The sequence below is a fragment of the Actinopolymorpha sp. NPDC004070 genome (genome assembly GCF_040610475.1).
Classification (GTDB): domain Bacteria; phylum Actinomycetota; class Actinomycetes; order Propionibacteriales; family Actinopolymorphaceae; genus Actinopolymorpha.
The window spans coordinates 165,785-217,368 of record NZ_JBEXMJ010000012.1; the positions used below are offsets into that span (position 1 = coordinate 165,785).

General features: G+C 67.2%; 48 protein-coding genes and 1 pseudogene (1 of these 49 cut by a window edge). 30 read left to right on the plus strand and 19 right to left on the minus strand.

Going from position 1 to position 51,584, the window contains the following annotated elements; translation table 11 throughout:
• Positions 1-592, minus strand: the 5' portion of a protein-coding gene (locus ABZV93_RS22215) for a hypothetical protein (protein ID WP_354939184.1). Its footprint begins 158 nt before the window's first position; 592 of the gene's 750 nt are visible here — the first part of the coding sequence; its start codon is at positions 590-592; the stop codon falls past the left edge of the window.
• Between the two features lie 320 nt (positions 593-912).
• Here ABZV93_RS22215 and ABZV93_RS22220 point away from each other — a divergent pair, with 320 nt between their 5' ends.
• From ABZV93_RS22220 to ABZV93_RS22250, 7 genes are all read left to right on the plus strand, one after another.
• Positions 913-1,263 carry a metalloregulator ArsR/SmtB family transcription factor gene (locus ABZV93_RS22220; RefSeq protein WP_354939186.1) on the plus strand — a complete coding sequence of 117 codons (351 nt, stop codon included), beginning with the start codon at positions 913-915 and terminating at the stop codon, positions 1,261-1,263.
• The gene (locus ABZV93_RS22225; protein WP_354939188.1) at positions 1,260-1,730 is read left to right on the plus strand and encodes an SRPBCC family protein; all 471 of its coding nucleotides are present in this window, start codon (positions 1,260-1,262) and stop codon (positions 1,728-1,730) included. Before ABZV93_RS22220 ends, ABZV93_RS22225 begins: the two co-directional genes overlap by 4 nt.
• Positions 1,717-2,295: a TIGR03086 family metal-binding protein gene (locus ABZV93_RS22230; RefSeq protein ID WP_354939190.1), complete on the plus strand. Its 579-nt coding sequence runs from the start codon at positions 1,717-1,719 to the stop codon at positions 2,293-2,295. Before ABZV93_RS22225 ends, ABZV93_RS22230 begins: the two co-directional genes overlap by 14 nt.
• A gap of 55 nt (positions 2,296-2,350) precedes the next feature.
• On the plus strand, positions 2,351-2,596 hold the full coding sequence (locus tag ABZV93_RS22235; RefSeq protein ID WP_354939192.1) for a hypothetical protein: 246 nt from the start codon (positions 2,351-2,353) through the stop codon (positions 2,594-2,596).
• Positions 2,597-2,705: 109 nt separating this feature from the next.
• Positions 2,706-3,047, plus strand: a complete 342-nt coding sequence (locus tag ABZV93_RS22240) for a metalloregulator ArsR/SmtB family transcription factor (protein WP_354939194.1) — start codon at positions 2,706-2,708, stop codon at positions 3,045-3,047.
• Between the two features lie 3 nt (positions 3,048-3,050).
• Positions 3,051-3,557 carry an SRPBCC family protein gene (locus ABZV93_RS22245; RefSeq protein WP_354939196.1) on the plus strand — a complete coding sequence of 169 codons (507 nt, stop codon included), beginning with the start codon at positions 3,051-3,053 and terminating at the stop codon, positions 3,555-3,557.
• On the plus strand, positions 3,557-4,177 hold the full coding sequence (locus ABZV93_RS22250; protein WP_354939198.1) for a dihydrofolate reductase family protein: 621 nt from the start codon (positions 3,557-3,559) through the stop codon (positions 4,175-4,177). The genes ABZV93_RS22245 and ABZV93_RS22250 overlap by 1 nt, the downstream gene beginning before the upstream one ends.
• Positions 4,178-4,241: 64 nt before the next feature.
• Here the strand turns inward: ABZV93_RS22250 and ABZV93_RS22255 are convergent, their stop codons facing one another.
• From ABZV93_RS22255 to ABZV93_RS22265, 3 genes are all read right to left on the minus strand, one after another.
• The gene (locus ABZV93_RS22255) at positions 4,242-5,129 is read right to left on the minus strand and encodes a phytanoyl-CoA dioxygenase family protein (RefSeq protein WP_354939200.1); all 888 of its coding nucleotides are present in this window, start codon (positions 5,127-5,129) and stop codon (positions 4,242-4,244) included.
• Between the two features lie 193 nt (positions 5,130-5,322).
• The gene (locus ABZV93_RS22260; protein WP_354939202.1) at positions 5,323-6,975 is read right to left on the minus strand and encodes an integrin alpha; all 1,653 of its coding nucleotides are present in this window, start codon (positions 6,973-6,975) and stop codon (positions 5,323-5,325) included.
• Between the two features lie 95 nt (positions 6,976-7,070).
• Positions 7,071-9,404, minus strand: a complete 2,334-nt coding sequence (locus ABZV93_RS22265; RefSeq protein ID WP_354939204.1) for a helix-turn-helix domain-containing protein — start codon at positions 9,402-9,404, stop codon at positions 7,071-7,073.
• 118 nt (positions 9,405-9,522) lie between these two features.
• Between ABZV93_RS22265 and ABZV93_RS22270 the strand changes: the two genes are divergently transcribed.
• The 3 genes from ABZV93_RS22270 (at position 9,523) to ABZV93_RS22280 (ending at position 12,554) form a co-directional block, all read left to right on the plus strand.
• A complete protein-coding gene (locus ABZV93_RS22270; RefSeq protein WP_354939206.1) occupies positions 9,523-10,005 on the plus strand; it encodes a hypothetical protein in 483 nt (160 codons plus the stop codon).
• A complete protein-coding gene (locus ABZV93_RS22275; protein ID WP_354939208.1) occupies positions 10,002-10,952 on the plus strand; it encodes a hypothetical protein in 951 nt (316 codons plus the stop codon). Before ABZV93_RS22270 ends, ABZV93_RS22275 begins: the two co-directional genes overlap by 4 nt.
• Positions 10,953-11,147: 195 nt before the next feature.
• The gene (locus ABZV93_RS22280) at positions 11,148-12,554 is read left to right on the plus strand and encodes an alkaline phosphatase PhoX (RefSeq protein ID WP_354939210.1); all 1,407 of its coding nucleotides are present in this window, start codon (positions 11,148-11,150) and stop codon (positions 12,552-12,554) included.
• A 161-nt stretch (positions 12,555-12,715) separates the two neighbouring features.
• Here ABZV93_RS22280 and ABZV93_RS22285 read toward each other — a convergent pair whose 3' ends face one another.
• Both ABZV93_RS22285 and ABZV93_RS22290 read right to left on the minus strand, forming a co-directional pair.
• Positions 12,716-13,195: a sortase gene (locus tag ABZV93_RS22285; protein WP_354939212.1), complete on the minus strand. Its 480-nt coding sequence runs from the start codon at positions 13,193-13,195 to the stop codon at positions 12,716-12,718.
• Positions 13,196-13,470: 275 nt separating this feature from the next.
• Positions 13,471-14,238, minus strand: coding sequence for a hypothetical protein (locus ABZV93_RS22290; RefSeq protein ID WP_354939214.1), 768 nt, complete (start codon positions 14,236-14,238; stop codon positions 13,471-13,473).
• Between the two features lie 267 nt (positions 14,239-14,505).
• Here ABZV93_RS22290 and ABZV93_RS22295 point away from each other — a divergent pair, with 267 nt between their 5' ends.
• Complete coding sequence (locus ABZV93_RS22295; RefSeq protein ID WP_354939216.1) at positions 14,506-15,780, plus strand: MFS transporter; 1,275 nt, start codon at positions 14,506-14,508, stop codon at positions 15,778-15,780.
• A gap of 200 nt (positions 15,781-15,980) precedes the next feature.
• Here the strand turns inward: ABZV93_RS22295 and ABZV93_RS22300 are convergent, their stop codons facing one another.
• Positions 15,981-16,637, minus strand: a complete 657-nt coding sequence (locus tag ABZV93_RS22300) for a Clp protease N-terminal domain-containing protein (protein WP_354939218.1) — start codon at positions 16,635-16,637, stop codon at positions 15,981-15,983.
• Between the two features lie 6 nt (positions 16,638-16,643).
• On the minus strand, positions 16,644-16,889 hold the full coding sequence (locus ABZV93_RS22305; protein WP_354939220.1) for an RNA polymerase subunit sigma-70: 246 nt from the start codon (positions 16,887-16,889) through the stop codon (positions 16,644-16,646).
• 251 nt (positions 16,890-17,140) lie between these two features.
• Here ABZV93_RS22305 and ABZV93_RS22310 point away from each other — a divergent pair, with 251 nt between their 5' ends.
• Positions 17,141-17,608 carry a hypothetical protein gene (locus ABZV93_RS22310; RefSeq protein ID WP_354939222.1) on the plus strand — a complete coding sequence of 156 codons (468 nt, stop codon included), beginning with the start codon at positions 17,141-17,143 and terminating at the stop codon, positions 17,606-17,608.
• A gap of 72 nt (positions 17,609-17,680) precedes the next feature.
• The gene (locus tag ABZV93_RS22315; RefSeq protein ID WP_354939224.1) at positions 17,681-18,784 is read left to right on the plus strand and encodes an MASE1 domain-containing protein; all 1,104 of its coding nucleotides are present in this window, start codon (positions 17,681-17,683) and stop codon (positions 18,782-18,784) included.
• 101 nt (positions 18,785-18,885) lie between these two features.
• Here ABZV93_RS22315 and ABZV93_RS22320 read toward each other — a convergent pair whose 3' ends face one another.
• The 3 genes from ABZV93_RS22320 to ABZV93_RS22330 form a co-directional block, all read right to left on the minus strand.
• On the minus strand, positions 18,886-19,713 hold the full coding sequence (locus ABZV93_RS22320) for a sulfotransferase (protein WP_354939226.1): 828 nt from the start codon (positions 19,711-19,713) through the stop codon (positions 18,886-18,888).
• A 243-nt stretch (positions 19,714-19,956) separates the two neighbouring features.
• Positions 19,957-20,607, minus strand: coding sequence for a LysE family translocator (locus tag ABZV93_RS22325; protein ID WP_354939228.1), 651 nt, complete (start codon positions 20,605-20,607; stop codon positions 19,957-19,959).
• A gap of 375 nt (positions 20,608-20,982) precedes the next feature.
• Complete coding sequence (locus ABZV93_RS22330; RefSeq protein WP_354939230.1) at positions 20,983-21,951, minus strand: CapA family protein; 969 nt, start codon at positions 21,949-21,951, stop codon at positions 20,983-20,985.
• Between the two features lie 833 nt (positions 21,952-22,784).
• On the opposite strand from ABZV93_RS22330, the gene ABZV93_RS22335 reads away from it, so the two are divergent.
• From ABZV93_RS22335 to ABZV93_RS22385, 11 genes are all read left to right on the plus strand, one after another.
• Positions 22,785-23,012, plus strand: coding sequence for a hypothetical protein (locus ABZV93_RS22335; protein WP_354939232.1), 228 nt, complete (start codon positions 22,785-22,787; stop codon positions 23,010-23,012).
• Between the two features lie 589 nt (positions 23,013-23,601).
• Positions 23,602-24,036: a signal peptidase II gene (locus ABZV93_RS22340; protein WP_354939234.1), complete on the plus strand. Its 435-nt coding sequence runs from the start codon at positions 23,602-23,604 to the stop codon at positions 24,034-24,036.
• A gap of 135 nt (positions 24,037-24,171) precedes the next feature.
• On the plus strand, positions 24,172-24,783 hold the full coding sequence (locus ABZV93_RS22345) for a hypothetical protein (RefSeq protein WP_354939235.1): 612 nt from the start codon (positions 24,172-24,174) through the stop codon (positions 24,781-24,783).
• Positions 24,784-24,850: 67 nt separating this feature from the next.
• On the plus strand, positions 24,851-27,406 hold the full coding sequence (locus ABZV93_RS22350; RefSeq protein WP_354939237.1) for a TlpA disulfide reductase family protein: 2,556 nt from the start codon (positions 24,851-24,853) through the stop codon (positions 27,404-27,406).
• 569 nt (positions 27,407-27,975) lie between these two features.
• On the plus strand, positions 27,976-29,001 hold the full coding sequence (locus tag ABZV93_RS22355; protein ID WP_354939239.1) for a zinc-binding alcohol dehydrogenase family protein: 1,026 nt from the start codon (positions 27,976-27,978) through the stop codon (positions 28,999-29,001).
• A gap of 488 nt (positions 29,002-29,489) precedes the next feature.
• Positions 29,490-29,741, plus strand: coding sequence for a hypothetical protein (locus ABZV93_RS22360; protein ID WP_354939241.1), 252 nt, complete (start codon positions 29,490-29,492; stop codon positions 29,739-29,741).
• A gap of 118 nt (positions 29,742-29,859) precedes the next feature.
• Positions 29,860-30,801, plus strand: coding sequence for a hypothetical protein (locus ABZV93_RS22365; protein ID WP_354939242.1), 942 nt, complete (start codon positions 29,860-29,862; stop codon positions 30,799-30,801).
• Between the two features lie 569 nt (positions 30,802-31,370).
• Positions 31,371-32,018, plus strand: coding sequence for a PadR family transcriptional regulator (locus tag ABZV93_RS22370; protein WP_354939244.1), 648 nt, complete (start codon positions 31,371-31,373; stop codon positions 32,016-32,018).
• The gene (locus ABZV93_RS22375; protein ID WP_354939246.1) at positions 32,015-33,235 is read left to right on the plus strand and encodes an NAD(P)/FAD-dependent oxidoreductase; all 1,221 of its coding nucleotides are present in this window, start codon (positions 32,015-32,017) and stop codon (positions 33,233-33,235) included. The genes ABZV93_RS22370 and ABZV93_RS22375 overlap by 4 nt, the downstream gene beginning before the upstream one ends.
• Positions 33,232-33,855 (plus strand): NAD(P)-binding oxidoreductase, encoded by a 624-nt coding sequence (locus ABZV93_RS22380; RefSeq protein WP_354939247.1) that lies wholly within the window; start codon positions 33,232-33,234, stop codon positions 33,853-33,855. Before ABZV93_RS22375 ends, ABZV93_RS22380 begins: the two co-directional genes overlap by 4 nt.
• 147 nt (positions 33,856-34,002) lie before the next feature.
• On the plus strand, positions 34,003-34,548 hold the full coding sequence (locus tag ABZV93_RS22385) for a VOC family protein (protein ID WP_354939249.1): 546 nt from the start codon (positions 34,003-34,005) through the stop codon (positions 34,546-34,548).
• 356 nt (positions 34,549-34,904) lie between these two features.
• Here ABZV93_RS22385 and ABZV93_RS22390 read toward each other — a convergent pair whose 3' ends face one another.
• The gene (locus tag ABZV93_RS22390) at positions 34,905-35,822 is read right to left on the minus strand and encodes an aminoglycoside phosphotransferase family protein (RefSeq protein ID WP_354939251.1); all 918 of its coding nucleotides are present in this window, start codon (positions 35,820-35,822) and stop codon (positions 34,905-34,907) included.
• 882 nt (positions 35,823-36,704) lie between these two features.
• Here ABZV93_RS22390 and ABZV93_RS22395 point away from each other — a divergent pair.
• Positions 36,705-37,682 carry a M4 family metallopeptidase gene (locus ABZV93_RS22395; protein ID WP_354939253.1) on the plus strand — a complete coding sequence of 326 codons (978 nt, stop codon included), beginning with the start codon at positions 36,705-36,707 and terminating at the stop codon, positions 37,680-37,682.
• A complete protein-coding gene (locus ABZV93_RS22400; RefSeq protein WP_354939255.1) occupies positions 37,616-38,185 on the plus strand; it encodes a hypothetical protein in 570 nt (189 codons plus the stop codon). Before ABZV93_RS22395 ends, ABZV93_RS22400 begins: the two co-directional genes overlap by 67 nt.
• Positions 38,186-38,211: 26 nt before the next feature.
• Here the strand turns inward: ABZV93_RS22400 and ABZV93_RS22405 are convergent, their stop codons facing one another.
• The 3 genes from ABZV93_RS22405 to ABZV93_RS22415 all read right to left on the minus strand — a co-directional run bounded on the left by ABZV93_RS22405 (position 38,212) and on the right by ABZV93_RS22415 (position 41,414).
• Positions 38,212-38,865 (minus strand): GNAT family N-acetyltransferase, encoded by a 654-nt coding sequence (locus ABZV93_RS22405; RefSeq protein WP_354939257.1) that lies wholly within the window; start codon positions 38,863-38,865, stop codon positions 38,212-38,214.
• Between the two features lie 854 nt (positions 38,866-39,719).
• Entirely contained in the window at positions 39,720-40,694 is a 975-nt protein-coding gene (locus tag ABZV93_RS22410) for a sensor histidine kinase (RefSeq protein WP_354939259.1), read from the minus strand.
• Positions 40,695-40,976: 282 nt separating this feature from the next.
• Positions 40,977-41,414: a hypothetical protein gene (locus ABZV93_RS22415; protein ID WP_354939260.1), complete on the minus strand. Its 438-nt coding sequence runs from the start codon at positions 41,412-41,414 to the stop codon at positions 40,977-40,979.
• A gap of 408 nt (positions 41,415-41,822) precedes the next feature.
• Here ABZV93_RS22415 and ABZV93_RS22420 point away from each other — a divergent pair, with 408 nt between their 5' ends.
• Entirely contained in the window at positions 41,823-42,815 is a 993-nt protein-coding gene (locus ABZV93_RS22420; RefSeq protein WP_354939262.1) for a nucleotidyltransferase domain-containing protein, read from the plus strand.
• Between the two features lie 658 nt (positions 42,816-43,473).
• Here the strand turns inward: ABZV93_RS22420 and ABZV93_RS22425 are convergent.
• From ABZV93_RS22425 to ABZV93_RS22435, 3 genes are all read right to left on the minus strand, one after another.
• Positions 43,474-43,827, minus strand: coding sequence for a DoxX family protein (locus ABZV93_RS22425; protein ID WP_354939264.1), 354 nt, complete (start codon positions 43,825-43,827; stop codon positions 43,474-43,476).
• Positions 43,828-43,972: 145 nt separating this feature from the next.
• Entirely contained in the window at positions 43,973-44,461 is a 489-nt protein-coding gene (locus ABZV93_RS22430; protein WP_354939266.1) for a hypothetical protein, read from the minus strand.
• A gap of 471 nt (positions 44,462-44,932) precedes the next feature.
• Positions 44,933-45,763: an alpha/beta hydrolase gene (locus ABZV93_RS22435; protein ID WP_354939268.1), complete on the minus strand. Its 831-nt coding sequence runs from the start codon at positions 45,761-45,763 to the stop codon at positions 44,933-44,935.
• Positions 45,764-45,943: 180 nt separating this feature from the next.
• On the opposite strand from ABZV93_RS22435, the gene istA reads away from it, so the two are divergent.
• Together istA and istB are read left to right on the plus strand one after the other, a co-directional pair.
• Complete coding sequence (gene istA / locus ABZV93_RS22440) at positions 45,944-47,203, plus strand: IS21 family transposase (RefSeq protein WP_354939270.1); 1,260 nt, start codon at positions 45,944-45,946, stop codon at positions 47,201-47,203.
• 37 nt (positions 47,204-47,240) lie between these two features.
• Positions 47,241-48,011: pseudogene (gene istB, locus ABZV93_RS22445) on the plus strand (IS21-like element helper ATPase IstB); the annotation flags it as partial.
• A gap of 75 nt (positions 48,012-48,086) precedes the next feature.
• Here the strand turns inward: istB and ABZV93_RS22450 are convergent.
• Complete coding sequence (locus tag ABZV93_RS22450) at positions 48,087-48,467, minus strand: hypothetical protein (protein WP_354939272.1); 381 nt, start codon at positions 48,465-48,467, stop codon at positions 48,087-48,089.
• An 807-nt stretch (positions 48,468-49,274) separates the two neighbouring features.
• On the opposite strand from ABZV93_RS22450, the gene ABZV93_RS22455 reads away from it, so the two are divergent.
• Entirely contained in the window at positions 49,275-49,589 is a 315-nt protein-coding gene (locus tag ABZV93_RS22455) for a hypothetical protein (protein ID WP_354939274.1), read from the plus strand.
• Positions 49,590-51,584 lie beyond the last annotated feature (1,995 nt).

A 51,584-nucleotide genomic window follows, 5' to 3' on the forward strand; every position in this document is an offset into this window, starting at 1 on the left:
AGGCGTCCTCCAACATCCGTTGTGCGATGGGACGGCCACCGAGACCGAAGGCCAGGGCGAGGCCGAGGGCGAGTGCTCCCATGGTCGCCGCGAACGCGATCTGCACGATCTGCTCGGCGATCCTCAGTTGCTGAAGGATCATGAAGCCCGCGATGACCATGATCAGTGCGGGAAGGACGGTCCCGGCGACCTTTCCGGTCGGGCTGTCGCCCATGGCCCGGTTGACCGCGGCGCCAACGAGGCCGGCGAGGATCGCCGCGACCACGAAGATGATGATCGCCGCGACGATGTTCGGCAGGTACGCGATGACCCGGTACATGAACGCCGTGAGCGCCGCGATGTGGAGTACGCCCACCGCCACGAAGACGAAGATCAGGAAGACGATCCAGAAGACAATTCGGGCGATCAGATGCGCCGGACTGTCGCCGGCCACGGCGGACAGGTACCTGTGCGCATGGGAGTCGTGCAGGCGTCGATCGATTCCCACCTTCTCGAGGATCTTGCGTACGGCGGCCGCAACCAGTCTGGCCACGATGTAGCCGATGACGAGAAGGATCAGGAATCCGACGAGGTTGGGGAGAAATCCGATCACCCGGTCCAGAGCCGGGCGTAAACCTTCAGCCACGTACATGACAAACCCCCAAGCCGACGATGATGGGCCAACCGGCGTCGTGTCAGTTGCCGGCCGATGGACCGGAACCCAATTCGGAGGATCGCCGGCCTGACGCTCGGCCCGTTTGCAACATTTGCCCGACGAAATTGCGTAGCCAAGGGGCGGACGTCCTCGCCGGGAACGTCGTGGGTCACCGCGTCGGGTCCAGTGGGCAGGACGCGTGCGGCAGGTGAGCCCTTGACCCGGGGCGGAGGTGGGGCTACCTTGCCCTTTAAACCACTAGGTTGAAAGGAGCGGCGGTGCCGGCCGACACGCTGTCCAGGGTCTTCACGGCCCTGGCCGACCCGACCCGCCGCGACATGGTGGCCCGGCTCGCCGTAGGCGACGCCACCGTGAACCAGCTCGCCGAGCCGTACCAGATCAGCGTGCAGGCCGTGTACAAACATCTGCGCGTGCTGGAGCAGGCGGGCATGGTGCGCAGGTTGCGCGGCCCGCAGCCGCGGCCGGTGCACCTGGAGACCGAGGCGCTCGACCTGTTGGACGAATGGGTCGAGCGATACCGCCGGATGGCCGAGCAACGCTATCAGCGCCTGGACCGCGTGCTGGCCGAACTGACCGAGGCCGACGAACCCGAGGAGCACCAGGCATGACCAGCATCGAGGCGGACCGCACGGTCCCCGTCATCCGGACAACGCGCGAGTTCCGGGCCACCCCTGCGCAACTGTTCCGGGCACACACCGACGCCGAGCTGTTCAGGCGGTGGATCGGTCCGGACACCATGAGCACCCGGATCGACTCGTGGGACGCGCGGACCGGCGGCAGTTATCGGTACGTCTCCATTGCCGCCGACGGTGCGGAGTACGGATTCCGTGGCTGCTTCCACGACGTACGCCCCGACCGGATCGTGCAGACCTTCACCTACGAGGGCGAGCCCGACGGGGTGGTCCTGCAGACCCTGTGGTTCGACGACCTCGGCAACGGCCGAAGCGGGCTGCGCACCCAGTCGCTGGTGGAGAGTTTCGAGGTACGCGACGCCTGGCTGAAGAGCGACATGGAGACCGGCGTGGAAGACGGCTACGCCAAACTCGAGAGGATGCTGTCCGATGGCACTGTCTGACCTGTCCCCGGCCGAACGGCACCGCCAGGTCGCCGGCGCATTCACCGATCGCGTCCGTGGTGCGAAGGACTGGGACGTCCCGGCGCCGGTCGACGGCTGGAACGCGCGGGACGTCGTACGTCACCTGGTCGAGTGGCTCCCACCGTTTCTTTCCGGCGGCACCGGCGTCGAGTTGCCCACGGGTCTCAGTGTTGACGAGGACCCGGTCGCGGCGTGGGAGGCACAGTGCGCCGCGGTGCAAGCGCTGCTTGACGACCCGGAGACCCCGCAACGAATGCTTGCCAACCCGCACATCGGGGAAGTACCCCTGGATCGCGCGATCGACCAGTTCTACACCTCCGACGTGTTCATGCACACCTGGGACCTCGCCCGCGCCACCGGACAGGACGACCGGCTCGAGCCCGAGTTCTGCGCGGCTCTGCTGAGCGGCATGGAGCCGATCGAGGACCTGCTGCGTTCCTCGGGCCAGTACGGCCCGGCCGTACCCGTTCCCGACGACGCGGACGCGCAGACCAGGATGCTCGGCTACATCGGACGCGACCCGTTCTGGACGACGCCGCGCTGACGGAGGGCTGTGGTGACGTGCGCGTAGTGCCACCTGGGTCTTCCAGTCCGCGGGGATGCAACGCCTCGTCACCGCGCTTCTTCCCCCAGCGGCGGAGACCACATCGGTTCAGTTGCACGCGGATCACGACGAGTGGTTTCGGCGTTTTGAGGCAGATCCGGATCGGCCGAGCGTGAACGACTTCTACCGAAGCCGATACGAGGGCGCCCAGGAAACTCCGGCCGACCACGGGGTGAAGACCGATGGGCTGACCCCGATGGAGGTCGCGCACGAGGTGGCCGCCGTCATCAACCTGGCGTGAGGTGGCCGGCCTCCACCCGGAGCACGCGCAGAAGCCCGGCGGCGTGGGCGTTCGCCGAGGGGCGAAGGCTCGGCTTGACGCATGCCGATATGGGCATATGATTGCGGCCATGGCACGAGCAGCGACGACGTCGGACGTCTTCAACGCGATCGCGGAGCCTCAGCGCCGGCAGATGCTGGTGCTGCTGCGGGCTGGTGAGCGGCCGGTGACCGACCTGGCCCAGGAGCTGGGCATGAGTCAGCCGCGGGCGTCCAAGCACCTGCGGGTGCTCCGCGAGGTCGGGCTGGTGCGTGATCGCAAGGCGGGCAAGCAGCGTCTGTACGGCCTCGACGCCCGCGGGCTGCGGCCAGTCCACGAGTGGGCCGGCGGGTTCGAGCGGTTCTGGAACGAGAGCTTCGACCGGCTCGACGCGTACGTGCAGGACCTGAAACAGGCACGGCAGGAGGAGTAGCTGATGAGCGCGACAGGACGAGGAGAGCCGGCGCGGTCCGCGACGGCCGACCGGGAGATCGTCATCTCCCGGGTCGTCGCCGCCCCACGGGAGTTGGTGTTCGAAGCGTTCACCGAGGTCCGGCATCTGTCGCGGTGGTGGGGGCCGGACGGGTTCAGCACGACCACGCAGTCGTTCGAGTTCCGCGTCGGCGGGGAGTGGGACTTCGTGATGCACGGGCCGGACGGTACGGACTACAGGGAGTGGATCTCCTGGACCGAGATTGCCCCGCCGGAGCGGATCGCCTTGCTGCACGGGGAGTCTCGCGGCGACCCGAACGCCTTCGAGTCGGTGCTGACGTTCGAGCCCGACGGTGCGGCCACCCGGCTCGAGATGCGCACGGTGTTCCCCACCAGGGAACTCCGCGAGGAAGCGGTGGAGAAGTACCACGCGATCGAGGGCGGCCGGCAGACCCTGAGCAACCTGGCTGCGTACGTCACCGAGATTGCCCGGAAGGGGGCGGAGGGCTGATGGCCGGCAAGGTGTTCTTCAGCGTGTCGATGTCGCTGGACGGCTTCATCGCGCCCGAGACCTCCGAGGAGCTGATGGGGCGGCAGTGGATGGAGCTGCAGCGGTGGGTGTTCCCGCTCCGGTTCTTCCGGGAGAACCTCAAGCTCGGCAACGGCGGGGAGGAAGGGCGCGACAACGACATCGCGCGGGAGACGTACGAACGCACCGGCGTGAGCGTCATGGGCAAGCGCATGTTCGACGCCGGTGAGCAGATGTGGCCGGAGGACGCGCCGTTCCACACGCCGGTCTTCGTCGTCACACACGAGAAGCGTGATACGTGGGAACGACCCGGAGGAACGACCTTCCATTTCGTCAACGACGGCATCGAATCCGCGCTCGACCAGGCTCGGGTGGCGGCCGGTGACCGGGACGTCCGCATCGCCGGCGGCGGCGAAACCATCCTGGAGTTCGTGAACGCCGGCCTGGTCGACGAGTTCTCGATCGCGCTCTCACCCGTATTGTTCGGCTCCGGGATCCGTTTGTTCGAAGGCGTGGATGCCGGCCGCATCGCCCTGAAGCAGGTCGGCGCGGAGCACTCCCCGAGGGTGACGCACCTGACCTACGCCGTCCGGGAACGGTAGGCGCGTAGGCGCACCGCGGAGGGCGCGAGCGGTATCCGCCCGCGCCCGCGCAGTATTTCGACGCTCAGCCGCCCACCGCGTCGTGTGGGAAAGCTTCCGCGGCCAACGTCCGTCCAGGGCGCATCCGGGGCGCCGTCGGCATCACGATCGTGCGGCGGGCCGGAGTCAGGCGGGCCATCAACTCCTCCGACGGCAGGTAGTTCATGCGGGACGCGAGCAGGTGGGGTGCGTACCGGTAGATCAGAACTCGTCGTTCGCCCGGATTCGTACGCGGCATCGAACCGTGGCAGATCCCGTCGGTGAACATCAGTGCGTCACCGGCGCGCAGGTGCACCTCCCGCATGCCGATTGCCTGGTCCGCGCTGTGCCCGGCGTTCCAGTTGCTGTGCGGGTGCACGCTGTGCGCCTTGTGACTGCCCGGGACAATTGTCGTCGCGCCGTCGCCCTCACCGATGTCGGTCAGCGCCATCAGGATGTTGATCTGGCCGACGGCCCAGTTGCCGTTGTGCCAGCGGAAAAGCCCCGTGAACCGTACGTTGTCGCCGCCGGAGTGCATCGGGATGTAGCCGCCGCTGCGCCGGACGTTCAGGAAGCACTCGTCGATCCGCAACTTCTGGTGCGCGCCGGAGATGATGTAACGGCGCACCTCGTCGATCCATGACGGGTGGTCGATCAGCTCCTCGAAGGCCGGGCCTCCTTCGATGATGTTCTGGAAGTTGACGCCATCCTCGGCGCCGTACGTGTGCACCTCGACGTCGCCGATCCACTCCCCCGGACGCAGCGCGTTGAGATCTTGACTGTCCACCCAGGTGTTGATCGCTCGCAGTTGGTCTCCGCTGAGCGCACCGCGGAGGATGCGGTAACCGTTGACGTCGAAGAGGTAGTCGCGTTCCTGCCGGGTGAGGTCTTCGCCGCTGGGTGAGACGACGTCGGCGTCAGCCACTGTGGACATCTGGTAACCCCCAGGAAATGGAGCCGTTCTGCCTTCTGCTCCAGACTGGCATGTTCCGGAGCATCTCCGCAGTACCGCTCGTGCCGCCTGGTTGATTCTGGTCAGGTGATCTCACTGGGCCGGTTCGTGGTCGTTGCGAGCTGTCAGCTGATCGTGGAGAGGGAGCCTCCACCGTCGCCGCGGCCTGCATTGCCTACCGACTGAGTACAGCGCCGTAATGTCCACCGGGAAGCGCCCCGTCGGACTCCGTGTAGACAGACTGAGGCTGGGTCGTCCTTGGGAACCTTCCCTTCAGGACGACACCGGCGTCCACGGCGGTGGCGACGTCGCTGCCGGGTATGCCGAGCAGAAGCACGTCCGCATTCTCGAAGGAATCGGTGTGCGTCCTGCCCACGGCGGCCCCGAGGTGGTCGCCGGGACGGGCGTTCGCCCCCAGGCTGAACCCATCTCCTGGCAGGCAGGAAAGAGGGTCGCGATCATGGCCGAAGTAGGAGACGGCTGCGCCGGCGTCCTTGACGGTGCCGACGTCTTCACCAGGTACGCCGATGACGACCTGAGCCTCGTTGCAGTCCCCGTCGGGATAGTCGAGTTGCCCCCCGCGCACGCTGGCACCGAAGTGGTCGCCGGCCTCGGGCCGGCCGGGGATGGTGACGCCGCTGTCCTTACCCTGACGAAGGACGGAGAGGGACGTGGCCCTGGTGGCGCCGATACGCAGGCCTTGCACCATGCCGGCGTCGCGGACGGCGCCCAGGTCCTCGCCGGGGACACCCACCCATCCAACGTCACGAAAAGCGTCGACGGCGGCGCCGAACCGGTCGCCGGCCTCGACCGCTCCGGGTATTCCTTGCGTGTTCTGGGTGACGGCGTAGGGCCCAGGACCAGCCGGAGGGGCACCCGGGGTCGGCAGCACCGTCACCATGCCGGCGTCCTTGTGGGGGCCGATGTCCTCGCTCGGCTGGCCTACGAGTACCCCACCGCCGCTGACGTCGTACCAGCGAAGTGCGGCAAGCTCTTCACCGAACCGGTCCCCTGGTTCCGGCCGACCGGGCACCCCGGGAGTGTCTTGGGTGTACAGCCGTGGCGCACTCGCCACCCGGTCGACGACCTCGGTGTAGGCCACCGCCCCCGCGTCAGCCTGGCCGGACACGTCACGGCCCGGCGCGCCGATCCAGATCCGCCCGGAGACGCGTTGAGTCGTGGGCGAACGGACCGATTCGACGGCGAGAGCGTCCCCGAACTCGTCGCCGGGCCTGGCCTGCAGTGGGATCCGCAGCGATGCTCCAGTCCCGAGGCCAGCCCGGGTTCCGAAGATGACGTAGAGGGCGCCCCCGCCGTCGACACCCGGAGCACCGACGACCAGATCAGAGCAGTTGTCGCCATCAATGTCGGCAATGGCGACGGCGGCACCGAACCGGTCACCGATCTGCTGCTCATCACCCAACGACGCTCGCAGGATCACCCGACCACCGCGTGGTTTCTCCGCGTTGACTTCCCCCAGTGGAACCTCGTTGTGGACCTCGACACGTCCCAAAGTGCCGGACTGGCCGTTCGGTAGGGGAGCCGTGGGAAGTCCCACCGCGAACCCTGTGAGGTCGGTGGGGTCGCAGGGAGACTCGGCGGCCACAGCCGACGACGTAGTTGCCCCGCTCACAGTGGCACACAGGAACGCCCCTACCAGCAGGGGACGTACAAATCTGGCAATACGGATCATGATGACCGCGCATTCCGAATCAGAACAGCCAGCGCGATGACGACGGCAGACCTGGAGTGGCCCAAAACTAGACGTACACCCAGGGCCCGTCAAGAAGTAGCAGCGACGGTGTCCGGCCTGCGAACCGCTGAGCACCCCCGACCTCGCCGCCCTGCGCGGTGCGGGGCTGGTGACGACTCGCCGGACGGGCCGTGCGGCCGTGCATCTGCGTACCCGAACAGGTACGGCGCTCACGGCCCAGCCGTAGGACACCTCAGCGTGGCGCGGCGGCCGGTGTCGCGTACGGCGAACTCCGCCACTGCGGCTGCGTCCAGGTTCCGGCCGGCGGCGAAGGCTCGGTCGTGAGCGGGACCGCCTGAGGCGGCGCGCGCCGCCTTCTCCGCGCAGGCTCGCAGGCTCGGGTCCGGGTGGTAGTAGGCGTAGACGTCGGCGCCGACGGTCTCGCGGAGTCCGGCCCCGGCGCCGAGGAGGGTGGCGACGCGCAGGTGGTTGCCCTCCTTCGACTCGACGACCGCGAGCGTTTCGACGAAGAACGCGAGGTTGGCCAGGTCCCGCGTCTCCTGGGAGAGGCTGATGCCTTCCACGACGTGCGCCCGGGCGAGGTCGTGGTTTCCGAGGGCGAGGGCGGCCTGGGAGAGGTTGTAGAGGGCGACGTACGTCGACAGTCTGTCGCCTCGGGCGCGGGCGAGATGGAGGCCGCGTTCGATCTCGGGTACGGCCGTCGAGGGTGCGCCGCGGAGCAGGTGCACCGTGCCGAGCCAGACATGGACGAGGGAGGCCATCCACAGCGAGCTGTCGTCCTGAAGGGCATAGCGGAGCCCGGCGCGGAAGCGGTCCTCGGCGGCGTCGAGGTCGCCTGCGGCAAGAGCGGCGAGCCCGGTGCCGGCGCGTGCCTTGCTGCGGACCTCCAGGTCGTCCTGGCCGGAGGCGACGCGGTCGGCCTCTGCCCAGTACGACGCGGCGGTGGCATGGTCGCCGGCGGCGTACGACATGGTGGCCCCGGCAAGGTGGACGCGGCTGCGCTCCCAGGACGGGAGGTCGGTGGCGAGACACCGGTCGGCGAGGCGGCGACCGACGCTGAGCTGGCCGCGCAGCCACCAGTAGAGCCACATGAACCACGTGATGCGGGCGGCCGTGCGCGGGTCGTCCGCGTCGAGGGAACGGTCGACGGCGACGAGGATGTTCGCCTCCTCCTCCTCGATCCGTGCAAGCCAGTCCACCTGGTCCGCACGTTCGTAACCTGCGGCTGCCTGCTCGGTGAGGTCGAGGTAAACGCGGGCGTGGGCGCGACCGATTCGGGCGGCGCGGTCGCCGACGAGGCGGCTGCGGGCGTACTGCGCAATGGGTTCGAGCATGTCGAACCGGTCGCTGCGGACGCGCACGAGCGAGTGCGCGGCGAGCTCGTCGAGAGTTCCCAGTACGTCGTACGCGGCGATGTCGTCACCGGCTTCCGCCACGGCCTCGATCGCCTCGAGAGTGGCGCCGCCACGGAAGGCCCCGAGCAGCGTGAAGAGGCGTTGCTGGACGGGATCGAGCAGGCTGTAGCTCCAGTCGAGAGTGGCCCGCATGCTTCGCTGCCGCTCGGGGAGGTCGCGGGCTCCCGGCGCAGCGCCGGCGGCCTCGAGCCGGTCGAGCAGTGCACTCGGAGACAGCAGCCGTAGCTGTGCCGCGGCGAGTTCGATGGCAAGGGGCAGGCCGGCGAGGCGGTGGCAGAGGTCCGCGGCTGCCGGTACGTCCGTCGCCTCCGTTCGCACTCCTACCGAACGTGCCCGGTCCCACAGCAGGGCACCGGCCGGGTGGGCGCGAAGCTCCTCGACGGTCGTGGCATCGCGGCCGGGCAGGTCGAGCGGCTCGACGACGTACGCGCGCTCGGCCCGCACTCGCAGCGGCGAGCGGCTCGAGACCAGCACGGTGAGCCCGGGGCACTCCGCGGCGAGCTGTCCGACCTGGACCGCGGCGCTGAGCAGATGCTCGAAGTTGTCGAGGAGCAGCAGGTGCCGGGCTGTCCGCAGCTGCGCGGCTACCAGGTCGTAGGCGTCCGGGACGTCGATGCCCTCCAGCCCCAGGACGCGCCCGATGGTGGCCATGAGCGCGGAGGCGTCGGCGAGCGGCGCGAGGGAGATCTGCAGGGCGCCGTCCGGGAACATCCCGGCGAGTACGTCCGACACGGCGGCGGCCAGCCGGGTCTTCCCGACCCCGCCAGGTCCGGTGAGCGTGACCAACCGGGCTCCGGAGCGTACGAGACCGGCGACTGCGGCGATGTCTTCGTCGCGGCCGAACAAAGGGGTCGGCGGAATCACCAGTGTCGACGGCCTGGCCACTGGTTCGGCGGTGGACTGGCGGCGGGGAACAGCGGCTACGAGCGCACCGCGGTCGCTCTCGCTGGCACCGAGCGCGTCGGCAAGGGAGCGGACGGTGTGCGGGTACGGCCGCGTCCGTGCGCCGCGCTCCAGCGAACTCACGGCGTGCGGGGTCAGGCCGGCGCGCTCGGCAAGCTCCTGCTGGGTGAGTCCGGCGCGTTCGCGGAGGGTTCGCAGAAGCCCGCCGAATGTCTGCACAGGCACGCTCCTCCTCCCCTGGCCATGCGCTGGAGCACCAGTGTCGTGCGACGCTGCCGACTGTACGAGCAGTGTGCGGGTTCTGCTCGTGGTCTGTGACGCGCGCGGGCACGAGGCTGACTGCATGACAGCAACAGCGTGGCTCCCGGAGGGGTGGAGCCACCCGCTTCGGGTTCCACTGAGTACGGGGCATCACCTGCGCCCGATCCGGGCCACCGACGTCGATCTGGACATGCAGGCGGTGATGGGGTCGCAGGAACGGCTCTGGTCGCTGTACGGCGACGCCTGGGGGTGGCCCCCAGCGACGATGACCGCGGAACAGGACCACGCGGACCTGGCCCGGCACGAGGCCGAGACCGAGCGGCACGAGTCCTTCAACTACGCGCTCTTCGACAGCGGCGAGACCGAGCTGTTCGGCTGCGTCTACATCGACCCGCCGATCCTCGACGGTACGGACGCCGAGATCTCGTGGTGGGTGGTCGACTGGCTCGTGGGCGGGCCGATCGAAGCCGCCCTCCACGAGTTCGTACCGCGCTGGATCGCCACGGACTGGCCCCTTGGTAACCCGCACTACACGCACCGTCAGACCCAAGGAGATCCAGCATGACCAGAACTGTCGTCACGGCCTGCGGTGCCGCACTGGCACTCGCACTGCTCGGGCTCACCGCGCCCTCGGCCAGTGCGGACCCACGCGAAGTGGTGGTGGAGGGTTCCGAGCCGACGGTGTCGTGCGAGGGGCGTACCACCGACGACTCTTTGATCGACTTCACGCTCAGGACGAACGCCGAAGGACAGGTGCTGGAGAGTTACCTCGAGATCTACGAGGCCGGCTCCGGCGACCACCTGGCCCAGGGCGTCCCGGTGGAGGCCACCTTCACCGACGGCACGGTCGACGCGAGCTTCGAGCTCATGGATCCCTCCGGTGCCTCGGCGGGTAACGCTCACCTGGTCGGCACCTACACCGTCGGGGAAACGGTGACGACGAAGGACCACATTCGCCGGAACAACAGTCAGTGGCACTCCGTGCACTCCTACACCCCGTACTCCCTCACCTGGTCCAGCGTCGAGCTGGGCCCCTGGCAGGTCGGGAGCCTGGACTGCACCGCCTGGGCGAGCGAGGGCACCACCTCCTTCACCAACCCCCATCGCGGCGTGGGCTTCGGCGCTTACTGGAACCCCTCGCCGGAATGCTCCACCGATGAGGCCCGGTTGCTCGACGTGTCGACGTTCGAGGACGAGACGTTCCTGCTGGTCGAGACCACGGACGCGTGGGGCGTGGCGGCGGTCTCGGGCAACGGTGTACAGACCGGCACGGTCGAGTGGTACGACCCCGAGGGGGAGCCGTTGGGTTCGGAGCCGGCATCGGCAACGTGGCAACGGCTGAGCCCGGCCAAGGTCACCACGGCATCGCCGTCCCCGACGAGCAACCTCGTCACGCACACCACGGCGTACCAACTCGGCTTCCAGTTGACGAGTGTGGACGGCGACCGTCTCGTCACCACGTGCGGCGTCGGCTTCGTCGAGTGGCGCCAGATCGGCGGCCTCGAGGAGTGAATCGGTTCGCGAACGAAGCCCGCCCCGGGTCGCCGGGGCGGGCTTCGGTTCTGCCTTGTGCCTCGAGGTTCGCCTCTTGACGTTGTGCCGACGGCACCTACCCTGCTTGCACCGTTGCGGCAGTGGACGGGGGACGTTCGCTCACATGTTTCCGGGTGTGCTCAGTGTTCGTGCATGCGAAGGTGGGTGGAGATCGTGGCAGCACCTGTGTCCCGTAGGAGGCTTCTCGGACGTGCCGGGACGGTCGGGCTGGGGATCGTGTTCGCCGGCAGCATCGACTCGATTGCCGGGCCGCGGTCGGCGTTGGCGGCTACGCGTTCCGCGGTCGGTTACGGTCCGCTCGTAGCGGATCCCGCCGGTCTGCTGGCGTTGCCGCCGGGGTTCACCTACCGAATCGTCGCCCGGTCGGGCATCACTCGGCTGGAGACAGGCGAGCCGACACCGAGCGACCCGGACGGGTCGGCGAACTTCGGCAGTTCGTCCGGGATGACGCTGGTCACCAACCACGAGATCGGTGGCAACGAGGCGTTCCGGGTGCCGGCCCTGCCAGGTCTGGCGTACGACCCGGGTGCGCGCGGCGGTACGACGAACATCGACCTGACCGCTGACGGCACACGGGTTCGCGAGTACGTCAGCCTGGCCGGGACCGACAACAACTGCGCGGGTGGGAAGACACCGTGGGACACGTGGCTCACCTGTGAGGAGACCGAACGCCGCGCGGGCGGCAGGTTCGTGAAGGACCACGGTTATGTGTTCGAGGTGGATCCGTTCGACCAGGCCGCCAACGCCGACCCGGTTCCGTTGAAGTTCCTCGGTCGCTTCGCCCACGAGGCGGTTGCGGTCGATCCCGCGACCTCGGCGGTGTACGAGACCGAGGACGCCACCGCTCCGAACGGACTGTACCTTCGGTGGACCCCGCCCGAGGGGTTCGTCGGTGGCAAGGGTGCCTTCCGCGCGCTCGCCACATCCGCCGATGGCGGGACGGCCGGAACGCTGCAGGCGATGAGTTGCTTCAGCGACGGTGTGCACATCGCGGACCTGTCCGAGGCGACCGAGCACGGTACGAAGTACAAGGTCCAATGGGTGGATGTGCCTGATCGCGACGCGCGTACGACTTCGGTCCGCAAGCAGTTCACCGATGACCAGGTCACCCGCAGCCGCAAGCTCGAGGGTGCCTGGTGGGCAGACGGCGGCGCCTACTTCGTCGCCAGCTTCGCCCGGACCACCGACGGCAGCGTGAACGAGCACGACGGTCAGGTGTGGTTCTACGATCCCTGCAAGGAGACCGTCACCCTGAAGACGATCTTCGGTGTCAATCCCGACCCGGCCGACGAGGCCTACCACGACGGGCCGGACAACATCACCGTCTCACCGTACGGCGGCGTCATCCTGGCCGAGGACGGCGTAGGGATCCAGTACCTGGTGGGTGTGACCAAACAGGGAAAGTCCTATCAACTGGCTCGCAACCAACTCAACGGCAGCGAGTTCGCCGGCCCCAACTTCAGCCCGGACGGCTCGATCATGTTCGCGAACATCTACTCGCCCGGGCACGTCTTCGCCATCACCGGTCCGTGGGGACGACCCAGCAACGCAGACGTGTAGCTGTCTCGGCGGGTGTCCACATCCAGCAGGTACCGGGTCCTCGGCCGCTGCGATCTCGCGTAACGTCCGCTCCCACCCCTGCGCAGACGACTCGTACATCCGAACGTCCGTCACAAGCTCAGATGATGACCCGCAGACGCTCAGTTCGTCATGGGTACGGCTCAACTCGTCTTGCGCTCCGCGCCGGTCGTCCGGTGCCAGGAGGTCATATGGCCATAGACGACGATGTTGCCTGACCAGCCGACCGACTTGCCGTACGTGCCGCCGCAAGTGATGAGCCGGAGTTCGGAACGTTCACTCTTCCCATAGATCTGACCGATCGGAAGGTTCGCCTTCGACTGAAGCGATGCGCCGTCGATGACGTACTCGACGACGATTCCGTCGGCGCGCCTCACCGCGACCTTCTGGCCACGACTCAGGGCACCGAGGCGGTAGAAGACGGCGGTGTGGCGGCGGCCGAACCTGGAGTCCAGATGACCCAGGATGACAGTACGGCCGGGACGCCCAGGAGTAACGCTGTACTTGTACCACCCGGCGAGGTAGGGCTTCTCCGCAGGCGGTACGCCGATGGTGCCGTCCGGGGCGTTTCCGACCGCGACGAGGGGGGCGGCGACATCGATGGCACCGATGTCGAGACGCACCGGTCGTGCGTTGGTCGTCAGCGGCTGCGCCGGAGGTTGCTTCGGAGTGTGATCGGGCGTGGGGGCTGCGAGCCTTTCACCTACCGACTCCGGTGGAGGCATCGTCGCAGTGGGCATCGGTGGTGGCGCCGCTCGACCGAGTTGGTCGGAAATGATCAGCCCGAGCCCGCTCACTGCCGTGACCATGAGCATCAGGGCTGTGGCCGCCCTCCGCGCCGCGGGTCGCGGGCGGAGGGTCAACCACGGTAACCGTCGCATGCGTTCCACGCCGATGGTCAGGCCGCAGTGGCGTTCCGGTGGAGCCCTCGGCGCCGCAGCGCGATGACTCCGCCGGTGACCGCGAGTCCCAGCAGAACGCCGCCGGCGGCAGTCGCCGCACCAGGTCCACTGCTCAGAGTCGAGCCGTCACCGGCGTTCGGCCCGTTTGGATCGGTCACAGGCGGGGCGATCGACTCATCGGAGTCACCATTTCCGTCACCAGATTCGCCCGAGAACTGGTTGCCGAGGGCTTGCAAGTCCGCACAGTCTTGGTTCGGGTCGAACGGGTCGCCGGCGTTGTCGTTGCCGACGGTGCAGTCCGTCTGCCAGACGTCCATTACCTGATCGGTTTCGTTCAGCGTCACGAGCGTGACCGCGACCTTGTCATCGTGTGCGGTGACCGTCGCGCAGACGAGCTTGAAGACATCGAACGGAAGGGGGTTCTTCCCCTCCGTCTTGGTGAACAGCACCCAGGGGTTGACATCGCCACCGCCGCCGCGGTTCTCCTTCCAGATCCACAGCTGGTTGTCCGGATCACCGTAACCAGCCGTTCCGGGTACGAAGACCACGAACTTGTCGTTGTTCAACTGCGTCGAGTCGATGCAGAGCCCAGATCCGCTCGGCCCGGGCCCATCAAGCGTCGGCGTGACCTGAGATCTGACGGCGACCCCGTTGGCAGCAGGCAGCACGCTCGCGCTTGCCTGCGAGATCGGCACCAACGCGAGAAGGCCGCTGATGACGATGGTCGAACTCAAGGTCGCCATCAGGCGGCGACCGATCCTCATCCTCTGGAGGAGAGGACGGGGCTGGGGTGAATGCGCCTTCATCCGGGACCCCATTCGTGGCAGTCGGACAACACCGGAGAGCTACCAACATAGAAGGGATCACCGGAATGCACTGAAGATTTCTTCGACTTGTGGCGAAGGTGCCGGGGATCGGACCTGAACACGAACGCTTCGGGTGCCCACCTCCGCGCGCCGCGCGCCAGCTTGGTGCCGACCTGGGCGCACACCCGTCCCGCTCACTGGATAGCCTGGACTCGTGGTCGCCCGATGAGAACCTTCCGGTTGGCGCGATCACTCTCCCCGGCGGTGCAGGTGCTGCTGGTCAACTCGTTCGGCATCGCGTTCGGCTTCTTCATTCTCATCCCCTTTCTCGCCACGTACCTTCGCGACGAGCATCACCTCACCGCGGCCGCCGTTGGTGCGATCCTCGGCCTGCGGGTGTTCTGTCAACAGGGCCTGACTCTGGTCGGTGGTACGGCGGCTGACCGGTTCGGCGCACGGCCGGTGATCATCGTCGGATGCGCGTTGCGTTGTGTGGCGTTCGCCATGTTCGCCGTAGTCGACCAGGTGGCAGGACTCGTCGCGGCGTCCATGCTGGTCGGCCTCGCCGGGGCCTTCTTCAGTCCGGCGGCACGGGCCTACATAGCGGTCGAGGCCGGAGAGCGGCGCCTCGACGCCTTCGCCCTGCAGAACATCGCGAGCACCGTTGGTGCGCTCACCGGCCCGTTGTTGGGCAGTGTGCTGATCGCGGTGGACTTCCGGTGGACGGCCGGAGTCTCGGCGGGCATCTTCGCCGTCCTCACCGTCTGGCAGTGTTTCGCGCTGCCGTACCGCCCGGTCGAACCACTCACCACCAGAGCGCTGGGCGTCGCGGTGCGCGACGCCCTGCGTAACCGCTCGTTCCTCGGTTTCGCCGTGGCGACGTCCGTACTCTTCCTGCTGTACAACCAGTTCTATCTGTCGCTTCCGCTCGAGGCCACCCGCGTCACTGGATGGGCTGGGGCGGCCGGGTGCGTGTTCCTCGTGTCCACGCTCGTGACGCTGGGAACCCAGCTCCGGATGATCAAGTGGATCCACCGGACCATCGCTCCGGGGGTGGCGATCGTCGGCGGTCTCGTCGCCGTCGCGGCGTCGTTCGTCCCGTTGGCGTGGAGTACGACGTCGGCGCCGGCGGACGACTCGGGCGCCGTATCCACAGGCTGGGCCGTAGGCATCGTCGTAGCGGCGCTGCCTGTACTGGTGGCGACACTTCTGTTGACGTTGGGTCTCGACGTCGCGCAGCCTTACGCGCTCGACCTCGTGAGTGGTTTCGCGCCGACGGGCCTCACCGGGACCTACATCGGGCTCGCGACGACCGCGGCGGGGATCACCACCGCGCTCGGCAACACTGCCGTCGGGTATGCCGACGACCTCGGCCGGCAGTGGTCGACGCCCTGGATCAGCCCTGTCATGTTGGGAACCCTCGCGGTCGGGGCTGCGGTGACCGTCGCGGTGTTGCAGCGACGGGGACGGCTCGACCTCGATCCACCGGCTTCGACCTGACCGTCCCTTGAAGTGCCGGGTTCAGTCCAGGCGGCAGGTCTGGGCGTTTCAGGTCTAGGCAGACGGGGCGGCGGGACGGTCTCACACTTGCGATGATCATGCTCGGCTGGTGGCCTATCGACCTCGTCCGGGGCTGTTGGCGTCACGACTGGCGTCGGCCTCAGCCGTGCGGTGGCCGGTCGAGGATCGACGGTCGACTCCTATGCAGTTGCGTGCAGCTCCGCCTCGACGGCTTGGTACAGGTCACTGAGGCCGGCGCCTCGTGCGTGGACGATGCGTCGGACGGGGCTTGGTCCGCGGTGGGGAAGGCCGAGGTTGGTGCGGCGGCGGCGCGCCCAGGGGTTGTTGAAGCAGCGCGGCTTCTGCAGAGGGTCCTGGGCGTCTTTGAGGAGTCCGAGGAGGATGTGTTCGGGCGTCATCTGCGGGTGGCCGAGCCGCCGTCGCTCCTCGCCGGCGAACTGGAAAGCTCGTTTGATCAGGAGTGGTTTGCCGGTGAGTCCGTGCCAGCCGGTTCGACGCGATGCGCGGCGGGTTGCTCGTTCCATGGCGTCGGCGCCGAAAGCTGCCTCCATGTGGTGGCGTACAGCGTCCAGGTCGACGCCGAGGGTTCGGAGGAGGTCGGCGTCGTTGCGCCATGGCGGCGGCAGGATGCCTTCGTCGACCAGGCGGTCGAGCTCGCTGCGGATGGAGGCGACGTCGAGCCCGTGTCTGATCAGCACGTCGGCGGCGTGTGCCGGGTAGGTGGCGAGGGCGGCCAGGATGTGCTCGCAGCCCACGTAGCTGTGCCGCATCCGGTCCGATTCCTGGTTCGCCAGTTCCATGATCTGGCGGGCCGGCTGGGGCCCGTGGTCGAGCATGGTGGCCTACTTCCCGCGTCCGAACAGCCGGCCGCTGGCGTACTTCTGGTGCACGGCCTGCTTGGTGACGCCGAGTTGCTCGGCGATGGTCTTCCAGGTCCAGCCCTTGGTTCGGGCATTGTCGACCTGGAGCGCCTCGAGCACGTCGACAAGCCCGCGGAGCGCCGCGACGGCGGCGAGACCGACTTCTGGATCCTGGCTGCGCGTCGCGTCCGCCAACTTGGTCACCTCGCTCGGAAGGACCTCCGCCATGGCAGTCAACCTAGCTTGACTCCGCTCGCCGGTCAACGTAGCTTGACCTGCTTGGCTGGTGGTCTACGCCAAGGCGACGGACTCGTAGGTAGGAATGACCAGGACGTCAAGGTTCGCGCGCTTTGAACGCCGCTGCCGAGGGACCCTTCTCGGTCGTGGATTCGAAATCCCATGCCCGCTGCCCTGAACTGCCTCTTAGTCTGTCTGACCCGCGAAAACGCCATCCCGAGACACTTTCTGGATCATGCTCAGTGGGTGTCCTGTGGCCCGGCGAAGCTCGGCAGAACTCGCTCGAGGGACTCGACCGGCCGCTACTGGTCTGGACTGTTTTCGTCGGGTTCGTCGGCGTTGGCTTGGCGGTGGCCGTCGGCCGGCCAGACGTGCGCGCCGGCGCCCTGGTCGTGGTGATCGGGACCGAGGTATCCCAGCTCCTCGAGTCGCCGGTCCGCCTCGGTGAGAAGGCGGTGAGCTTGCGCCATCACCGCACGGTCGATCTCGGACAGGCAGATGTCGTCAGTGACCTGTTCATGGCGCCGATTATCGGCACCATGATTTTCTTGTGGCATATTTGGGGGGCTCTGTTCCAGTATTCACGGACCGAACTGATGACCCACGACTCTACGCGCACTGTTCGGTCACCGCATTTGCTGCTGAAGAAGCCGCTCGACTCGCGGTGTGAATATCCCCGGCACCTGCACCGTCGAGGACACTCGCTCTGACGGGTCGGATTGGGCCTCATGGATCGCCCCTCGGGGTGCAGGGCTCTGTCGCTCGGGCGTAGCGTCGCCTTCATGGCGAAGGGCCAGCCCTCTCGTCGTCGCCATGTGGAGACCGTGTTGGCGATCGTTGTGACCACGGCGGCCTATCTGCTGGCGGCGCAGCCCGGTCTGCTCAAAGAGCTCGGCGAGCCGGGCATGGCGAGTCTGGTCTGGCCAGCAAGCGGAGTTGCCCTGGCGGCAATTCTGATCTTCGGGCTGAAGGCGTGGCCCGGAGTCGCATTGGGGGCGTTCGCGGCTACCTGGGCGGCATTCAACCGGCCGCCCCTGGTCGCGCTGGGAATAGCGGTCGAGGCCACGGTTGGGGCCGTGCTTGCGTACGTTCTGCTACGTCGGGCGGGGTTTAAGAACGATCTTGGCCGGGTGCGAGACGCAGTGGCATTGGTGGTGTGTGGCGCGGGGGTCGGCATGGTGACCGACGCGGCCATCCGCAGCGGCGTCCTGGTGCTGGCCGGCATCGCGCCGGCCCGTGAGTACGGCGCGCTGATGCTTCATAGTTGGCTCGGGTCCGGACTCGGAGTCTTGGTTGTCACGCCGTTCCTACTCGTGCTCCGCAGAATCTCGCTGCGTCGGACCCCTCTTGACGTGTGGCGCCTGGTGGAGGCCGTCGGGCTGTTTGTGTGCACGCTGGGGGTGAGTTGGTGGGTGATCGCGGGAGGCAAAAGCGGGAATGAGCTGTTCCTTGTCTTCCCGCTTCTGATCTGGGCGGCGTGGAGGTTCCAGCTTGAGGGCGCCGCACCCTGTGTCGTGGTTGTTTCTTTTGTCACCGTGTCCGCGACGGTGAGGGGTCTTGGTCCGTTCAGCGGGACCGACCCACAAACGGCTCTCATCCATGCCCAGACGTTCGTCGCCGCAACAACCCTTGCCACCCTCTTCCTCGCCGTCGCGGTGACTGAACGCAACGATGCCCGCGACGAGTTGGACCGAACCGCTCGCGAGCTCGTGAGAGCAGTGAATATCCTCGGCGAGCGCCTCCGACCAGACAAGGCCTCCAGCGCCGAGCGGGTTCAAGCCACGCCGCAACCCCTCAATCCGCGCATTCGCCAACGCCCCTACTCCACCGACGATGACACCCGCGCCGTCCGCACCGAACGTATCCAGGGCCCGCCGGATGACTGAGTGGGCCAGCGGGAAGGGGCGGGGTCGCTTGAAGGGGGTGGGCGCAGCCAGACGCAGAATTTCAGCCTTCTGTAGCACAGTGAGGTGTGGCTGCATTGTCCTCAGTAGCCGAGCCTTCGGCGGGTCGGAGCGGTTATCAGCGATACGAGGGTGCGGTCACGGTAGCGAAGATCCGTCTGCCAGGAAGTGTCCTCACGTATGGTCAGATGGTCCATGGTCCACAGTTGCGGATGGCCAGAGACCGCATGGGTCGGGGAGAGCGCAGCACTACGATCCGGGCCCATCGGAAGGTCGCCAGGTAGGTCCGCGAACTTGGAGATCTGGGCGAGGGTCTCCCACGGTTGAGTCGCGAAGTCTTCGTATTTTACGCGGAGGGTTGGCACACCGCGGCGAGCCAGGGCTATCAGAGCTACATTTTCTGCGTTCCACTGAACGGCCGCGCGGCCTGGTGAGTAGCGGGCCATCTCGTGTTCCTTGCTCGCTACGGTGGCCATCGGGCGGGGAGATTGTTTGCCCCACGAATATGCGACGGCACGGGGGTCACGGACGACGTGCACCACCCGGAGGTCCTCGCCGTAGCGGTGGCGTAGGCAGCCGGCCAGGGAGGCGTGCTTGCTGCCGTCCACAACGACGTCACTTCCGCTCACCCGGGCTGTCGCCGAGTAGAGGCGGTCATAGAGCCCTGTGTACCGCTCCACCCGCGATGCCAGCTCCGCAGGCAGCTCGCGCGATAGCAGTCGTGGAAGGAAACGAAGACGGTCAACTGACTCTTTCAGCTGTAACGCCTCTGCTGCCCGGCCAGGGGACCAGCCACCGAACGCTTCACAGCCGACGGCCTGCCAGAACTTACAACTCAGGAATGGTTCTCCGCACCCGCAGGCCTCTCCGTCGATCACCATCCGCTGCCAGAGGTGGACCACCTCACCCACAGAGCAGACCCTGGGAAATTCACCTAAGAGCCGTTCGATCACCGTCGAGCCGGAGCGGCCGATCCCCCCGATATAGACCACTCGAAACTTACACACAACGGGGTACCTACCCCGATGTGTCAGTGTTTAGCCCCACCTGCCACAGAACGGGCAACTTCGTGTTGAACGCTGTGGGTGCCCGCCCTTGGCGGCCATGCGAGCCGGACTTGGGTCCTCTGGGGGTTGTGTTGGTGCAGTGGCCGGTCATCGACTTTCTGCAGCTACCCGTAAGCCAAGGCCAATGAGGACCGTACCGGTAGCGGCTTCCATTCGACGGCGTACGACTGGTCGACGGAACCACGCACCGGCACGACCTACTGCCGCTGCCAGCGTGAGATACAAGGCGATCTCGATCACGACCTGCAGGAGGGCAAGGAGGGCGGTCGTGGCGAAGAGCGGTCGGTCGGACGGTACGAACTGGGGATAGAAAGCAATCATGAACGCAGCGGCCTTCGGGTTCGCCAGCATCACCACCGCGCCCTCTCCGACGGCCTTCGACCACCCTCGTGTCGCGCTTGCCGGCAGTTCAATGTCGAGTTCCGGTGCCGCCCCGGTCTTTCGGCTGCGCAGCACGCCTCGCAACGTCTTCACGCCGAGATACAAGAGGAAGCCCGCACCGATAACGCGGAGGACAATGAAGGCGATCTCGGAAGCGGCAACCAAGGCGGCTACGCCGGCTGCCGCGACCAATGCCCACAGGTAGAGTCCGGCTTCCAGGCCCAGCACGGTCGGCACCGCGCCAGAAAATCCCCGCAAGGCGGCACGACGCAGAATCAGCGCCATCGCTGGGCCTGGTGAGGCCGAGATCAGTACGACGGCGACAATGAAGGTGGGAAGAGAAGCGACGAGATCCACGGCGGGATTCTCTCCGTGGCTGCTCTTCGGCGCAACCTAAATCGCTGCACCCACGTTCACCCGTCTCCGCCTGGTTACGTCTGCGCAGGTCAGCGCGGTAACCCGCGGGTGTTTTTTTGCGGCGATCCCGGGGCCAGCCATCCCGACCTGCTGAGGGACCTGCACAAGTCATGAGTGGGCGGCGGAGGAGCTTCGCCTGCGTCACCCCGAGCAGTCGCCGGTCGTCAGCCCTGGACCTGTTGGAAGTAATCGCCAGAACAGGCCTCAAGCGGTGAGCACAGGAATACGCGGATTCATCGTCGCTCGGGGGATGGCGATCCTTCGAAGAATCGATGCCGTCGTACACCGAGCGCAACGGCCACAAAGCTGGGTGGCTCACTCCGGAGATGCGGGCGCGGCCGCCAGGTCGGTGCAGGAGCGAAGGCCGGCGAAGTCCTTCCGCATCTCCTCCGCCTTGTCGCCGCCAGCGAAGTGCGGCAGCCCGTTCGAACGGATCATGGCCGGTGACCAACGTGCGGCCGTCACCCTACGCCCCTTCATGGTCAAAGTGAGCACGCCGGTGGTCGACGTAGTCGTCGTGGTCTGGTTCGGCCACACGAAGTTGCCCAGGCCGTAGCCGACGTAGGTCCGGCCCAGCCACCCCGCGCCGAGCAACATGTGCGCGTGGGCGCCGATCACGACGTCGGCGCCGGCGTCGGCGAGCCTGCGGGCGAGGTCCTCCTGCTTGCTGGTAGGACACTGGTTCAGCTCCTCGCCCCAGTGCAGGTAGACGACCACGACGTCGCTGGTGCGTCGGGCCTGCCTGACCGCGGCGACCAGCCGCTGCGGGTCCACCGCGGACGCGACACCGGCCCGGCCCTCACCGGCGGGGAAGTTGCGTGACGTCGGATCGTTGACCTGGGTGGCACCGATCACCGCCACCGACGTTCCCTTGATCCTCACCACGTGCGGCCCGAACGCCTGCGCGGCGTCCCGGCCGATACCGACGACCGCGAGCGGAGCGTCGTCGATCGCCGCGAGCGTGTCCGAAAGCCCGTCCGGCCCGAAGTCGACGCCGTGGTTGTTGCCCATGCTCGCCACGTCGACTCCGGCCGCCGCGAGCGCCTCGAACGCAGCTGGTGGCGCGCGGAAGGTGAAGTCCTTGTCCTCGGGTTCACCGCGCGTCGTGATGGCTGTCTCGAGGTTCACGACGGTGAGGTCAGCGGCGGCGAGCTCGGACCGAATTGGCTCCAAGGCGCTCTTGGGATCGTCGAGACGCTGGCGCAGCACGCTCTCCCACCGAATGTCGCCCGCGAAGGCGAGCGTGAACGTCGCGTTGTTCTTCGCCTCGTTTTTCGGTGCCACCCGTGCGCGGTCCGACTTGTTTGCCGGACCATTCGACGGGTCTGGTGTCGAAATTTCTGTCGCGCCCGCCGGAGTGACCTGGGGCGTGGAGGTGGGCGAGGCGGGTTCTTTGCCCGCACTGCCACACGCCGACGCGCAACACGCCATTGCGAGGACGAGCAGCAGAACACTTTTGAATACTCGCGGCATACCGCCAAACTAGCGGCGAGGGATGCACCGATCAGGAGTATCCGCCGCAGTTGGATTTGCGCTCGACCCAAATAGAAGCGGGCGGATCGGCGTCCCGAAATGCCGCTCGCCAGAAAATGCGTCTCGCCATACTGCAGTGACGAATCCGTGCGCAGGAGATGTGTCTGAGGGAAAAGTCGTCCCCCGGTGCCCGAACGGCCGCCTGTGCTACCAGGTCAGCGCTGCCACGTCGGTCGGTAGTTCATGCGGGCGCATCGGCACCCCCATGTCGAATCGAAAGTCGAGCGGCGAACCTCCCTTGAGCGTGTCGATCCCGCCGCCCACCGCTCATCATCGACCGTCCCCTGACAGCAGATGCCCGGTGTTGAATTGGGCCAGGTTAATGGCAGGCTTCGCCTGGGCGGATCCGGAAGATCGCTGAGCGGATCTCTTCGTTGATCTCGTCCAGGCCTTGGATGGTCCCGGTGAGGGCCTGTTGCACCCGCTGGTCCTGGCACTTGCCGTGGGGCGGTCTTCAGGCGGAGGCCGGCGTCGAACAGGTGTTGCAGCACGACGTCGTTGATGGCGCGTGCGATCCGGTTGCGCCAGACTCCATCCGCGCGGCTTGACCCGACGCAACCGCCGAGGACCTAAGCTGCATCGACATGGCAGAGGTTGTCCTACGTGTCCGTTTCACCGGTGGCGGCGAGCACATCGACTTTACCTACGACGAGCCTCACATCGCCGAGGTTGATCAAGTCATCGAACACGTCATCACACAACTGGCGCAGGATTCCGGAGTGCTTCGCACAAGGCATGGAGACCGGCTCGTCGTGCTGTACGGCCGCGGCGTGGCCGCCCTCGAAGTGACTCCGCGCGGTGCGGTGCTGTGACGAGCACCAGCCTGAAGTTGCCGGACCGCAGTGACGCTTCGAGCGTCGCGTAGAACTCTTCCTTGTCCAGTGTCTCGGCCTGGACTACCTCGCGTACCACCTCGAAGGGGCTGCGGCCTTCGAGCGAGACCGTCCCAGTGTCCTGTGCTCCAGTTGCTCCACGGACATGCGGTGGAGCGTGGCCGCGTATGCCAGGATCTGCGCCAGGGCCACGGATCCACGTTCACCTGCATCCGCCCGGATACGTCTGCGCAGGTCAGTGCGGTCCGTGGCCGTAGCCGATCATGAGCGAACGTAGGCGAATGAGACCACGTCCGAGACCACCAGGTCGGATCTCGCTCGACGGCATGTAGCAGGCGCCGCCACCTCGCTCATCCTTTCTTGCAAGTCCTCCGCACCGGGCGATCTGGACCGCTGGAGGAGCAGTTGTCAGCTGGCGCCGGCACCCGTCGCGGGAAAGATGGCTTGGTTGAACCAGAAGTGGGGAAGACGGTGACGCGGGCGTTTCGGATGCTTCGGTGGTCGGGGTGGAGCCGTCGCCTGGGATGGGAGATCGCAGGTTGGATGAGCTGCTCTCGGCGGGAGGCCGATGATGGTTCCGGTTGCCGCGGCGTTCCTTGCGGCGGGAGCCGCGGCTGTCTGCGTGGACCAGCTCTCGAAGGTGGTTGCGGGACGGCTGCTCGCTGGTCACGGCTTGCGCCTGGTTGCTTGGCGGTGTGGCTTGAGGTGGGTGCTCAATCACCGGGGTGGTGTGGTCGCGCTGCCTGTCCGGTGGGCGGTCTTGGTTTGGTCTGCTGCGCTCGCGTGCGCGGGGCTGCTGGTGGTGGGGCAATGGTCTTCGCTGGGGATTGGCGGGGCCGTCGGTCTGGGTCTGGTCGTGGGTGGTGCGGCCGGCAACCTCGTTGATCGGCTACTGCGCGGCGCGGTCGTGGACTTCATCGCGCTGCGGGCTTGGCCGACCTTCAACCTCGCGGATGCCGCTATGGTCGCCGGCGCAGTCGTGCTGGCGGGGGGCCTCGCATGACCGCGGCGGGCGGTGCGGTTCTCGGCAGATGGACGGGGCGCCGGGTGCTCTTCAGTCGGCGGGCGCCGACGTCCCTGGCGCTATCAGCGCTCACGCGCGCCGCCGCGCCGTTCGCGGGGGCGGTGTTTCCTTGGCGTGGTCGACGCCTACGGGGCCGGCCGCCTGGCGCTGGAGGCGGCCCGTGCCGGCACCGGCTCGGGCAGGACAGGTGCGAGCAGCGCGTTGTCCATGTCATTGACCGTCGGCGGATTGACCGTGCGCATGGCGGTTCGCCAAGCTGAGATCGCTGGAGGGGCGGCAGCGATGTCCAACTTGTCCTTGATCTCGTCACTGCTGGTGCTGGTCGTGGTGCTGTTTCTGGGCTTCGCGGGCTGTGACACCCTGTGGGGACTGGATCCAGTCACACCCCCGGGGCCGCTGGAGTTCAGCCTTCAGGTGGTCTACCCGCTGGCAGTTGTCGGCGATGTCACGTTCACATATCTGCGACCCGGTGACACGACGGCTGTGACCAAGACCGCGACGCAGCAAGGGGACCTTTACGTGTTCTCGTTCGACGAGCGCGAGGTCGGCGCCTGGATGGTCAACTGCGCGATGACAGCGAACGTGGACGGCGTTCCGGAGCACAAGGCCTCGCTGACTGGCCACTTCATCATGCCCGACTCAGGGAACTGGGTGTACAGGTTCGTGGCCAGCCTTACGCCGCCGGACGGCTTCGTGATCCAGCCCGTGGGGCTCGACGCGAGATAGGCGGGGAGCTGGTGGTCGACTTCAAGATCGAGCTTCCCGACGGGCTCGAGTAGGCGGAGGTGCAGACGTGGCCAGTGTCACGGGCGAGTACGACGTCGCCACCGAGGTGAGCATCGGGCTGGTCAACTGCGTCTTGGCGGCGATTCACGAGAATGAGAACAGGGCCTACCCGCGGTTGTGCCACAGTCTGACCGCCAGCGTTGACGACGCCTACCGCGGAGCCGCAGATCCGATTCCGGAGTCCGAACGGACCGGTATCCGCACGACCGTCGAGGTCCAACTGTCCACCCCAACCGTCTCACTGCCGGTGGACGCATTAGCCGACACGCTCTGGTCGCGCAGCCGGCAGCCGGTCAGGACGGCCGCCCGGGGCGGTCCGCTCGGTCCCTGGGGGCGGCCGACCTGCTGGCCGAGTATCAGCGCCCGTCTCCGGCTAAGGGCCTGGTTGCGCGATACGCCAGCGGAGCTGCCGGAGTTCGTCCACGGCGATCTGTATCTGACGGCCGGGCTCGTGCGGACCGTCTTGTGGCAATGGCATCCGCTCCCCCCGCGTAGAAGGACATTCCTGGGTCTCGACCACAGCGCCGGACCTGAGGTCCGGTTCGAGCCGGCGGCGGGAGCCACGCTCACCGATCAGCAGCGCGTCCTGGTGGAGCGGATCGTGCGCAACGCCTTCCGGGGCGACAGCGAGCCTGTCAGCGTCGAGCTGCAGCTTCCGCCGGAGGTCCATCGGTTCGACTACAAGCTTCAGCCAACGGGCGCGCGCCCATCGGCGATGCTTCTGTTCACCCTCAGCGACAGCCCTCCGGGCCCGCAGGGCCCGGGCAGTGTCGGCGCGCGGTTCCTCCCTGGCGGGGCCGACTTTGCGGTCGCCGTCGGACGGGACTACCTGCTGGGCCTGCTTCGCCGCGAGCTGCTCGGCGGCCTCCCACCCGAGTACGAGCGCTCGGGGACCTTCTGGCGCGTGAGTCTCCGCCCGGACTGGAACGGCGCCACATTCGACCTGCAACCCGGGCGGATCCTTTTCTCGATCAGCGGCGACGGCCGCATCACCTATGGCGTCGCGCCGCTTTCCACAACCGACGACTTCAGCTTCACGGTTCGGCTGGCAGTGACGCTGCAGGTCGTCGGCGGGCAGGTGCGGCCCGCGCTCGTCGGAGATCCGGAGATCGAGCTGCACGGGGTGTTCGCCTTCGAGTCGCTGATCAATGACGCCGCCCGCAACGCGATCAAGGCGGGCTTGCAGGCCAGGCTGGATCCCGTTCCGGCAGATCTGCGCGACGCGCTCGACGTCGGGCGGTATCTCAAGACGATGATGAGCACTCTGCACCCGGCTGACCCCGGTGTCGCGCTGACCGGGGTGCAGATCCGCGCCGACGGGGTCGTCGTCGCGGGAACCGTCGCATTGGCACCGTCCCGCCCCGTGACGGTGCGACGGGCGGACCTGAACGGCCGTGCCGACGCGCTCGAGAGCTGGATCCCGGGCGGGACGATCGACCGGTTCGTGTGGGACGGTCACCTCGAGGAGCACAGGTTCGTGACCGAGAATCCGATCGCGGCGATCCAAGGATGCCTGTCGGTCCAGGGCACCAGAGTCACCCGCGGAGGCGGCCTCGTGCCGGTGGCAGCCGAGGATTGCCCCCTTGTCGTCGCCCTCCTCCCCGTTCTGACGGGGCTGCCGACCCCTGCCGTGCCATGTCGCAGGCTTCTGCTTCCGCTGCTGGCGGGCGGGCCGGGGGAAGGGGTCGAGGTCGTCGGACACTACGACCCCTGGGCGTCCGGTCTCGCGCCGCGCCAGGGGCCCACCAACCTGCTCGTGCACTTCGCCGAACGACCCTGGGCCGAGGCAGCGCGGACCATCGCGGAAGCGCTGGCCGCCACCCGACACCGCGACGCCGCGCTCATCGTGCTCGGCGTGCTCGGGCCGGGAGAACTCCCACGCGCCGCAACGGTAGCCCTGAAGGGGGACGCGACCGTGCTGCTCGCCGAGGACTCCACGGGCAGCTGGGCCGACACGTTCGGGACCCCGAAGCGCCCGACTACCGTGCTTGTCGGCCCCAACGGCGCGGTTCGGTGGAAGGACCAGGAGGCGCTCGATCCCGCGAAGCTCGCCAGGGCGCTCGATGAACACCTCGAGCCCGGCGGCAAAGTCGCCTGGTGGCCCCTGCGCCTGGCGGTGCCGACAGGCGGGCGGGCGCCCGACGCTCCCCTCCGGCTCGGCGACGGCAGACAGCTGGCGCTCCGCAGGCTGCGCGGCGGATCGGTGGTGCTCAGCTTCTGGACGTCGTGTTCTGAACCGAGCGTCGAACAGCTCCGGCAGCTGCGTGATGCGCTCGAGACGGGTCGGGTGGACCGGCCTCACATTTTCGGGATCGGGGACGGAGAGGACCCGCAGCAAGTCTCCCGGCTCGCCGAGCGTGAGCAGCTTCCCTTCCCACTCATCGCCGACCCCGAGCGGAGCATCGCCCGCCGCTACGGCGTCTCATGCTGGCCGACCACCGTGCAGATCGGTCTCGACCGCAGCGTTGAGGCGACCGACCTCGGACTGGTCCCGGGCGTGAGTCTGTGTGAGCGCCAGACGCTGGGCGACATGGGACACCTCACCAACAACGTAATCCTGTGACGGCTGGGCTCCCCGAGGCGTCGGTTTTCGTCGACGAGCTGACGCGCAGCGACTCAGGGCAGCGGTCCCAATGACTAGCGGTCGGAGGTCAGCGCCGTTGGCCGGGTCCTGGTCACCGTCGCTTGCCCGCGGACGGGTACCGTGCCCGGCCGTACCGGCCGGACGGGTACCGTGCCCGGCCGGTACGGCGCCGGCAGATCGCGGCAGTGAAGGCCGAGTGAAAGGCGTCGATGATCTCGACTGTCGCAGCGGATCAGTCTCGAGGCAGAGTCGCCGTGGTCATTGGATATGAGATCATCCTCACGGTCCCGTTGCGTGTGGAGTACTCGTCGACCCCTGCCGGACGCAGCGCGCTCGGGCCGGTGTTCGCGCTGTGCGAGTCGGCCGAGAGCAACCACGCCCACGCACACGCCCAGGGGGCGGTGACGAATCGCCCATGTAGGCCTCCCCTGATCCGGTGCTGCTTTTCCTCGGGTAAGTAGTCTCCCTTGCGGGTAACTGCATCCTCGCGGATAGCGACTCCGCAACGGGCTGGCACGGTGCACGGTCCGTGGAGAGGAAAGCACCCGATGGCCGATCAGCCGCAGACGATGCCCGCCGTCGTCAACCGCGCCGGAGGCCCCGTCGACAACCCCGACAGCCTGGTCGACGCACTCGTGCCCGCACCGGCTGCACCCACCGGGCGTGACCTGCTCGTCGAGGTGCGCGCGGTGTCGGTGAACCCTGTGGATGTGAAGGTGCGCGCTTCCGGTAACCGGGCGCAGAAGGACCGCATTCTCGGGTGGGACGCCTCCGGCGTCGTTCTCGCCGCAGGCCCCGAGACGAACCTGTTCCGTGTCGGTGACGAGGTCTACTACGCCGGAAGCCTCGACCGGCCCGGCTCCGACGCCGCCCGCCAGCTCGTGGACGAGCGCATCGTCGGCAGCAAACCGACCTCCCTCAGCCACGTGGAAGCGGCGGCGCTTCCGCTGACCGGGATCACCGCATGGGAGGCGCTGTTCGACAAGCTCCGCCTGACCACCGAGTCGACCGGCACCCTGCTGGTGCTGGGAGCAGCGGGCGGGGTCGGCTCCATCCTCATCCAGCTCACCAAGGTCCTCACCGGTGTGAAGGTAATCGCCACCGCGTCCCGCCCAGAGTCTCGTGCCTGGGCTGAGCAGCTCGGCGCCGACGTCGTGGTCGACCACTCCGACCCCGACCTCGCCCAGCGCATCCTCGATGCCGCGCCCGGCGGCGTCGACTATGTGTTCAGCGCGCATAGCAGGGGACGCATCCCGCTGTTCACGCAGGTGTTGCGTCCGTTCGGACAGATCGTCGCGATCGACGACGAACGCGACCTGGACTTCTACGCCCTGAAGGACAAGAGCATCTCCTGGCACTGGGAGTTCATGTTCACCCGCCCCCGCCACTCCTGGGACCTCACTGCCCAGCATGACGGGCTGGACCGCATCGCCGAACTGGTCGACGACGGCCGCATCCGCACGACTCTCACGCGGACCCTCGCGCCGCTCGACGCGACACGACTGCGCGAAGCCCACAGGATTGTGGAGGCCGGCCACATGATCGGGAAGGTCGTCGTTGCCGCCGATGAATAGCAGTCTGCGTATCTCGCTTACTCCTCAGGCATCACTGGCAAGACGGCCGCCCTCCGTCATGGAGCGATGAACGTCGTGGGCCGAGCCCTGCACGCCACGTTTGGCTCGCCTGCTGATGGGCCGCCGGACTTCGACGCGAGCCGATGGCGGCGCTCCAGCTCGCAGGTTGGCGTGTTCGGCCAATCCGTGGGGGCTGCGCCGACTACGCCGAACTCGAACGAATGGGCAGACCTTCGGGCCGGGGCTGAGGAAGTCCGCGATATCTCGACCTTGATGGACGCTGCTTACGCCCGTCTTTGCCGGTGCGGGCAGTGATCGCGTTCGGTTTCGGTCACAGGCTGAGCCGGCTGTCCGGTGCGATCCTGGTCCTCGATGTTGCCGGGCTCAATGAGCACGATCGAGTGAGGGTGAAGATTGCCGATGCTCGCCATGTATCGAAGCCTTGTAGTTACCATCCAAAGTGGGGGAGGCAAAGGTCGGAGTGTGGGATGGATAAGGTCGTGAGTTTCTCAAAAGATATCCTTCCGCTCTTCACGGAAGTTGACATCGCTCATATGAGGCGTCTAAAGGTTTACCTCGACGACTACGAATACATGAGTGATCGAGATCATGCGGCCGCCGTGGATCGTCAACTTTCCGGCAAGCGTATGCCGCCGTCAACGCGTGGCGGAGCCGGTCCTTGGCCAGACGATCACATCGCACTTTTCCGGGCCTGGATTGACGGTGACTGCCAACCCTGATCTCGAAGGCGTCGCGCTTCGAGATATTTGCATCACGACCAGTCGGTACTCGTTGAGTCGTTTCCGGCGGTAATGGCGGTGGAGGACTCGGTTGAACACGCCCACAGCGCAGCCCCAGGTGGGGATCACCCCGAACATGTTCGGGATCTCCTACGGAATGGCGGGCCTGGCCATCTGCTGGCGACATGCGGCCATGCTGGGGGTGGCGCCCGCGCTGGCAGCCGACGTCCTGTTCATCCTCGCCGCCGCCGTGTGGCTGGTGCTTGTCGTCGGCTACCTGGTGCAGGTGCCGCGCCGGACAGGCGGGTGGCGCGCCGAGCTGGACGATCCGGTGTTGGCGCCGTTCGTGTCGCTGATCCCGATCGTCGGCATGCTCCTCGCCACCGGCCTGATGCCCCACGTCCCCTTGGCGGGGAGCTGGCTGTTCGGGGCTTTCGCCGTCGTCACCATTGCCCTGGCCGGGTGGATGACCGGCCAATGGATCGTCGAAGGCCTCGACCTGGACCGGTTGCACCCCGGCTATGTCCTGCCCGCCGTCGCTGGTGGACTCATCGCCTCCATCGGCGCCGCCTTCGCCGGCTGGACCGCCGTAGCACACGCGTTCATGGGCCTCGGCGTCGTGGCGTGGCTGCTCATCGGCTCCGTCATCATGGCACGGCTACTGTTCCGTCCCCGGCTACCTGCGCCGCTGACGCCCACCCTGGCCATCGACGTCGCACCGCCGGCTCTCGCCGGCCTCGCCTTCCTGGCCATCACCCACGGCAGGGTCGACGCACTCATCCTGGCCTTCGGCGGCTTCACCGCGCTCGCCGTCATCGCCCAGCTCCGGCTGATCCCGACGTACCGCCGGCTTACGTTCGGCCCAGCGTTCTGGTCGTTCGCGTTCCCATACGCCGCCGTCGCCACCTTCGCCCTGCACTGGATCAACTACGGAAGGCCCGTCGGGCGCACAGCTTGGAGCTGGGTCGTACTGCTCGCAATCACAGTCTTCATCGCGGCCCTTGTGGTCAAGACCGCCGTTGCGCTCGCCCGCGGTAGCTTTCTGCCTCGACTCCCATAGCCGCGAGCGTGTCTTCTGACCGGAAGAACGAACCCGGAACGCGGTGACAGCCCTCTCTGGTTCGACGGCCACCACGTCCGCGTAATTGCTGCCGAGAAGCGGCTCGCTACCAAGGCCGGCCGGCTGCTGGGGGGCCGCGAGGCCGGGGCGGCTTGGCCGCTGACCGGGCGCGATGCCGCCGCTGGTCTCGTTTCGGGGGCCCGGGGTGTCTCGGTTGTTTCGCGCCCAGCAGGCACGCGCAGGAGACCCTGCAAGCCGCTGATCTGGGGTATGAGACCACGTCTGAGACCACAAGCACGGAGCTTTGCGTCGAGGATCGTCGGCTGCAGGTCGTACACGGGGGCAGCTTCGCCGAGTCGCGGATGCGTCACGGACGACCCAACGACGGCGCGCACCACCCTTCCTCTTTTCAACTTGGGAACGTCGACGGCGGGCCGAATGGCTGGCCGGCGATGGTCGCCGACCGCCCACGTGGGGGCAGTTTCTCAGGCTGGCGAGCAGGTAGTAGTTTTGCAAAACTAGTTTTGAACGACTAGCCTCGGGTTCGAGGTGATGATGTGACGCGGACCGTGAACAACCTGCTGGCGCTGGCCGTGCTCTCGTACCTGACACAACGGCCGATGCACGCCTATGAGCTGAACCGGATGCTGAAGGACCATGACGCGGCCCGGACCTTCAAGCTGAGCTACGGCGCGCTGTACGGCGTCGTACGCCAGATGGACGCGGCCGGGTTCATCCGAGCCGCCGGGACCGGCCAGTCGGGCAAGCTGCCCAAGCACACGATGTACGAGCTGACCGACCTCGGCCGCGCCGAGATGCGCGACTGGCTCCAGGAACTCATCAGCGAGCCGCGTCACGAGTACCCGGCCTTCGCCGCCGCCCTCTCGCTGGTCGCGGTGTTGCCCCCGGACACGGTTGTGAACCTGCTGCGAGACCGCGTGGGCAGCCTGGCTGCCGAGATCGCCGCCATCCGCGACCAGCTCGACGCGGCAGTGGCCAAGGGAGTTTCGCCCCTGTTCCTGGTCGAGGACGACTACCGGATCGCCCTGCTCGAAGCCGAGTCGGCCTTCATCAAGACATTCATCGCGCAGATCGAAGATCCCGAGGCCGGCCTGTTCGAGCCCTGGGCGGCTTACCACGCCGGCCAGGCGGTCCCGAACACAGCCATTGGCGACGACGCGTCCGCGCCGGGCGACGAGGAAGGACCTGCGACATGACATCCACCCGCACAGCTCTCGTGATCGGCGGTGGGATCGCCGGCCCGGCGACCGCGATGGCACTTACCAAGGCCGGCATCGAGACCACCATCTACGAGGCCCGCCCAGACGGCGCCGACGGCAACGGGGTGATGCTCACCCTTGCCACCAATGGCATCGACGCGCTGCGGGCCATCGACGCCGATCGACCCGCCGTCGCGGCCGGCTTCCCAACCCCGGGCATCACGCTTCGCACCCACACCGGCAAGCGCCTCGGCCTCACCGCCACAGGCGGGGCACTGGCCGACGGAACGCTCAGCCACACCATCCGCCGCGCCGACCTGTACCAGGCCCTGCACAGACAGGCCCTCGGGCGCGGGATCCAGGTGGTCCACGGCAAGCGGCTCGTCGACGCCACCACGACCCTGGCCGGCGTGCGGGCAGCGTTCGCCGACGGCACCAGCGCCGAGGCAGACATCCTGGTCGGCTGCGACGGCATCCACTCCACGGTGCGCCGGTTGATCGACCCCACCGCCCCGGCACCGGCCTATGCCGGGCTGCTCACCACCGGAGGCTATGCCTCCGGCGTCACGGTCCCAACTGCACCCGGCGACTACGAGATGATCTTCGGCAAACGCGCGTTCTTCGGCTATGCCGTCGCCCCCGACGGACAGGTCTGGTGGTTCGTCAACCTCCCCCGCAAGACCGAACCCGCCCCGGGCGAGGTCGAAGCCATCGGAGCCGAAGACTGGCGGAGGACGTTCGCCGAGTTGTACGCCGACGACGCCGGCCCGGCCCTCAAGCTCATCGCCGCCACCGAGGAGTTCGCTCCGATGACGCCCGTCCACACCTACCCGCACCTGGCCCGCTGGTACTCCGATCGGATGGTCGTCGTAGGCGACGCTGCGCACGCCCCGTCACCCACATCCGGGCAGGGAGCGTCGTTATCCATCGAGGATGCCGTCGTATTGGCGACCGCCTTGCGTGACCTGGACGCCCCCATGACGGCGTTCCGGCACTTCGAGGCCGTCCGCCGCCCGCGGGTTGAGAAGATCATCAAAGCCGCGGCCAGGATCAACAACAACAAGGCGCCTGGCCCGCTCGGCCGATTCATGCGCGACCTCGTGCTGCCCCCGATCCTCCGTGCCACTGCCAACGCCAAGAGCGTCCGCGAGGTTCACGAGCACCACCTCGACTGGCAGACACCGACAGAGTCGACAACGGGAGTTAATCGATGAAGATCACCGTTATTGGCGCCGTCGGCCGGCTTGGGTGGCACGTCGCCCAGGAGGCCAGCCGCCGCAACCACCAGGTCACCGGCCTTGCCCGACACCCCGACCGGCTACCCGACCCACGCCTGTTCCCGGCCATCACCGGTGACGGCCGGGACCCAGAAGCGGTCGGCCGGGCGGTCGGCGGAGCGGAGGCGGTAGTCATCACCGTCTCCGGCGGACGCCGCAACGACCCGCACCAGCTTGCTGAGGTGACCCGCACCGTCACCGCATCGATGCAGGATCACGGCGTGCAGCGCTTGGTGATCACCAGTGCCTACCCGCTCGTCGCCACGGACCCCAAGGCGATCATGTGGCTGATGCGAAGACTGCTCGCCACCCCGTACGCCGACACCGCCGAGGCCGAACGCATCGTCACCGCCAGCGACCTGACCTGGACCATCGCACGGCTCAACCGGCTCACCGACCACCGCTCGGTCGGCGCGCCGCACATCTCCACCGGCATGCTCGACCGGCCCGTCGGCCTGTCCAGAGCCGATGTAGCCACCCTGCTCGTGGACCTCGCCGAAAACGGTGACCATGCACGACGTGCCATCAACGTCCGCGGGCAGAACGGCAGGAAGTGACCCGACACCGCTGACTCTCGCTGGCCAGATTCACGTCCGGGTGCCTGTTCGCATCACTGCGCTGTCTGTGTTCACGGCTGTCAGGAGTGCGCCGGCGACGGTCACCAGCAGCCCTACGAGGAACACGCCGGCGAGTAGGAGTCGGTCGTGGTCGAGCGTGGCGAGACCTCCGGCGATCTCGAGACCGAGACGCCGATCACCACGACGCTATATGCCGTTATCCGCCGGCACATGCGGACCGCTGAGCCGGGTCTTGGGGGTGGGCTGCGGTACGTTCTCCGAGCCGCGGGTGGGTTGCCCGCGGGCGACCAGTCGGGAGGACGGCAGTTGCTGACATCTCTTTACCATGTGCAGATTCCCGTGCGCGATCTGGATGCCGCTGTCGCGTGGTACGAGAAGTACCTCGGCTTCACCGTCGCAGCGCGACCTGGCGGGGACATCGCGTTCCTCAATTCCGAGGACGGCCCGTTCCTGATGCTGTGGCGGACCGACGATCCGGAGCGGGCCAACTTCACCGTGGCGGGGGAGCCCTTCCCGGTTCTTCTCTACCGGACCACCCAGATACACCAGCTCCATGACGGGCTCGCGTCGTCCGGGGCGACGATCACGACGTATCAGGATGATGGGCACCACTGGGTCCTGAAGTTCTTCGACCCCGACGGCAACATGTGGGGAGCCCTGCAGGACAACTGACACCTGGTCCTGAGTGACACGACCGTGCCAGGGACGGCCAGCCGAGCTCAACGGGTCGGAGGGTTTGCCGGTGACGCTGCTGTCCGCCGCGCTCCAGAAATCGTGGAGGTCGCGGAGGAGATTCAGCGCGGCGGACAACGCCCGAGGTTGGCGGGCGAGACAGGGTCTTGTCGGGCGCGTCCGCGTTCCTGACAAGGAGGCACAGTCCCTCGATCCGGGTCGCTTGATCGTGTCCGGAGATGCGATGGCCTCTCTGCCGCCGACCACGATGAGATGCAAGTGCCCGGTGCCGACGACATCATGATTTACCAGCCGAGCCATCCGACGGAGTACGACCTCTGACGCAACTGGGACGGTTAGCGCCCGCGCAACATGGGAGCCACTCGGTCGCCGCGTCCAGCTGTGGCGAGGACGAACCGAAGGACGTGCTGACGTGCCGCCCACAGCTCGTCGTCCGGATGTCGCTTCGCGCACAACGCGATGGACCGGCAGAGCAGGAACTCCTCGATGTGCTCACTCGGCCTCGCCAGGCCGGCACCGCTGAAAATGTCGTCGACCAGACGCGAAGCCTGGTCGATCTGAGATCCGGAGAACGCCTGATCGGCCGGACCTTCGCCGAGGTCGCCGTTGCACAGCGCTGACACAAAGGTAGCGGTCGCCACGTCATAGCCGGCGGGAGCCCAGCCCACTTCTTCGAGGTCGATGACGCCGCGCTTGCACATGTTGTGTCCGTGTAGGTCGGCATGGACGAGCGAGAGCGGCACGTCGGCGAGGGTGGCCGTTGCGCGGTCGAACCTCTCGAGGATCTCCGTTCCCAAGTCGGGGAGGAGCCGGGCCGCTGCATCGGGACCTACGAGTCGGCGAAAGTCGCCGGCCGAGATCCCACCACGTGACGCCAAGGCCGCCTGGGCACGCGCATACCGCTCCAGGACCGCAAGGTACGTCGAAAGAGCTTCCTCTGAAATCGACCCGGTCCTGTCGCGTTCATCGTCGAAGCGGTCACCAAGCGTCACGGCCCCAAACGATTCCTCGAGCATGTACGGCAACCCCTGGTGCTCGCCGTCCGCGAGGATCCTGGGGACCGGGAAGCCGTGCCCCTGCATGAGCCGGTGATTGGCGAGTTCCGCCTCGATGCCGGGACCGATCCGCAGGTAGCCGCGAATGCCGGAGTAAACGGCGACGCCTGTCCGTCGGGTGACCACCAACTCATACTCGGCATCGCCGAGCCGCAGTTTCGCGGGTGGCGGACGGACTGCGTCTGCATCGTGCGGCACGGGTGTGAGGATAGGCATTGGGCACTTGTGCCGCCTGTAAGAGTCGCGCACATGAGTCGGCATCCCCACCCGTCCAGGTCGCGCACGACGTCGAGGTCAGTAAGCAGCCGATCTACCCCGGGCGGCACCAAGACCGTTTCGACAAGGGCCTCGTCCCTGGCCTGACGAGCAAGGAGAAGGCGGAGCTGACCGCGGCGAAGAAGCGGATCGTCGACCTGGAGACCCGAACTGGCTGTCGCGCCTCGGGTCGTGGAGCTGCTACGGGAGGAAGCGAGCCCCAGAGGAGGTTCTCGGCGGTCGAGGTGATGGCAGACGAGAACCTTCCCGTCCAAGTCAAGTCGACCTTCCAGTTCCTCGCCTGTTCGCCGTTGGTCGCCAGACGGCAACTTCAGCATCTTCCTCGGCTACACATCTCTGGCCAAGGACAGCATCTACACGGTGCGCGCCGACGGCAGCGACATCAGGAAAACCCGAACACCGAAACCTCCGACTCGCCAGACTGGACTCGAAAGTAGACCGCTTCCAGCGCCGTACGCCGCTGCCATCCTGATTGGACAACCCGGCAACGTCGCGGACATGTCGACGCAGGAAGAGGGACTTGGACCTCGATAGTGCCTGCACCGAAGTGGATCGACTGACATCCAGTGGTGGAGGGTGGACAGACTGATGTTCGCTGAGCCCGGTGTACTGCGAGCTGACAGAAGTGGACGGCCGGCTGTGTTTCGTGGGGCCGTCGTGTGTGTCGCGGTGACGGTGCTTCTCGCGCTGTCTTCGTGTGGCGCCTCACCGACGCCCGCTCAGGGTTCAGGACGCGACCGCCGGGCGAGGGAGGCTGAGGTCGGCCCGTCTCCGGCGCCCTCCCTTGTAAAGGACCTGAGGCGGGTGATCTGTGACGCGAAGGGAAGGGCAGACGTCAGTTGGACGTGTGCCGGGAAGAGGGCGGCCTACGCTCGCGTGGAGGGTCAGGGCGCGTCGGCGGTCGGCGACGTCAACAACGTGTACGACTTCTTTGGGGACACCGCGGACGCCTACGCCGGCTACGCAGGCGTCGATCTGACGAGGCTCATCGGCGTTGATTACCACGATGGCAAGGGTCGGGCGCTGCGCGCCGCGGTGCGCGTGTGTCCCCAGGGTTACGAGGGAGAATGGCTCTGTCCCTACGGGGGTGCTTTCTGGGACAACGGGGATGTCGAGGAGTTCGTGTTCGGTGCGGGTATGGCGACCGACGACATCGCAGGGCGTGAACTGACTCATGCTGTCATTTCGCGCACATCGAAGGTTGGTGGGGCCTACCAGTCTGCTGCCATCAACCAGGGCCTGTCCGAGGCTTGGGGTGAGATCGTCGACCTCACCAACGGAAGTAAGGACGACACCCCCGTCAACCGGTGGAAGATCGGTGAGGGTTCGGCTCGTGGTGTGTTCGGTGACATGAGGAACCCCGGCGCGTACGGGCAGCCGGACAAGATGACCTCGGACAAGTGGTTCGGCGGCTCTCTCTTCACCAGTTCCGACTTCGGCATCGACCCTTTCGCCGTCAACAGTGGCGTGTTCGACAAGGCGTTCTACCTGGTCACCGACGGCGATATGTTCAACGGCTACACCATCGTGGTCTCGGCCTGGCGAAGGCGGCGAAGATCATCTGGGCTCTGCAGAACCTGCTCCCGTCGGGGGCGGACTACAACGATGTCTTCATCACGATGCCGCTGGCGTGCCGGAAGAACATCGGTCGGCCCGGCACGCACATCAGCGAGGACGACTGCCGACAGGTCGACAAGGCCGTCCGCGCCACCGAGATGGACAAGGACCCCAGCGTCGGTGCGCCGAAAGACGTCGGCTACTGCGCGGCCGGCAAGTCGGTGAAGGTCATCTACGCCGACGGCTTCGAGTCCAAGAGCGGCTGGAGCTTCCAGCGAGGCTGGCAGCTCTCAAGCGAGGGAGGTTACCCCTACGCTGCTTTCGGGCACGACGCCGCGGACGGCTGGCCGACCGCCGGGGATGACATCACGCTCACGCAGAGGAGTGGTGTGCGCCTCGCGCCCGGTGCCCACCTACGTTTCGACCACGCATACTGGCTGCAGCCCAACGACGGCGCGAGGGTCGAGTACAACACCGGGTCGGGGTGGAAGGTCGCTTCCACACTGCCCAACGTCAACGGTGAGGACACCCCAGCCGGAGAGTTCGACGGGCAGAAGAGCTTCGGCGGTGAGTCCAACGGGTTCGGCGGCACGAGATACGACCTGTCCAGCCTGGCCGGCAAGACGGTGAAACTCCGCTTCCACCTGAAGAAGGTCGGCGGGGATCCGGAGACAGCCGAGGAATCCAGCTGGTATGTCGACAACCTCAAGATCTACACCTGCGTCTGAGACGGACCCGTGGTGCCAACGCGTCGTTAGACGTACCTGACGTGTTCTGACTCTGCAATGCCGGCAGGTTCGACGCGCGTGAGGCAGGTGGCGTCGTCCCAGATGTAGACGACCTCGTCGAGGAGCACACCGGAGTCGTCGACGTGTCGCTGGCCGAGCAGGGTGCCGCCGATTCTTTCGTAGAAGGCGCGGGCGGGTGCGTTGACGGCAAGTACGCCGACCGACAGTCGCCGTCGTCCTCGCGAGACGAGGAACGTGGCCAGGTCTGCGAGCAGCGCCCGCCCGATCCCGCTGCGCTGTCGAGTGGTGTCCACATACAGCGAGTAGCACTCGCCGGTCGGGTGGGCGGCACGGTTCGTGTCGTCGAATGGCCAGTCTGCCGGCGGCCCTCCCATGGCGATGCCGACGATCTCACCGGCTGTGTCCTCTGCGACGCAGACGTACTCTTGCGGGTCTTCGGCCTCGGCGATCTCGCGCAACGTCCGTTCCCACCCCTGTGCCGACGATTCGTACGTACGCTCCAGCAGAAGGTGCTCAGGTATCTGGCCACGGTGGGCGGTGCGGAACGTGTCGACGCCCACCCGAGCCATCGCCGGCACGTCTGCCACGGTCGCTGCTCGGACCTTGAACCCGCGACGTTCGCGCGTCTCACCCAACCGGTCGTCGGTCACAAGATTCATGATGGTCCGCAGATGCGCATGTCGTCATCGAAACGGATCAACTCCTCAAGACCCTGCGACGGTCGAGGTTGTAGGGCTGGAGGTGGCTGCGACGTGGGTTGCAGGCGGGCCAAGCAGGGTCTGCACCGGATCGCCGGGAGCGGGCTCGTCGCGCCATGCAATCTGCCGCAGCGCGGACGGATTGGACACAATGGCCGTAACCTGTGTCGACCTTCCGCTTCCGACGCGAACCAAGATTGCCTATGTGACGCCTGCGCACGCCGATGGGCTGCAGATCGGCATGTCACGGCTGAGAGCCTGGCAGGACTCTCCGACCGTCCGCTTCCGAAGCGGAGCCTCACAGGCCCGCTGACCAGGCACGATGCTATCGGTGGTCTCAGTTTCCGGCCTGCTGGTCTCAGGTACGACAGGCTCCCGACAGGTATCTGCCGGGAGCCTCAAAGTCGCTGACCTGGGGGAATGCGGTGGGCAGGGGCGGGGTCGAACAGGGCCACGGATCCACGTTCGCCACCTGCCACCCTGGTACGTCCGCGCAGGTCAGCGCAATCCACGGACACCCACGGACTACGGCGAACGTAGATGAATGAGGCCATGTCTGAGACCAGGGCGCGGTGAGCCTAACTAGTCCAGCTGGTGGTGATGGATGGCGGCATGTCGTCGAAACCGCCGGTGGCGCCGCAGTCAGGAGAAGTGGATGTCCGGAGGCTTCGGGCACTCGCTCACCCGCTGCGGGTCGAGATCTTGCAGGTTCTGCCGTCCGACGACCTTAGCCGTCGACCGGGTTGGCTTTGGCCAGAGCGATTCTGGCCAGCCGAATCGTCGTTCCCGCGCATGAGGTCTTCAACCGGTGGTGCTCACTCCTCGGTGCGGAGCCGGACCGTGAAGCCGTCGGGATCGCGGGCGGTGTCGAGTTGGTCGCACAGCAGTCGGGCGAGCCACAATCCCTTCCCTGCGGTGCGGTCATCACCGGCGGGGGCGGGCGCGTAGCCGGCGAGCGGGTCGTTGAAGCCCTCGCCCCGGTCGGTGACCGTGCAGACCAACTGGCCAGGGGCTGCCCACAGGCGAACTCGTACGGGGCGACGCCCATGCTGGAGGGCGTTCGTGGCGACCTCGGTCACCGCCAGGACGAAGTTCTCGACCTTCCTCAGTGGTAGCGCCGACCCGGCCCGGGCGAGTCGTCCGCCTTCGGACCGCATCCCCGCGACGTCGTGGAGCTCTGGCACCTCGAAAGTCGGCGTGGACTGCTCGAGCGGGTCGGGATCCGCGTGCGGCAGCTGACGAACGAACTCACTCGGGTCGGTGTAGTGGGGGTTGGGCGTGTGCGAGTCACGGGTCAGGATGGTGGGGTGCGTGAGCTCACCCGCACGAAGGATCTCGTCCGGAAGCTCCTCGGTGTGGTACATGCACACCCCCCAGAGAGGGCACGGCGCCAAGGCGCGGTTGATGACGGCCTCGTAGCGCTCCCACACGATCCACTCAGCCCGAGTTGTCCCGAACTGGACTTCTCCCACCACTCTGAGGCGGGTGGCGGGATCGACCATGTCTCGGATCGTGTCGATGTATCCCGCGATCACCTGGGTTGGCTGCCCCAAGCTCCCAGGCTGCGGCCCGCAAACGATGCGGGAGTCGTTGTCGAGGGCGTCCAGCAGCAGGTGGTTAAGACGGCTCCGGCAGACGAGCATCACCGAGTCGTCTGCAGCCAGCCCTTCGGCGAGGAACGGCACGGCCGTGGTGAGCATGCCCTCGTCGGAGTCATAGAACAGCGCGTCGTGCACGAACCGGTGCTTTCCGCCCGACTCGTGTGTGTGGTGAGGTTCGTTCCTTTGCACCGTTACCCACCTTGCCCGTTGTCGCAGGTGGTACGAGGATCACCTCCACCCTACGACTGGGCCGCTGGGTTCTCGATCGGCGTGCCTCGCCGCCGCCTTCAGCGCATTCGAACGTGCTGAACCTTGAGGCCACGGGACGAGCAGGGACGTGGCGCCTGCGGCGTCAGCCCGCGATCTTCGACCCTTGACCGCTCTGCTCCGGCTCTTGATCTGACTGGTTGCGGGGCGGATGGGAGCAGGGGGTTCGGTGTGACCCGTCGATGATGTTGTGGACCTCTTTGATCACTGGCTCCGTCCGTGCAACCTCGGTGATCCCGAGATTGACACTGATACGGACAAGTTGGTCGAGGAAGGCACGGAGTGCTTCTTCGCTTTCCCAGGGCGGATCAAACTTGACCAAGGTGCGCCTCGGCCCCCGGTGGCTGTCCGTTGAGGTTTGCTGATGCTGTGTACCTGACAGACGTCGGGTTCCAGCAGCACAACTCCGAGTTCCTTGAGAGTAGGAACGAGCATTTCGGCGAATTCCTGGAATTGCCCAGGGCCTCTGTCGGGCGGCGAATCCCAGACGTCGACAACCTTCAGCCGCTCCTTAGGCCCGTAAGCGACATGGTAAAAGCAGCCCGGCGGAGAGCCCGCGCCGGTCTCCTCCAGCATCACGACGAGCTGGTCGTACTCCTCGGCGCTCATGATGGCCAGTTCGAACTTGAACAGGAGCGCCATCCAGACCACCGCCTTCCCTGCGGCCCGCCGCCGAACTGGTCGTTTGTGAGGAGCCACCGACTGGCGTACGCGAGGGCGAGACGCGCACGAGCGAGCGTCGCTTTCCGTACTCGCACCGTGATACCGCCGAGGGACAACGAGCAGGCTGGCAAACAGATCGTCTCATTCGTCTCTGTTCGCGGCGCCGTAACCGGCCTCAGCCTGCGCCGGCGGCCGGGAGTCTGGGCGAAGGGTCGTGGACGGCTAGGGACCGGGCTGCTGGTCTCAGTCGCAACGGCTCCCGACAGGCACCTGCTGGAGGCCAGGCAAACCGCTGAGCAGCGGGAATGTTGTGGGCGGAAGCGGACGGTCGGCAGCAATGACGCGCCGTCCCTCGATCATGTGCGGGCGGGTTCGGCTGCGGGGCGCGTGCCCGAGCAGTACCACGCCGGATTCCTGGCCCATGGACTGGATCTGGACTTCGCATCTACCGACAAAGGCGATCGCGATATCCGGTGGCTCGCTGCTGCGGCTCCTGGTGGGATGTCCAGCATGGGTGAGCAGCGGCAGGTGAGCAGTGGAAGCCGAATGCGTCGCGCGGCTGCGGAGCCGTTGCTTCGCTCCTACGCGGCGCATCCTGAGGTCGATGCGGTGATTCTCAGCGGTTCGACCGCACGGGGTCAGGCCGATCGCTGGTCGGATGTCGAGATCGGCGTCTTCTGGTCGCAGCCACCCTCGGAAGGCCGGCGTCGGGAGTTGGCGCACCTCGCGCGAGGTTGCCGCCTGTTCGACTACTACGACTCTGAGCGGTGCTGGGCGGATGACCTGGATCTGGAGCCCGCGGGCCTGCTGGGTGAAGTGGTACACATGCTCACCTCCGACGCCGAGACATTCGTCCAGGACGTCACGGCTCGGTTCGATCCCGACCCGATGAAACGCAACGTCGTGGCCGGGATCGTCGACGGGATCGCCGTCGACGGCGCGCCGGTGATCGAGCGGTGGCGACGACTGGCCACGCCCTATCCGCGGGAGCTGGCGGTCGCGGTCGTGGGTGCCACGGGCATGATCGACCATTTCACCCGCTGGGAAGTGGCCCACGAGCGCGGCAATTCGATGCAGTTGGCGCACCTGTTGAGCACGGCAGCGAAGCAACTGCTGGACATGCTCATGGCCCTCAACGGTGTTTACGGCCCGAAGCCGGAGAAATGGCAGGCCCACATCACCACGAACCTGAAGGTCGCGCCGGCGGATCTGCCTACTCGACTGAGCTCGGTGTTCACCGACAAGCCACCTCAGGCCGCCGCTACGCTCGCATCGCTCGTCGAGGAAACCTACGACCTGGTCGAGTCCGAGCTCCCCGAGGTCGACGTCCAGCGTTTCCGTCAGGTATTTCGGTACGCTCGGCCACCGCTGGAGACCTGATTGCTCTGCCGGCGTCGGAGAACGCAGGCGAAGGAGACCAAGTCTGAGACCACCTGGGCGGGATGGCCGAACTGAGGTCGTCTATAGAACGCCCGCGGGCACGCTGTTCACCGATGGGCTGCAAACCGGCCCAGACAGCTGAGAGCCTCTGAAGGCCGCTCCGACGTCCGCTTTCGAAGCGGAGCCTCGCAGGCCGGGGAATGCGGTGGGCAGGGGCGGGGTCGAACCGCCGACCTTCCGCCTTTCAGGGCCACGGACCCACGTTCACCACCCACCGCCGCAGTACGTCTGCGCAGGTCAGCGCCATCCACCGTCCTCGCCGAATGGCCACGAACGTAGGCGAATGAGACCACGTCTGAGACCACGCCAGAGACGCGCGCGCCGGGCATGCTCCGGTCCCGGGCGCCCCGGCCGAAGACACGGAGAAGGGCACCGCCGTATCTGTGCCCATGGCGGTCGGGGCCGCGTATGCCAGGATCTGCGCCACGACAGCGCGTCGGGGCTCGCTGTTGTTGTGGAGCTCATTGGACGTAACTGCCAAAACGAGGCTCGGGCGGCTTAAGCAGCACGTTCATGCCACGCATCCTTCTGCTTGTCTCACGCGTCAACCCTGACGCGAGGGACCGTTGCACCCGAGAGTCCGCGCGGTGCTGAGTTACTAAAAGCCGTGGTAGCCGAGGTGCACGGCCAGGGCGGCGGACTCGGTGGCGAAGAAGACCGCCCAGCCGACGAGCTTCCGGGAGCCCACCCGCCGGTGGGCGATGAGCGCGCCGATGAAGTACAGCTCCAGACCAACTGCGGCGAGCAGCCCCACCAGTGGCACCGCGAACCCGGCCACCAGGCCCACGGCTCCGGCCGCCAGCAGGCTGCCCAACTTCGGTCCCCACGAGAGCGGCAGCCGTTTCATCGCCATTTGCGCCTTGGGGTAGTCGTGGCCGATCAGGTAGGTGACGGCGGCGCTGCCGGTGAAGACGGCGGCCAGGATGGTCACCGTGACGTAGGCGATGAACATGGTCTCCCTTTCCGGGGACTAGGAGTTATCTGAGACGGCGTCTTCGCAGGTCGCGACGGCAGCGCCGTCGCACTCCGGGTGTCCGCTGAGGGGGACCCCACACCGTCGGCGGCGCGATCCCATATCCGTTGGATTTTCTCCAGTACTACTGGCGCTCCTGCGCACGCGCGGAGGCTCGCCTCGCCATTCGGTGGATCACCCTGGAGCCCGGGGAAGCACCGAGGGCGTGTGACAACGGGTGGAGGAGGCGGGCGCCGGGTACGCGGAGCGTACCCATGAACGCGAACCTTGTCCGGTCCGCCTCGGCCGCGGCCGCCATTCCTCCCAGCAGGAACCGGCTCTGCATCCAGCACCATCCCGGCCGGAGCACGACATCGAACCGGGCTCGCTGCCCGAAGCGTCCTCGTGCCAAGGCCTCCAGCCGTTCTCCGTCCGCCCGGGTGATTCGCATGGTGCGGACGTCGGTGAGCAGCCGCGGGAATTCGTTTTCGAGGTCGGCGGCGACCGCCCAGACCTCGTCGAAGGACAGGGGTAGGACGTCTTCGGCGTACACCGCGCCGGGGATGACCGCTGCCATGACGCGTAGGCGGCGTACGGGGTCGAGGTCGGCCTCGGGCCAGATCGTGTCGGTCATCTCCATGCCTTCCGGAAGCTGAGCCGCGCCCTGTCGATATCTCCAGCAGTTCGCCCACGGCCCGTTCGCCGTGACCCTCCAGATCACGAAGTACGAGGACCGCGCGGTGCTCTGGTGACAGTCGGCACAGGACATCGCGGACGTCGGCGGCCAGGAGGGGATCGCCGGGCTGTGGCACGTCGTCCAGGTCAGTGGCGCGGGTGTGCTGCGAGCGTCGCGCCATCCGTATCGCCTCGCGAATCGCGATCGACCGTGCCCACCCGAAGACCGCTGCGGGATCGCGCAGCCCCCGGATGCCACGAAGGATCGCGATGAGCGCTTCTTGTGCGGCGTCGGGCCCGTCATCCAGCGCGATCGGGCCGCAGATCCGGCCGACGTAGGGGGCCAGCAGGTCGAGCAGATCGTGCATGGCCATGCCGTCGCCCCGCTGGGCGGCCCGGACCAGAGCGGCGGCATGCTCGGAGTCGCCGTTCACCCGACCGGTTCCTGCGCGTGCGCGAATCCGGCGGACAGCGACCTGATCGCGTCCGCGACGAGGCCGGGCTGCTCATCGGCGAGGTAGTGGCCGCCCGGAACGACCCGAACAACCAGATCGGTGGCGTGCCGTTCGCCTCCTGCCAGTGCCTCGGGCGACATGGCGAAGTCGTCTGTGCCGAAGAGGAGTGTCGTCGGCACGGTCAGCCGGAGCGCCCGGTGGTGGCCGATGAGGAGCCGTGGGATGTCCCGCAAGACGTACTGCCAGTGCAGCGCCCGGCCCGCATGGGCCCGCGCCCGCGGTCGTACGGACTCAGTGAACTCGTCGAGGTCGGCACGTCGCCACACATCCGGGTTGGTCACTCCTCTGCGAAGGATGTACCTGGTGAACGCGGGCCAGTGTCGCAGCAGCGCGCCGCCGATCACCGGATACTCCCACGGGATCGTGTACCACTGCCGCCACGCGTGCCGAATGAGGCGCCGATGCTCCGGCCACGGATGGATCATGCTGAGCGCGAGGAAGCTGTCGAAGCGTTCGGGTGCCCGGATACAGGCCATGAAGCCGACCCACGCCCCCCACTCATGGCCGACCAGAAGCACTCGGTCCAGCCCCAGCGCATCCATCAGCGCCAGCACGTCGTCTGCTCGGGTGCCGGTGTCATAGCCCCGGTATGGGGCGTCGGACCATCCGAAACCCCGGAAGTCGGGCATGATCAGCCGGTGACGGCCGGCCAGCAGCGGGACCACGCGGCGCCACGCGTACCAGTGCTGCGGGAACCCATGGAGGAACAGAACCGGCGTTCCCTCCGCAGGACCCGCTTCGGCCACGTGGAAGCGCACCCCGCCCGCTTCGACAAACCGGTGCTCCACTCCATGTGGCAGCCGGAGTCCAGGAGGGAAGTAGCCGGCGGCGCCACGTCCGGACGAGATTGCCGCCGTTGTCGCCGCCTCCTGAAGACTGACCCCGTGGGGTTCTCCGAAAGTTGACCCCCTCCTGAGTCTTGGAGGGTGTTGAAAGTGGAGGACTGGGCGGAGATTCGCCGGTTGCATCGGGGCGAGGGTGTGCCGATCAAGGAGATCGCTCGGCGGTTGGGGGTGGCTCGGAACACGGTGCGGTCGGCGTTGGCGTCGGATCGGCCGCCGAAGTATGAGCGGGCCCCGCGGGGGTCGGTGGCTGATGCCTTCGAGCCGCAGATCCGGGCTTTGCTGGTGGAGTGGCCGCGGATGCCGGCGCCGGTGGTCGCGTCTCGGATCGGGTGGCCGTACTCGTTGTCGCCGTTGAAGAAGCGGCTGGCGGCGATCCGGCCGGAGTATGTGGGGATCGACCCGGTGGACCGGGTCACCTACGAGCCGGGGCAGCTGACCCAGTGCGATCTGTGGTTTCCCGAGCCGAGGATCCCGGTCGCGGCCGGGCAGGAGCGGGTGTTGCCGGTGCTGGTGATGACGTTGACGTTCTCCCGGTTCCTGACCGCGACGATGATCCCGTCCCGGCAGGCCGGGGACATCCTGGCGGGGATGTGGACGCTGATCGCCGGGCTCGGCCGGGTGACCCGGGCGTTGTTGTGGGATCGGGAGTCCGCGATCGGTGGGACCGGACGGGTCAGCGTGCCGGCGGCGGCGTTCGCGGGCACCCTGGCCACCCAGATCAGGCTGGCCCCGCCGCGGGACCCGGAGTTCAAAGGGATGGTCGAACGGAACAACCAGTACCTGGAGACCTCGTTCCTGCCCGGGCGCAGGTTCACCTCACCGGCCGACTTCAACACCCAGCTGGGCGAGTGGCTGGTCCAGGCCAACGCTCGCACGGTCCGCTCGATCGCCGGCCGCCCGGTCGACCTGCTCGAGACCGACTACCGGTCGATGCTGGCGTTGCCGCCGGTCGACCCGCCGACCGGACTGGCCCTGCGGGTGCGGCTGGGCCGGGACTACTACGTGCGGGTCGACACCTGCGACTACTCCGTCGACCCGCGTGTGATCGGCAGGTTCGTCGACGTCACCGCGTCTGCGGAGCAGGTGACGGTGGCCTGTGAGGGGCAGGTGGTGGCCTGTCACGCCCGGTCGTGGGCCAAGCAGGCAGTGGTCACCGACCCCGCTCACGCCGCGACCGCAGCGCAGATGCGCCAGGTCCTCGCCCAGGACCGGCAACAACGTGCGGCGGCGACCCGCCACCACACCGACGGTCACACCGTCATGCTGCGGGCGCTGCCGGACTACGACGCCCTGTTCGGCGTCGATTTCACCAACCCAGCAACGAAAGTGAGCAACACGTGAGCACCACTGCGTCTCTGCGCCTGTCTGCCGCGCCGGCAGAGGGTTGCCATCGATGATCGCCTACCTGACCCGGGTCTTGAAGACCCCGACGATCGGCGCGTTCTGGGAAGAACTCGCCGCCCAGGCCCGCGATGAGAACTGGTCACACGAGGAGTACCTGGCCGCCCTGTTGCAGCGTCAGGTCGCCGACCGGGAGTCCAAGGGCTCCATCATGCGGATCCGCACCGCCCACTTCCCGGCCGTGAAGACCCTGGAGGACTTCAACCTCGACCACCTGCCCTCGCTGCGCCGGGACCTGCTCGCCCACCTGGCTACCGGCACCTTCGTCGCCAAGGCCGAGAACGTGATCCTGCTCGGGCCGCCCGGCATCGGCAAGACCCACCTGGCGATCGGGCTCGGGGTCAAGGCCGCCCACGCCGGCTACTCCGTCCTGTTCGACACCGCCAGCAACTGGATCACCCGGCTCGCCGCTGCCCACCACGCCGGGCGGCTGGAGGCGGAGCTGAAGAAGATCCGCCGCTACAAGCTGATCATCATCGACGAAGTTGGCTACATCCCCTTCGACCAGGACGCGGCGAACTTGTTCTTCCAGCTCATCGCCTCACGCTACGAACAAGGCTCGGTCATGGTCACTTCGAACCTGCCGTTCGGCCGCTGGGGCGAAACGTTCTCCGACGACGTCGTCGCCGCAGCCATGATCGACCGGCTCGTCCACCACGCCGAAGTCCTCACCCTCACCGGCGACTCCTACCGCACCCGCCAACGCCGCGAGCTCCTCGCCAAAGAGAACCGCACCAACCGCCGCTGAACCAACCGCGAGGGGGTCAAATTTCCCGAACCCGCACGGGGTCAGTCTTCGCGAAGCGTTGACAGCGCGAGCGGCTCAGGCCTGTTGGTCGCGAGGGTGCGGGTCGGCGTCGTGGTCGCGCTGCTGGTGGGCGGTCTTGCTGCGCTGGTCGGCGGCCCGGTCACGTTCGTCGGCCAGGCGGTGGCGCTCCTCGGCGATTCGTTCGCGTTCGTCGGCGGCGCGCTCGCGTTCCTCGTTCTCGCGGTCGCGGTCATCGGCGGCCTGGTCGTGTTCGTCGGCGAGCTGGTCGCGTCTGTCTGCCATGTGCTCACGTCTGTCGGCGTCGCGTTCGCGTTCGTCGGCGATTCGTTCGCGTTCGTCGGCGAGCCGGTCGCGTTCGTCAGCGATTCGTTCGCGTTGGTCGGCGGCTTGGTCGCGTTGGTCGGCGAGCTGGTCGCGTTCGTCGGCGGCGCGCATCCGTTCGTTGGCTTGGATGAATCGCAGTTCCTCGAGTCGGCGACGGGCGTCGGATGCGACACTGCGAAAGTGTGCTGCCCGGCTTCGGTCCTTGGCGGAACGTTCGCGTTGGTCGGCGGCGTGTGCTCGTTCTTCGGCTTCGCGCCGGCGTCGCACAGCGTCTTCGCTCGCGTGTGCCGCCAGGAGCTTGCTTCTCTCCGATGCCCCTTTGCGCAGTCGAGCGGCGAGCGCGCGTGTTTCTGCGGCCCGCTGACGAAAGGTCAAGGCGGTTCGCTGCGGTCGGGACATTTGGTCCGGTTCGTACTGCCGCCCGTCGTCCCCGATAGGCATGCCGTCGAGCTTACGCGGCCACAGAGAACACAGCGTGCTGGCAACCGTCCTCCGGGCCCGGCGCGGTGGGCAGCTTGCAGGGAGTCCACCGTCTGTGGATCGAAACCAGGACCCGCGGATTTGATCAAGACGGTTGTCCCTGGTGTCCGTCGTCTTGCGAATCTGGCGGTGACCTGGGAGTTCGGCGGTCTCGTCATGATCATAGGTTGCCGTCAGCGTTGGCCCTGTCGCGTCCAATGGCGTGGGTTAGGTGTGGTGCCACAAGGGTCTCCCCACCTCCTCCTACGTCGAACAAGTGTGCGAGTCGAGGCGTATGCTGCTGCTCGGGCGGGAGGGCCGGCACCGACACTGGGCAGGGGATCGGCCGTATGGCCCTCCCCGCCCACCAACGGGCTATGGAATCGGTGCAGAAGTATCATTCCTCTCCACGACCGAGACCTCGCCGGACCCCGGGACCGGGCTATCGCCCAGTTCCTTATGACGCTGTCCACCGCGGCGGCCGAGCTGGCTGCAGCCTTTACGGCCAGGCCGACGGAACAGCCGGACTTCAGAGACCGGCTGGTCGGTTCGATGCAGCGACAGGTGGCCGCGCTGCTTGATGTGAATGGCGAGGAGGGCGTGTCACCGCGCACGATCACCGAGATGCTCGGGCGGACAGACGACGGCAACGTCCGCAACACGCTCAATCGGTTGCGGGAGCTCGGTGTCGCCGAACTCGTGCCCGGTTCGTCGTGGCCGCAGCTGTGGCGTCCCACGGCGCTCTACCGGAAAGGTCCGGATCAGGCCCCGTAAGTAGGAACGGCCTTCTCGAACTCGCCAGGCCGCTAACGGTCGGGCCCGGCCGCCTCGTCAGGTTCGTCGGCGGCTTGGCGGTGGCCATCGGCTGGCCAGACGTGCGCGTCGCCGGCGTGGTCGTGGTGATCGTGGCGATCGGGCCCGTATCCCAGCTCCTCGAGCTGGTGATGTGCCTGAGCGATGAGGTGCTGAGCTTGCGCCCTCACGGCCCGGTCGGCCTCGGACAGGCAGGTGTCTTCAGTGAGGGGTTCGCCGCGCCAGTGGTCGGCGGCATGGTTGTCTTGGGGCATCTTTTGGGGGGCTCTGTTTCGGTTTTCGCCGGTTCAGATGGACGACAGCCCAGTCTACGCGTGCGGTTGCGGCTGCCATTTGCTGCTGAAGAAGCCTTCTTTCTGTGCTGTAGCTATCTCTTGGTTCCTGTACCGTCCCCGGTGATCGCCCCGGTGGCTGCCGCTGGTGCTTCGGCCGCGGAGCGCGCACCCAATCCGGAGCCGGCGAAGGTGGCCGGGGCGATCCCCACGGCGGTGGATGCGGGTAGGGCCCTGAAGGTGCCGGTCGCGTGTCCGTCCGGATGCCCTTACGGTGGTCGGACCCGGCCCGCTCGCACAGACTGGCTTCCTGGACCCTGTGGTTGGTTCCCTCCTGTGGGCGAGCGGGCACGGGCCAGTCGCTTGGACTCGGCATCGGTGTGGCTGTGCTGATGGAGCTACAGGGATCCCCGGCATCCGCAGTCGCGCCCTGCATCGACCGGTGGCCAACTTGGCCATCAATTACTCCAAGATCGTTACCGCGTGTCCGGTTGGACCGGTCTTCGCTAACGTTCTGGCGGCCGGCCCGCTGGCTCACATTCCTGGTCTTCGGTATCCCCCCGTTGCCGGTGCCCAGCGACTTCCTGTGTTCCAGCGGGTCGTGCTCACAGGCTCCCCAGCGACTTTTAGAGCTGCCAAGGATTGGGCACCAAGATCGCCATTCGCGGGTCTGGTATGACCATCCCGGCTTACTCTTTGATCAGCCGACCCGCTGGTTCGTAGCCTCTTGCGCCGCCCCTCCCAGTCACCGGCGCTGGTCGCCCGGGTGGACCAGCGGGTCGTGCTTGCAGGCACCTCCGCGGACAGTCACCGTGCGCTCGAAGGGTCGGCGGGTTTTGGCCGGTGGCCTGGCTTGGTCCGGGAGAGTGGCGGCCCGTAGCCTTGCCCGGCGCGGTGGGCAGCTTGGCTGCCCGCCCTTGACCGCCCACCGTGGGCCGCCGCTCTTAGGGTCCCGGACCAAGCGAGGTGGCTAAAGCCGCCGGCCCGGCACCACCCACGACGAAGTGTTCTCCCGCGGAGCGGGATTGATGAGGGTCGCCAGTCTTGCTGGCGGCCCTCTTGTCGCGCCCAGCCGCGCCGGCCGACCGGGCGCCGAAGGCGCGGAGGGAGAGCCGGCGCCGTCAGGCGGGCGCGCGGCGGCCTGTGGCCGCCCTTGAAGACGTAGGGAAACTCATCACCGACAGATCGCCACGGGTATGTGCTCCGTCGGTTGATGTGCGACACGCGTCCGTCAGTTGATGTGCGCACCGGTCGTGATCGGCACTCTGGGCCGGAGCGTCTCCGTGGGGCGTTCCGGACTCGGAGGCTGGGATTGGTACTGGTTGTCTTGTCGGTTGTGGAGCAGCGCCTGGACGCGGTTCGAGCCGTGCTTGCGGGCATGGAAGTTACTGAGGTGGCTGCCCGTGCGGTCGCAGAGATGCGGCGGGAGCATCCGCGGTGGGGTTTACGGCGGATCCGGCTGGAGTGGCTGCGTAAGCCGTTGCCGTGGCAGGGCAAGGAGTTCGCGGTCCCGTCGGAGCGGACCATCGACCGGATCCTGGTCCGTCATGGTCCGCTGCGTCAGCGGCCGCGGAAGCGGCCGAAGTCGTCCCTAATGGGGTTCGACCGGCGTTTCGCGCCCAAGGCTAGGGCTGTTGGGCGTGAGGCTGGTCGCCGAGCCGCCGTCGGGTGAGCACTCTTCAGT

What these genes read in the sequence shown, in the direction of transcription:
- ABZV93_RS22225 (WP_354939188.1), top strand. Translation starts at nt 1,260, where the DNA reads ATGACCAGCATCGAGGCGGACCGCACGGTCCCCGTCATCCGGACAACG.
- ABZV93_RS22230 (WP_354939190.1), top strand. Translation starts at nt 1,717, where the DNA reads ATGGCACTGTCTGACCTGTCCCCGGCCGAACGGCACCGCCAGGTCGCC.
- ABZV93_RS22235 (WP_354939192.1), top strand. Translation starts at nt 2,351, where the DNA reads ATGCAACGCCTCGTCACCGCGCTTCTTCCCCCAGCGGCGGAGACCACA.
- ABZV93_RS22240 (WP_354939194.1), top strand. Translation starts at nt 2,706, where the DNA reads ATGGCACGAGCAGCGACGACGTCGGACGTCTTCAACGCGATCGCGGAG.
- ABZV93_RS22245 (WP_354939196.1), top strand. Translation starts at nt 3,051, where the DNA reads ATGAGCGCGACAGGACGAGGAGAGCCGGCGCGGTCCGCGACGGCCGAC.
- ABZV93_RS22250 (WP_354939198.1), top strand. Translation starts at nt 3,557, where the DNA reads ATGGCCGGCAAGGTGTTCTTCAGCGTGTCGATGTCGCTGGACGGCTTC.
- ABZV93_RS22255 (WP_354939200.1), bottom strand. Translation starts at nt 5,129, where the DNA reads ATGTCCACAGTGGCTGACGCCGACGTCGTCTCACCCAGCGGCGAAGAC.
- ABZV93_RS22270 (WP_354939206.1), top strand. Translation starts at nt 9,523, where the DNA reads ATGACAGCAACAGCGTGGCTCCCGGAGGGGTGGAGCCACCCGCTTCGG.
- ABZV93_RS22275 (WP_354939208.1), top strand. Translation starts at nt 10,002, where the DNA reads ATGACCAGAACTGTCGTCACGGCCTGCGGTGCCGCACTGGCACTCGCA.
- ABZV93_RS22290 (WP_354939214.1), bottom strand. Translation starts at nt 14,238, where the DNA reads ATGAGGATCGGTCGCCGCCTGATGGCGACCTTGAGTTCGACCATCGTC.
- ABZV93_RS22295 (WP_354939216.1), top strand. Translation starts at nt 14,506, where the DNA reads ATGAGAACCTTCCGGTTGGCGCGATCACTCTCCCCGGCGGTGCAGGTG.
- ABZV93_RS22300 (WP_354939218.1), bottom strand. Translation starts at nt 16,637, where the DNA reads ATGCTCGACCACGGGCCCCAGCCGGCCCGCCAGATCATGGAACTGGCG.
- ABZV93_RS22305 (WP_354939220.1), bottom strand. Translation starts at nt 16,889, where the DNA reads ATGGCGGAGGTCCTTCCGAGCGAGGTGACCAAGTTGGCGGACGCGACG.
- ABZV93_RS22315 (WP_354939224.1), top strand. Translation starts at nt 17,681, where the DNA reads ATGGCGAAGGGCCAGCCCTCTCGTCGTCGCCATGTGGAGACCGTGTTG.
- ABZV93_RS22335 (WP_354939232.1), top strand. Translation starts at nt 22,785, where the DNA reads ATGGCAGAGGTTGTCCTACGTGTCCGTTTCACCGGTGGCGGCGAGCAC.
- ABZV93_RS22340 (WP_354939234.1), top strand. Translation starts at nt 23,602, where the DNA reads ATGATGGTTCCGGTTGCCGCGGCGTTCCTTGCGGCGGGAGCCGCGGCT.
- ABZV93_RS22355 (WP_354939239.1), top strand. Translation starts at nt 27,976, where the DNA reads ATGGCCGATCAGCCGCAGACGATGCCCGCCGTCGTCAACCGCGCCGGA.
- ABZV93_RS22360 (WP_354939241.1), top strand. Translation starts at nt 29,490, where the DNA reads ATGGATAAGGTCGTGAGTTTCTCAAAAGATATCCTTCCGCTCTTCACG.
- ABZV93_RS22375 (WP_354939246.1), top strand. Translation starts at nt 32,015, where the DNA reads ATGACATCCACCCGCACAGCTCTCGTGATCGGCGGTGGGATCGCCGGC.
- ABZV93_RS22380 (WP_354939247.1), top strand. Translation starts at nt 33,232, where the DNA reads ATGAAGATCACCGTTATTGGCGCCGTCGGCCGGCTTGGGTGGCACGTC.
- ABZV93_RS22400 (WP_354939255.1), top strand. Translation starts at nt 37,616, where the DNA reads ATGGACAAGGACCCCAGCGTCGGTGCGCCGAAAGACGTCGGCTACTGC.
- ABZV93_RS22405 (WP_354939257.1), bottom strand. Translation starts at nt 38,865, where the DNA reads ATGAATCTTGTGACCGACGACCGGTTGGGTGAGACGCGCGAACGTCGC.
- ABZV93_RS22415 (WP_354939260.1), bottom strand. Translation starts at nt 41,414, where the DNA reads ATGGCGCTCCTGTTCAAGTTCGAACTGGCCATCATGAGCGCCGAGGAG.
- ABZV93_RS22425 (WP_354939264.1), bottom strand. Translation starts at nt 43,827, where the DNA reads ATGTTCATCGCCTACGTCACGGTGACCATCCTGGCCGCCGTCTTCACC.
- ABZV93_RS22430 (WP_354939266.1), bottom strand. Translation starts at nt 44,461, where the DNA reads ATGACCGACACGATCTGGCCCGAGGCCGACCTCGACCCCGTACGCCGC.
- ABZV93_RS22450 (WP_354939272.1), bottom strand. Translation starts at nt 48,467, where the DNA reads ATGCGCGCCGCCGACGAACGCGACCAGCTCGCCGACCAACGCGACCAA.
- ABZV93_RS22455 (WP_354939274.1), top strand. Translation starts at nt 49,275, where the DNA reads ATGACGCTGTCCACCGCGGCGGCCGAGCTGGCTGCAGCCTTTACGGCC.